This is a genomic window from Arthrobacter globiformis (assembly GCF_003261175.1).
GTDB lineage: Bacteria > Actinomycetota > Actinomycetes > Actinomycetales > Micrococcaceae > Arthrobacter > Arthrobacter globiformis_A.
In genome coordinates this window covers 56,263-113,933 of record NZ_QLNP01000098.1, presented here as the reverse complement: position 1 = coordinate 113,933, position 57,671 = coordinate 56,263, and the positions used below count along the sequence as shown (strand labels likewise).

At 66.2% G+C, this 57,671-nt stretch carries 51 protein-coding genes and 2 pseudogenes (2 of these 53 only partly in view); 33 read left to right on the top strand and 20 right to left on the bottom strand.

What is annotated here, in order from left to right; genetic code table 11:
• Positions 1–89, top strand: partial view of a hypothetical protein gene (locus tag DBZ45_RS17105; RefSeq protein ID WP_111905064.1) — the 3' portion only. It extends 229 nt beyond the left edge of the window; 89 of the gene's 318 nt are visible here — the last part of the coding sequence; its start codon lies off the left edge, out of view; the stop codon is at positions 87–89.
• Positions 90–201: 112 nt separating this feature from the next.
• Here the strand turns inward: DBZ45_RS17105 and DBZ45_RS17100 are convergent, their stop codons facing one another.
• Together DBZ45_RS17100 and DBZ45_RS17095 are read right to left on the bottom strand one after the other, a co-directional pair.
• Entirely contained in the window at positions 202–597 is a 396-nt protein-coding gene (locus DBZ45_RS17100; RefSeq protein WP_111905063.1) for a hypothetical protein, read from the bottom strand.
• A 75-nt stretch (positions 598–672) separates the two neighbouring features.
• A complete protein-coding gene (locus DBZ45_RS17095) occupies positions 673–858 on the bottom strand; it encodes a hypothetical protein (protein WP_111905310.1) in 186 nt (61 codons plus the stop codon).
• Positions 859–974: 116 nt separating this feature from the next.
• Between DBZ45_RS17095 and DBZ45_RS17090 the strand changes: the two genes are divergently transcribed.
• The 5 genes from DBZ45_RS17090 to DBZ45_RS17065 all read left to right on the top strand — a co-directional run bounded on the left by DBZ45_RS17090 (position 975) and on the right by DBZ45_RS17065 (position 6,659).
• Positions 975–1,925 carry a phosphatase PAP2 family protein gene (locus DBZ45_RS17090; protein ID WP_111905062.1) on the top strand — a complete coding sequence of 317 codons (951 nt, stop codon included), beginning with the start codon at positions 975–977 and terminating at the stop codon, positions 1,923–1,925.
• A gap of 145 nt (positions 1,926–2,070) precedes the next feature.
• Entirely contained in the window at positions 2,071–2,928 is an 858-nt protein-coding gene (locus DBZ45_RS17085; protein WP_111905309.1) for a class I SAM-dependent methyltransferase, read from the top strand.
• On the top strand, positions 2,925–4,196 hold the full coding sequence (locus DBZ45_RS17080) for an aminotransferase class I/II-fold pyridoxal phosphate-dependent enzyme (RefSeq protein WP_111905061.1): 1,272 nt from the start codon (positions 2,925–2,927) through the stop codon (positions 4,194–4,196). Before DBZ45_RS17085 ends, DBZ45_RS17080 begins: the two co-directional genes overlap by 4 nt.
• An 804-nt stretch (positions 4,197–5,000) precedes the next feature.
• Positions 5,001–5,609, top strand: a complete 609-nt coding sequence (locus DBZ45_RS17070) for a hypothetical protein (protein ID WP_111905059.1) — start codon at positions 5,001–5,003, stop codon at positions 5,607–5,609.
• Between the two features lie 369 nt (positions 5,610–5,978).
• Positions 5,979–6,659 carry a hypothetical protein gene (locus DBZ45_RS17065; protein WP_111905058.1) on the top strand — a complete coding sequence of 227 codons (681 nt, stop codon included), beginning with the start codon at positions 5,979–5,981 and terminating at the stop codon, positions 6,657–6,659.
• Here the strand turns inward: DBZ45_RS17065 and DBZ45_RS17060 are convergent.
• From DBZ45_RS17060 to DBZ45_RS17035, 6 genes are all read right to left on the bottom strand, one after another.
• Entirely contained in the window at positions 6,613–8,082 is a 1,470-nt protein-coding gene (locus tag DBZ45_RS17060) for an MFS transporter (protein WP_223257135.1), read from the bottom strand. The genes DBZ45_RS17065 and DBZ45_RS17060 overlap by 47 nt on opposite strands.
• 11 nt (positions 8,083–8,093) lie before the next feature.
• A complete protein-coding gene (locus DBZ45_RS17055) occupies positions 8,094–9,845 on the bottom strand; it encodes an ATP-binding cassette domain-containing protein (protein ID WP_111905057.1) in 1,752 nt (583 codons plus the stop codon).
• Complete coding sequence (locus DBZ45_RS17050; protein WP_111905056.1) at positions 9,838–10,683, bottom strand: ABC transporter permease; 846 nt, start codon at positions 10,681–10,683, stop codon at positions 9,838–9,840. The genes DBZ45_RS17055 and DBZ45_RS17050 overlap by 8 nt, the downstream gene beginning before the upstream one ends.
• Positions 10,676–11,617, bottom strand: a complete 942-nt coding sequence (locus DBZ45_RS17045; protein WP_111905055.1) for an ABC transporter permease — start codon at positions 11,615–11,617, stop codon at positions 10,676–10,678. Before DBZ45_RS17045 ends, DBZ45_RS17050 begins: the two co-directional genes overlap by 8 nt.
• A gap of 37 nt (positions 11,618–11,654) precedes the next feature.
• On the bottom strand, positions 11,655–13,202 hold the full coding sequence (locus tag DBZ45_RS17040) for an ABC transporter substrate-binding protein (protein WP_111905307.1): 1,548 nt from the start codon (positions 13,200–13,202) through the stop codon (positions 11,655–11,657).
• A gap of 190 nt (positions 13,203–13,392) precedes the next feature.
• Positions 13,393–14,604: an MFS transporter gene (locus DBZ45_RS17035; RefSeq protein ID WP_111905054.1), complete on the bottom strand. Its 1,212-nt coding sequence runs from the start codon at positions 14,602–14,604 to the stop codon at positions 13,393–13,395.
• A gap of 214 nt (positions 14,605–14,818) precedes the next feature.
• Here DBZ45_RS17035 and glgX point away from each other — a divergent pair, with 214 nt between their 5' ends.
• The 7 genes from glgX (at position 14,819) to DBZ45_RS17000 (ending at position 21,352) form a co-directional block, all read left to right on the top strand.
• Positions 14,819–16,984, top strand: coding sequence for a glycogen debranching protein GlgX (gene glgX / locus DBZ45_RS17030; protein WP_111905053.1), 2,166 nt, complete (start codon positions 14,819–14,821; stop codon positions 16,982–16,984).
• Positions 16,985–17,105: 121 nt separating this feature from the next.
• Entirely contained in the window at positions 17,106–17,405 is a 300-nt protein-coding gene (locus DBZ45_RS17025) for a hypothetical protein (RefSeq protein WP_223257134.1), read from the top strand.
• 246 nt (positions 17,406–17,651) lie between these two features.
• Positions 17,652–18,605 (top strand): hypothetical protein, encoded by a 954-nt coding sequence (locus DBZ45_RS17020; protein WP_111905052.1) that lies wholly within the window; start codon positions 17,652–17,654, stop codon positions 18,603–18,605.
• Between the two features lie 9 nt (positions 18,606–18,614).
• Complete coding sequence (locus tag DBZ45_RS17015) at positions 18,615–19,289, top strand: class F sortase (RefSeq protein WP_111905051.1); 675 nt, start codon at positions 18,615–18,617, stop codon at positions 19,287–19,289.
• 213 nt (positions 19,290–19,502) lie between these two features.
• Entirely contained in the window at positions 19,503–20,150 is a 648-nt protein-coding gene (locus DBZ45_RS17010) for a SipW-dependent-type signal peptide-containing protein (RefSeq protein WP_111905050.1), read from the top strand.
• A gap of 6 nt (positions 20,151–20,156) precedes the next feature.
• Positions 20,157–20,798 carry a SipW-dependent-type signal peptide-containing protein gene (locus tag DBZ45_RS17005; protein WP_111905049.1) on the top strand — a complete coding sequence of 214 codons (642 nt, stop codon included), beginning with the start codon at positions 20,157–20,159 and terminating at the stop codon, positions 20,796–20,798.
• 17 nt (positions 20,799–20,815) lie between these two features.
• Complete coding sequence (locus DBZ45_RS17000; RefSeq protein ID WP_111905048.1) at positions 20,816–21,352, top strand: signal peptidase I; 537 nt, start codon at positions 20,816–20,818, stop codon at positions 21,350–21,352.
• A gap of 463 nt (positions 21,353–21,815) precedes the next feature.
• Here DBZ45_RS17000 and DBZ45_RS16995 read toward each other — a convergent pair whose 3' ends face one another.
• Positions 21,816–22,661, bottom strand: a complete 846-nt coding sequence (locus DBZ45_RS16995) for a phosphatidylinositol-specific phospholipase C/glycerophosphodiester phosphodiesterase family protein (protein WP_111905047.1) — start codon at positions 22,659–22,661, stop codon at positions 21,816–21,818.
• Positions 22,662–22,901: 240 nt separating this feature from the next.
• On the bottom strand, positions 22,902–24,884 hold the full coding sequence (locus tag DBZ45_RS16990) for an APC family permease (RefSeq protein WP_111905046.1): 1,983 nt from the start codon (positions 24,882–24,884) through the stop codon (positions 22,902–22,904).
• 373 nt (positions 24,885–25,257) lie between these two features.
• On the opposite strand from DBZ45_RS16990, the gene DBZ45_RS16985 reads away from it, so the two are divergent.
• Together DBZ45_RS16985 and DBZ45_RS16980 are read left to right on the top strand one after the other, a co-directional pair.
• Positions 25,258–26,691, top strand: coding sequence for a TrkH family potassium uptake protein (locus DBZ45_RS16985; protein WP_111905045.1), 1,434 nt, complete (start codon positions 25,258–25,260; stop codon positions 26,689–26,691).
• Positions 26,684–27,376: a potassium channel family protein gene (locus tag DBZ45_RS16980; protein WP_111905044.1), complete on the top strand. Its 693-nt coding sequence runs from the start codon at positions 26,684–26,686 to the stop codon at positions 27,374–27,376. Before DBZ45_RS16985 ends, DBZ45_RS16980 begins: the two co-directional genes overlap by 8 nt.
• A gap of 3 nt (positions 27,377–27,379) precedes the next feature.
• Here DBZ45_RS16980 and DBZ45_RS23015 read toward each other — a convergent pair whose 3' ends face one another.
• Positions 27,380–27,751: a hypothetical protein gene (locus DBZ45_RS23015; protein WP_190243169.1), complete on the bottom strand. Its 372-nt coding sequence runs from the start codon at positions 27,749–27,751 to the stop codon at positions 27,380–27,382.
• A 571-nt stretch (positions 27,752–28,322) separates the two neighbouring features.
• Between DBZ45_RS23015 and DBZ45_RS16970 the strand changes: the two genes are divergently transcribed.
• Together DBZ45_RS16970 and DBZ45_RS16965 are read left to right on the top strand one after the other, a co-directional pair.
• Positions 28,323–33,977 (top strand): carboxypeptidase regulatory-like domain-containing protein, encoded by a 5,655-nt coding sequence (locus DBZ45_RS16970; protein WP_190243168.1) that lies wholly within the window; start codon positions 28,323–28,325, stop codon positions 33,975–33,977.
• Between the two features lie 186 nt (positions 33,978–34,163).
• A complete protein-coding gene (locus tag DBZ45_RS16965) occupies positions 34,164–34,340 on the top strand; it encodes a CsbD family protein (RefSeq protein ID WP_111905042.1) in 177 nt (58 codons plus the stop codon).
• A gap of 119 nt (positions 34,341–34,459) precedes the next feature.
• On the opposite strand, the gene DBZ45_RS16960 is transcribed toward DBZ45_RS16965, so the two are convergent.
• Both DBZ45_RS16960 and DBZ45_RS16955 read right to left on the bottom strand, forming a co-directional pair.
• Positions 34,460–34,780, bottom strand: coding sequence for a carboxymuconolactone decarboxylase family protein (locus DBZ45_RS16960; protein ID WP_111905041.1), 321 nt, complete (start codon positions 34,778–34,780; stop codon positions 34,460–34,462).
• Between the two features lie 20 nt (positions 34,781–34,800).
• Entirely contained in the window at positions 34,801–35,214 is a 414-nt protein-coding gene (locus tag DBZ45_RS16955; RefSeq protein ID WP_111905040.1) for a (R)-mandelonitrile lyase, read from the bottom strand.
• Between the two features lie 128 nt (positions 35,215–35,342).
• Between DBZ45_RS16955 and DBZ45_RS16950 the strand changes: the two genes are divergently transcribed.
• The 5 genes from DBZ45_RS16950 to DBZ45_RS16930 all read left to right on the top strand — a co-directional run bounded on the left by DBZ45_RS16950 (position 35,343) and on the right by DBZ45_RS16930 (position 40,312).
• On the top strand, positions 35,343–36,251 hold the full coding sequence (locus DBZ45_RS16950; RefSeq protein ID WP_111905039.1) for a helix-turn-helix transcriptional regulator: 909 nt from the start codon (positions 35,343–35,345) through the stop codon (positions 36,249–36,251).
• A 356-nt stretch (positions 36,252–36,607) separates the two neighbouring features.
• Positions 36,608–37,387 (top strand): hypothetical protein, encoded by a 780-nt coding sequence (locus DBZ45_RS16945; RefSeq protein ID WP_111905038.1) that lies wholly within the window; start codon positions 36,608–36,610, stop codon positions 37,385–37,387.
• Positions 37,388–37,496: 109 nt separating this feature from the next.
• Complete coding sequence (locus DBZ45_RS16940; protein WP_223257133.1) at positions 37,497–38,129, top strand: hypothetical protein; 633 nt, start codon at positions 37,497–37,499, stop codon at positions 38,127–38,129.
• A gap of 3 nt (positions 38,130–38,132) precedes the next feature.
• Positions 38,133–38,825, top strand: coding sequence for a class F sortase (locus tag DBZ45_RS16935; protein ID WP_111905037.1), 693 nt, complete (start codon positions 38,133–38,135; stop codon positions 38,823–38,825).
• A 206-nt stretch (positions 38,826–39,031) separates the two neighbouring features.
• A complete protein-coding gene (locus DBZ45_RS16930; RefSeq protein WP_223257132.1) occupies positions 39,032–40,312 on the top strand; it encodes a glycoside hydrolase family 3 N-terminal domain-containing protein in 1,281 nt (426 codons plus the stop codon).
• A 113-nt stretch (positions 40,313–40,425) separates the two neighbouring features.
• Here DBZ45_RS16930 and DBZ45_RS16925 read toward each other — a convergent pair whose 3' ends face one another.
• The gene (locus DBZ45_RS16925) at positions 40,426–41,391 is read right to left on the bottom strand and encodes a polysaccharide deacetylase family protein (protein WP_111905036.1); all 966 of its coding nucleotides are present in this window, start codon (positions 41,389–41,391) and stop codon (positions 40,426–40,428) included.
• A gap of 48 nt (positions 41,392–41,439) precedes the next feature.
• Complete coding sequence (locus DBZ45_RS16920) at positions 41,440–42,972, bottom strand: purine-cytosine permease family protein (RefSeq protein WP_111905035.1); 1,533 nt, start codon at positions 42,970–42,972, stop codon at positions 41,440–41,442.
• Positions 42,973–43,099: 127 nt separating this feature from the next.
• On the opposite strand from DBZ45_RS16920, the gene DBZ45_RS16915 reads away from it, so the two are divergent.
• The 4 genes from DBZ45_RS16915 to DBZ45_RS16900 all read left to right on the top strand — a co-directional run bounded on the left by DBZ45_RS16915 (position 43,100) and on the right by DBZ45_RS16900 (position 46,254).
• Positions 43,100–44,638: a PucR family transcriptional regulator gene (locus DBZ45_RS16915; RefSeq protein ID WP_111905034.1), complete on the top strand. Its 1,539-nt coding sequence runs from the start codon at positions 43,100–43,102 to the stop codon at positions 44,636–44,638.
• Positions 44,639–44,731: 93 nt separating this feature from the next.
• Positions 44,732–45,076 (top strand): PadR family transcriptional regulator, encoded by a 345-nt coding sequence (locus DBZ45_RS16910; protein ID WP_223257131.1) that lies wholly within the window; start codon positions 44,732–44,734, stop codon positions 45,074–45,076.
• Entirely contained in the window at positions 45,073–45,468 is a 396-nt protein-coding gene (locus DBZ45_RS16905) for a hypothetical protein (RefSeq protein WP_111905033.1), read from the top strand. The genes DBZ45_RS16910 and DBZ45_RS16905 overlap by 4 nt, the downstream gene beginning before the upstream one ends.
• Before the next feature lie 90 nt (positions 45,469–45,558).
• Positions 45,559–46,254: a maleylpyruvate isomerase family mycothiol-dependent enzyme gene (locus tag DBZ45_RS16900; RefSeq protein ID WP_111905032.1), complete on the top strand. Its 696-nt coding sequence runs from the start codon at positions 45,559–45,561 to the stop codon at positions 46,252–46,254.
• 181 nt (positions 46,255–46,435) lie between these two features.
• Here the strand turns inward: DBZ45_RS16900 and DBZ45_RS16895 are convergent.
• Together DBZ45_RS16895 and DBZ45_RS16890 are read right to left on the bottom strand one after the other, a co-directional pair.
• Positions 46,436–46,534 (bottom strand): annotated as a pseudogene (locus tag DBZ45_RS16895) (dihydrofolate reductase); the annotation flags it as partial.
• A gap of 24 nt (positions 46,535–46,558) precedes the next feature.
• Positions 46,559–47,434: a helix-turn-helix domain-containing protein gene (locus DBZ45_RS16890; RefSeq protein ID WP_111905031.1), complete on the bottom strand. Its 876-nt coding sequence runs from the start codon at positions 47,432–47,434 to the stop codon at positions 46,559–46,561.
• 156 nt (positions 47,435–47,590) lie between these two features.
• On the opposite strand from DBZ45_RS16890, the gene DBZ45_RS16885 reads away from it, so the two are divergent.
• From DBZ45_RS16885 to DBZ45_RS16875, 3 genes and pseudogenes are all read left to right on the top strand, one after another.
• Complete coding sequence (locus DBZ45_RS16885; RefSeq protein ID WP_111905030.1) at positions 47,591–48,433, top strand: SDR family oxidoreductase; 843 nt, start codon at positions 47,591–47,593, stop codon at positions 48,431–48,433.
• A 201-nt stretch (positions 48,434–48,634) separates the two neighbouring features.
• Positions 48,635–48,727 (top strand): hypothetical protein, encoded by a 93-nt coding sequence (locus DBZ45_RS23695; RefSeq protein WP_369073526.1) that lies wholly within the window; start codon positions 48,635–48,637, stop codon positions 48,725–48,727.
• A 37-nt stretch (positions 48,728–48,764) separates the two neighbouring features.
• Positions 48,765–49,744 (top strand): annotated as a pseudogene (locus DBZ45_RS16875) (aldo/keto reductase).
• Between the two features lie 152 nt (positions 49,745–49,896).
• Here DBZ45_RS16875 and DBZ45_RS16870 read toward each other — a convergent pair.
• Positions 49,897–50,223 carry a YciI family protein gene (locus tag DBZ45_RS16870; protein WP_111905302.1) on the bottom strand — a complete coding sequence of 109 codons (327 nt, stop codon included), beginning with the start codon at positions 50,221–50,223 and terminating at the stop codon, positions 49,897–49,899.
• Between the two features lie 277 nt (positions 50,224–50,500).
• On the opposite strand from DBZ45_RS16870, the gene DBZ45_RS16865 reads away from it, so the two are divergent.
• Complete coding sequence (locus DBZ45_RS16865; RefSeq protein WP_146617536.1) at positions 50,501–50,932, top strand: hypothetical protein; 432 nt, start codon at positions 50,501–50,503, stop codon at positions 50,930–50,932.
• Positions 50,933–50,967: 35 nt separating this feature from the next.
• Here DBZ45_RS16865 and DBZ45_RS16860 read toward each other — a convergent pair whose 3' ends face one another.
• Entirely contained in the window at positions 50,968–51,426 is a 459-nt protein-coding gene (locus DBZ45_RS16860) for a hypothetical protein (protein ID WP_111905028.1), read from the bottom strand.
• A 323-nt stretch (positions 51,427–51,749) separates the two neighbouring features.
• On the opposite strand from DBZ45_RS16860, the gene DBZ45_RS16855 reads away from it, so the two are divergent.
• Entirely contained in the window at positions 51,750–52,301 is a 552-nt protein-coding gene (locus DBZ45_RS16855) for a dihydrofolate reductase family protein (RefSeq protein ID WP_111905027.1), read from the top strand.
• A gap of 124 nt (positions 52,302–52,425) precedes the next feature.
• Here the strand turns inward: DBZ45_RS16855 and DBZ45_RS16850 are convergent, their stop codons facing one another.
• Positions 52,426–53,118, bottom strand: coding sequence for a GntR family transcriptional regulator (locus DBZ45_RS16850; protein WP_111905026.1), 693 nt, complete (start codon positions 53,116–53,118; stop codon positions 52,426–52,428).
• A 140-nt stretch (positions 53,119–53,258) separates the two neighbouring features.
• Here DBZ45_RS16850 and DBZ45_RS16845 point away from each other — a divergent pair, with 140 nt between their 5' ends.
• Positions 53,259–54,971, top strand: a complete 1,713-nt coding sequence (locus DBZ45_RS16845; RefSeq protein ID WP_111905025.1) for an L-lactate permease — start codon at positions 53,259–53,261, stop codon at positions 54,969–54,971.
• Positions 54,971–57,671, top strand: the 5' portion of a protein-coding gene (locus DBZ45_RS16840) for an FAD-binding and (Fe-S)-binding domain-containing protein (protein WP_111905024.1). It continues 149 nt past the right edge of the window; the window shows 2,701 of its 2,850 coding nt (coding positions 1–2,701); its start codon is at positions 54,971–54,973; its stop codon lies beyond the right edge, outside the window. Before DBZ45_RS16845 ends, DBZ45_RS16840 begins: the two co-directional genes overlap by 1 nt.

Sequence of the window (57,671 nt, the reverse complement as noted above, 5' to 3'; positions counted from 1 at the left end):
CGCTGCTGGACCACCTGCGGGACCGGAACCGACGCGGCGGACGTCCCGCACGCGCTGGCCGGGCCGCAACAGTGGACCCGCACGTCTAGCTGGCGAACAAGGCAGCACCGGCTGCCCCACGGACCGGGTACCCGCCGCGGCACGGGTACCCGATGTATGTCCGGCCCGGGTTGGTTCATCCGGGCCGGACTTGTCCGGGCCTCACAAGAGCAGCAGCACGAAGCCCCCGACGGTGCTCAGGATGCCCACTCCGGTGAGGATCCAGCCGAGGACCAGGATGACGTTGTCGTGCTTGGGCGGTTTCAGGCCCCAGCGTGAAGGGTGGCAGAGGTCGTAATGGAGTTCCACCTGGGTGCCGGCCACGAGGCCCCGCGCAACGTCGGAGTCCACCAGGGTCTGGCGCGGGACGTTCTCCTGGTCGGTCCAGCGGAAGCCGGTGAAGCCGCCGGCGGTGTAAACCTCGCCCGTGGTCTTGGTCCAGGCGCAACGGCGCCGTTCGATAATGAGTCCCCATACGAGCAACGGCACGCCGGGGAGGAAGCCCACCCACGTCATCATTTCCAGGATGGGGCCAAGTACATCCGCGAGACCGCCCATGCACCAACTTTAGCCGTCCGCCGGCCTGCGTTTAGCACCCGGAACAGGCCCAGGTTCAGGCCCCGGTTCAGGCCGTCAGCTGCCGGTTTCCTCGGGATGCTCCCGGGCGCGCTTGGCCTCGGGGGTCTCGCCCTGCTGCGGGATGAAATCCGGGTCCAGCTTGGTGCTGAGGTCGGTTTCGTCGCGGCCGGTGTCGCGGTCGGATTCTGCGCGACCGGGCTCGTCGGAAACAGTGCGGGTCTCGTCTGGGTTTTCGGTCATGCCCCCAACGTAATCCCCCCGCCCTATGTAGTCGAGCATCAGGGAAGGCCGGGCGAACATGACGCACTTACCCGCCTGACAGGCGTCTCCCAGCAAACTGTGACACCCTTGTTACGATGACTTTCCAGCTCAGGGACCCCCGCCGTAAGAAACAGGGCCGCCAGCAGCAGGGCCGTCAGAAGCCCCCCCGGCCTGCCGGACGGATGCGCCTCGCAGCGGGCACCGGCTTCCTCTTCGCCGTGGCCACCCTTGCCTGCGCCACTGGGCTCGCGGCCACGTACTACTACTTCGTCCGAACCACGACGGGCCAGTTCATCGACGAGTCCGCCCTGGTGGAGGCCGTGGATATCCACGGGCCCGCGGGCAAGGTGACCACCCGGTTCCTGGACTTGCTGCCTACCATCTCCCTGGTGATGGCCGCCGTCGTCGTTCTTCTAGTAACGGTGATTCACCGCCGATGGCGGGCCGCGGGTATTGCCGTTGCGGCGTGCGTCGCGGCGAACATCGCAACGCAGGTGCTCAAGGACCTGCTGCCGGTGCGGCCGGACCGGGGCGTGGAGACGCTGGAGTTGAACTCGCTGCCGTCCGGTCACACCACGCTGGCGGCGTCCGCGGCGGCAGCCGTGTTCCTGATGTCGTCCCCGCGGTGGCGGCCGCTGGCCGGCTTTGTCGGCGGCACTTTTGCGATCGCCTCGGGCATGTCCACACTCGTGAACCAGTGGCACAGGCCGGCGGATGTGGTGGCGGCATTCCTGGTGGTGGGCTGCTTTATGATTCCCGCGGGCTGGCTGATTCTTCGCAACGACGGCCACGAATGGAACGTCTGGGACGGCTTCGGCGGCCACTGGGGTTCGGCGCGGCTGTGGATCGGGCTGCCGATGGTGCTGGGGCTGGCGTCGGCAGCGGTGTCCGTGTACTCGCTGGTCATGATCGCCCCGGGAATCGGTCACGAGGCCAGTACCACCAACTACTTCTCGGCCGGCATCTCGCTGATCGTGATCGCCGGGTACCTGGCCACCGTGGCCACTACGTCGCTGTTCGCGTACGCCGTCCGACGCCGAAACTAACCAGGGCGCCGGCGTGCCCTCCCCTGTCCCCACCGCCCGCAACCTTTACAACCCCGGCCGGGGAGCCGACAATAAGTCGCACCACAGCCTCCACTGGCTCAACAGTGCGCTGAAACTGGACCTGCGAGAGCAGAGGTGCGCGGACATGAACGACCAGGCCGAGGCGGACAAAGCCCTGAAGGAAAAGCACCGGGCCATGTGGGCGCAGGGCGACTACCCTGCCCTCGCCAACGAGCTCGTTGCGGATCTGGGCGCCATCCTGGTGGAAGCCTGCAACATCAAACCGCGCCAGCGCGTCCTGGATGTCGGCGCGGGCGCCGGCAATGCGGCCATCCCGGCGGCCATGATGGGTGCCCGGGTGGTAGCCAGCGACCTCACCCCGGAGATGTTCGACGCCGGCCGCCGGCAGGCCGCCGACCGCGGCGTTGAGCTCGAGTGGGTGGAGGCCGACGTCGAGAATCTCCCGTTTGCGGACGGCGAGTTCGACGTGGTCATGTCCTGCCTCGGCGCCATGTTCGCCCCGCACCACCAGGCGAGCGCCGACGAACTGGTGCGCGTCTGCAGGCCGGGCGGGACCATCGGGCTGCTGCACTGGACCCCGGAAGGCTTCATCGGCCAGATGTTCGCCGTCATGAAGCCGTTCGCGCCGCCCCCTCCGCCCGACGCGCAGCCGCCGCCGCTGTGGGGCAGTGAGGACCATGTCCGTGAGCTGTTCGGGGCCCGGCTGGGCGACATCCGGGCGCAGAAGCGGACCGTTGCCATCACGAGCTTCCGCCAGCCCGAAGACTTCCTGCACTACTTCAAGTCGCACTACGGCCCCACCATCTCCGTGTACAAGTCGCTGTCCGGCGACGACGGGAAAGCCAAGGCCCTGGACGATGCCCTCACGGAACTTGCCAGCACGTACATCGAAGCCCACGGCGATACGCCCGCGCAGATGGAATGGGAGTATCTGTTGCTCACGGCGAAGGCGAATGCCAAGCCCCAGGAAACCGGGCTGTGAAGGACTCCCCCGCCTCGCGCCGCGCCCTTGAGGTGGCCTCCATTCCGTCCTTTCAGAGGATCTCCGAGCACCTCAACCATTCCACCTACGCCCGCCGCAAACATCTTCCGGGCATCTGCGACTTCACCCTGGGCAACCCGCACCAGACGCCGCCGGACGCCTATGTGGACGCCCTCCGGGACGCGCTCCACCCGCATGACGACCAGTGGTTCGCGTACAAAACCAATGAGGTGGATGCCCGGGAGGCGGCCGCGGACTCGCTCAGCCGTCTGCTCGATGTTCCGTTCGAAGCCGAGGACCTGTACCTGACCACCGGCGGCTTCACAGCCATCGCCCTCGCGCTGAAGGCGGTTACCGATCCTGGCGACGAGGTCATCTACAGCCTGCCGCCCTGGTTCCTCTATGAGCCGCTCGCTGTCGAGGCCGGACTGGTCCCGGTCAAGGTCCGGATCGACCTCGAGACCTTCGACCTTGATCTGGCGGCCATTGAAGCGGCCATCACGGAGCGGACCCGGGTGCTGATCATCAATTCGCCGAACAACCCCACCGGCAGGATTTACCCGCCCGAACTCCTCCGCCAGCTGGCAACCCTCCTGGACGAGGCATCGGCGCGGATAGACCGGCGGATCTACCTGGTGTCCGACGAGCCGTACAACAGGATCGTTTTCGACGGTGCCCGCTTCCACAGCCCCGCGGAGTTCTATCCGTACACGCTCCTGGCTTACTCCTACGGCAAGACGCACCTGGCGCCGGGCGAGCGGATCGGGTACCTGGCGCTGCCGCCGAGCGTGCCGGACCGCAAGGAGCTCGGCATCGCCGTCGAGGCGATGCAGCTGGCCATGGGCTGGATCTACCCCAACGCCGTGCTGCAGTACGCGCTTCCGCGGCTGGAGACGTTCACCATCGACGTCGGCCGGCTGCAGCAGAAGCGGGACCGGTTGGTCCAGGAGCTGGGCGGGATGGGATACCGGCTCCGGCCACCCGAAGGCACCTTCTACCTGTTCATCCATTCCCCCATTCAAGACGACGAGGCCTTCACCGAGGCGCTAGGCCAGGAGGACGTCTTTGTGCTTCCGGGCGTCCTGTTCGAGACACCGGGGTTTTTCCGGATGTCCCTCACGGCCAATGAGGACATGGTGGAGCGCAGCCTGCCCCACTTCCGGGCAGCCATCGAACGGGCGGGGCAGGACCGCCCCGAAGACGCCGACATCAAACTTCCCACGGGACTTATCCCCGTCATCCCCGCCAACCCAAGGAAACTGCCATGAGCTGCATCGCCGGCGACAGAGTTGCGGGCCGGCGGACCCCTCAAGGATTGGGGGCGCCGGCCCGGCACGTCAGGGGGGTGCAATGCCGGGCCGGCCAGCTGGCTGAACGACCACTCGCGGCTGTGGCTTCGGACCAGATGGAAAAAGAGTGCCAGCGGTTCCTAGGAAATTCCCAGTCAACCTTGGGAGAACCGAGACCCCCCACCCAAACAGCGGCCGCTCGCCGCCGCGCACTGCTGACGCGTCCTCCGGTTTGGGGGGACCTCACCCTCTTCGGCAGTCCAAGGTTCACCGGTAAATCCACCATGACCTGACGCAACAATTACCCCAGACGGCACTTCCCCTTCACACCGGGATACTGCCGGCAACGCCGCCGGTCTCAGCGCATGCCGGAAGGGCCCGCGGGGCGGCGAAGGTGGAAGGTGAATAAGATGATGACCCCGGACCCGCACTCACCCGGTGACAGCCACTGGCAGTCCCACACGTCGGAGAGGCTGCCTGCCCATCAGGCTGCCGGCGGCCCAGCAGTTCCCGACCCGGCCTGGGTCAGCCATCGGCCAGCACAGCGCGCCCCCCAGGGCGGCATACTGCAGCGCCAACTGATGCGGCTCATCGGCGAAATCCTCGGCGACGAAGGGCTGAGACCGGACCTCCGGTTATCACTGCTCAGGCACGTTTCCGAGCATCCGGGACACCCCGAACAGGCAATGCTCGCGCATCTGCATGAGATCCAAGACGGAGGATGATGGCCGCCGGTTCCTGACTTCCCAAAAGCAATCTTTCCGACGACACATTGGAGGATCCATGAAAACCAGAGCAGCCCTCGTGCTTTCCGTGGCCGGGATCCTCGTGACCGGATCCGCCGCTCTCGCCGTCAACACCCAGGTACTGAGCACTGCGCCGTCCGGTACCGGCAACGCGAACAGCGTCCTCCTGCCCAGCAAGTCCAGCAGCACCGCGGCACCGACCGCCGCCGTCGTCGCGAAGGCTACGCCGAACGTGACGTCAGTAGTCGACGGCGGCAGCACAGTTCCCGCCCCCGCGAAGACCAAGGGGGCGCCGGAATCCGGTGACAGCAAGGGCGGCCGGCGGACGGCGCCGTCGCCGTCCCCGTCACCATCGTCCGAGTCCGAGCCCGAGCCCGAGCCCGAGCCCGGTGACGATCGAGATCATGAGGACGGCACTGTTACGGGCATGCCCGACGCCGGCCCTGCCGCGTCCCAGCCCGGCGGCACCATCGGTTCCCCGTCCGGGGGCGCCGGCGCTGCCGGGGATCCCGCCGTCGTCGCCGGCCAGACGGGGGACGACAAAGGCGGCCTTCGGACCGCCCCGGAACCGGGCGATGACAAGAGCGGGCAGCGCAAGGATTCCGGGTCCGGAGAAGACAGCGGCGGCCACGGTTTGGACGACTGAAGCGCGATTAACTCCGAGGCGAAACCCCCACGAGCGGGCCTTCTGCGCCCACGTGGAAGGCCCGTTAGCAGGACACGTCAATACCTGCAATAAGGCGAAATTCAGACCCGCCACGCCGTGGAATAAGGAACTCTTTCTTTGCCTAATCCACAAATCAACCTGTATCGTATTCATTTAGGTAGACCGAAACTCCTCTGGAGCCACAATCTTCAGGGGCCTCGCCCTGCATCGCAGCGCGCCAGCCACTCCCGGCCCCTCAAATAAATCCCCCAACTAGCCCAGCAACTCCCTGCTGTCCGGAACGCCCCGGTCAGCCCAGCTCCCGGCACCACTCTCAGGGGAGCACAACAGTGATGAAAGGCCGGCATTATGTTCGCCGACACCCGCACCACCTTGACCCGCCCTGAAACCCGTACCGCCGCAAATTCCGCGCCCAGGTATCAATCCCAGCGCCGACCAGTCACGGCCCGCCGCAACCGCGCCGCGCTGAGGACTCCCACGTCCCGCAAGCAGACCGTCCGGCTGGTGCTGCTGGGCGTCCTCTGCACCGCGGGCTGGCTTGCCTCCCTGCTGGTGGGGCACTTCGTGGAGTTCGGCCCGGTACTGCACCGCATCGGGCTTGCCGGCCACATCCTCGCCCTGGTGCTGGCCTTCGGCACCATCCTTGTCGTGGACTGGCTGGGCCTGCTGTGGCTTCTGGGCAAGGTGCACATGCATGCATCTCCCAAGCTTGAACGCGCAACAAAGCCGCTGATTTGGGGCGGCCTGGCGCTGCTGCTGGCATCCGGAGCGCTCATCCAGCCTGACATCACCAACCCAGTGACCGCCGTGAAGCTCGGCTGTGTGCTCATCCTGATGCTGAACGGCCTGGGCATCGCGCCGGCCATGCACAAGATGTTCGCACTTCCGCGGGAAACACGCTTTAGCGAACTGGGCCGCCGACTGCGCACGCGCCTGCTGATCGCACTCAGCATCTCGCAGGCCTGCTGGTGGACGGCCGTGCTCATCGGCCTCGTGAACAGCACGCTCCGCCGCTGGACTGGGATGTAACCACAACCCTGACGGTCCGCCCTCCCCCGTGCAGGCCGCCCTTGGGAATGGGGGCCGCATCCGTCGCCGTCCCGAGGGTGCTGCCGCGGTGAATCCCTTGCAGAAGCCGCGGCAGCATCAGGGCAGCAAGAACCGCGAGGCCCACCATCGGCAGCCACGGCGTTCCCGGCCACCAGTGGTTCCGGTCCGTCAGATCCAGCAGCCAGCCCAGCAGTGCATTCCCCGCCAGCACGGCGATGCCGCCACAGGTTGCGGACAGCCCGTAGTAGGCGCCGCGCCCCGAGGCCGCCCCTTCCGGCGGGATGAACCGCGGGATCAGAGACAGGATGGTGGGCCTGAGGAGCATGTGGCCGAGGATCAGGGCGCCGACGATGCCCGCCATCAGCGCCACGGCGCCGGCTTGCGTTGAACCAGTCGGCGCGGCCCCTCCCACTCCGGAATCTCCCGCCACAGCACCGTCGGCTTCCGCCTGGACGGACGTCAAAGCGGCGGCCGCCAAGGCAGCTGCCACCAGCAAGAAGCCTGCCGACATGGCCCGGCCCGCCCCCAGCCACTGGCCAACCGCGGCCACCGGCAGCTGCAGCAGCAGTGTCAGCACGGAGGCGAGCAGGAACAGCATGGCCAGCCACGAACCGTCCAGGCCCCGCCGGTCCAGCTCAAGCGGGAACGCGAAGTAGAGCTGGTTGTAGGCCACCATGTTGGTGCTGGCAAGCAGGCAGAACGCCACAAAGCGCCGGTCCTTCAGGCACCCGAGTGCGCTGCGAGACTGGCCCGGCGAGGCTTCCGGCTCCCCCGCTCCCGCAGTTTTCGGCTTCCCCGGTGACCTGGCGGGGAGGCGGAACCACAGCAGGACCGTCACCGCAACGAAGACGGCGATTCCCGCCGCCAGCGCCGCGTCAAAGCCCCACCCCAGCAGGGCCGCCCCGAGCAGCGGGCCAGCGAGGGCGCCCATCTCCCCCGTGATGGCCAGCCAGACGAACACCGAGCGCCGGCCCTTGCCCGCAGCCCGCCCCTTGGTTGCGTCGGCATGGGCACGGTCTGCATGCGCCCGGTCCGCATGGGACAGCTGGGACTCCAGGGCGGGCGAGAACAGCGCACCTCCCGCACCGGTGAGCACGGCGCCGAGGAGGAACAGCGTGAAATCCGACGCGGCCGCCAGGGTGGCGTACCCGGCGATGCGGACCAGGCAGCCGGTCAGGATCGCCCGCCGGGCACCCCACCGGTCGGCCAGCAGGCCGCCGAACAGGAACATCCCCTGCTGGCTGAAGGTGCGGGCGCCCAGAACAAGGCCGACGGCGGCGGCGTCCAGTCCGTAATCCCCGCCCATGGCGCCGGCCAGGAAGGGAATCACCGCATAGAAACCCAGATTGAACACCATCTGAGTGCCGAGCAGGATGCGCGTTTCAGGCAGGTATGACTTCAAACCCGGGGTCCCTAGGCGTCCCGGGCGCTGACGAGCTCCAGGGAACGCGAAGTCCCGGGCCGGCCGCCAGCCACATTCGCGCCGAGCATCCGATGAGCGCAGGCCGCCAGGTCACTGCAGGCCACTGGAGCAGCGCAGGCCGCCGGATGCGCGCGGGCCGCCGCCACCAACTCCTTGCTGTGCCCGTGCCGGGGGTTGGCAAAGAACTCGGAGGTGCCGGCCAGTTCCACCAGGGCACCCTGGTACAGCACTGCCACCCGGTGGCTCATGTACCGGATGACGTTCATGTCGTGCGAAATCATGATCAGCGAAAGTTGGCGGTCCCGGTGCAGGCGCAGCAGCAGGTCCAGGACCTTGCGTTGCGTGACGGCATCCAGCGCCGACGTCGCCTCGTCGCAGATCAGCACTGCCGGGTCCAGCAGCAGCGCCCGGGCGATCGTCAGCCGCTGCAACTGGCCCCCTGAACACTGGCTGGGGTACCTGTCCAGCAGATCGGGGTCCAGCTCAACGTCCCGGACGGCCTGCTGGATCCGCTCCCGGCGCCCGTCCGCCGTGCCCGTCCGCTGCCGGAGCAACGGCGCCTCCAGGCTGTCGAACAGTCTCATCCGCGGGTCGAAGGCGTCGTGCGGTTCCTGGAAGACGAGCTGCACCCCGGTGCCCGGGACGCCGGAACCAGCACTGCCGCCGTCGTTCTTGCCGTCCCCTGCCCGCAGTTTTCGGGTGATGCTGCCGCGGTCCGGGGCCTCAACCTCCACCAGCAACCGGGCCAGGGTGCTCTTCCCGGAGCCTGACTGGCCCAGGACGCCGAGGATCTCGCCTTCGCGGAGGCTCAGCGAGACGTCTTTCAGAGCCGGCTTGGCGCCCCGCCCCTTGGCGAACCGCTTGGTGACGCCGTCCAGCGCCAGGATGTCTCGGGACGGGCCAAGGCCGAGGGCCTCCCCGGCCACCACAATTCGACGGCGGGTGAGGGCGCATGCCTCCAGCAGCTCCCTGGCACAAGCAGTTTGGGGTGCGCCGATGACGGATCTGGCCGGGCCTTCCTCCTGGACGCGGCCGGCATCCATCACCACCACGCGGTCAGCGAACGCGGAGACGGTGGCAAGGTCGTGCGTGATGTAGAGGACGCCGAGCCCGTGCTGGCGCCGCTGGGTGTCGATCAGTTCCAGGATCTGCCGCTCCAGCACCTTGTCCAGCGCGGACGTCGGCTCGTCGGCGAGCAGCAGCTCCGGCTGCCCGGCCATGGCCACTGCCAGCATGGCCCGCTGCGCCATGCCGCCGGACAGCTGGTGCGGATACGCCCGGGCGACCCGCTCCGGGTCCTCGAACCCGGCGCTGGTGAGCAGCTCCAGCGCCTGCGCCCTGGCCTGGCGTCCGCGCAGACCGCGGTGCAGCTTCAAGGGTTCGGCCAGGTGGCTGCCAACGGTCATGCGGGGGTTGAACATCCGCTTGGGCTGCTGGTACAGCATCCCGATCCGGCCGCCGCGCAGACGGTTGAGCGCCGCGCCACTGGCCGCAAGGAGGTCGGTTCCGCCCAGGGTGATGGACCCCGACGCGGCTTGGATCTGCGGCGGCAGCAGTCCGAGAACGGACAGCGCGGTCATCGTCTTGCCGCTTCCGGATGCCCCCACCAGGGCGACGAACTCGCCCGGCGCCACGGTCAGGCCGACGCCGGAAAGCACCGGACGGGCGGACGAACCGGACGAAACCCCGGCGGGAGCCCGCAGGCTAAGGTGCAGGTCATCGATGATCAGGCCCTCAGGCATGGGTGGCCTCCGGTGCGGGGGCGGAAGCCAGCAGCAGCCGGCTGCTGGACATACGCGCCAGGTGCTGGCCGATGAGCGTGACGCACAGCGCCACCGTGAAGATCACCAGGCCGGGCGCAAGGATGGTCATCGGCGACCTCACGGCGTACGGCTGGGCGGCGGCGAGCATCGAGCCCCAGTCGGACTGCGGGGGCTGCACGCCCAGGCCCAGGTAGGACAGGGCGCCCACGCTGATCAGGAACTGCCCGAACCGGAGCGTGGCCTGTCCCAGCAGCGGGCCGGCCAGGTGGGGCAGGATGTGCCGCCGCACCGTGAACCACGGCGAGCAGCCCAGCACCCGGGCGGCCTCGATGAAGCCGCGGGCCGAGACGTCGTAGGCCAGCGCCCGGGCCAGCCGCGCGAAGGGGGTCCAGCCGGTGACGGTCAGGGCCAGCAGCAGGGACGGATAGCCTGCTCCCATCGCTGCCACCAGGAACAGTGCCACCACCATCTCCGGCATGGCCAGCAGGATGTCGTTGGTGCGGGTAAAAAACTCGTCCAGCCACCCCCGCCGGCGCGCGCTGAGGACGCCGACCGCCGTGCCGATGGCCGCGGTGAGCACCGTCGCCAGGGCGGCGATGGTCAGGGAGAACCGGCCGCCGTCGAGCAGCCGGCTCATGGTGTCGCGGCCCAGGTGGTCGGTGCCCAGCCAGTGGGCGCCGCTAGGCGCAGACAGCCGGGAGGCGAGGTCCTGTTCGGCGGACGGATAGGGCGCCATCCAGCCGGCCAGGGCCACGGACAGCACCACGACGGCCAGCACGCAGGCGGCAAGCCGGATGTGCAGGGGAAGGTTACGCATGCCGCATCCTGACCTGGGGGTTGAGGAGCCCGTGGACCAGGTCCGCGGCCGTGGTCAGCAGGACAGCCAGCCCGACGACCACCACCACTGCTCCCTGTGCCAGCGGAATGTCGCTGTTCAGGACGCCGTCGAACAGCAGCCGCCCCATCCCGGGGATCGCGAAGATGACCTCGACGATGACCGACCCGCCCAGCAGCCCCGCGAACCACACGGCCGCGAGCGTGGTGAGGGGCAGCAGGCCGTTCGGGATCACGTGCTTCCGCACGGTGTGGAAGTAGCTCAGTCCCCTGCCCCGTGCGGCGGTGACGTGGTCGGCGCCCAGCGCGTCGAGCATTCCCTCGCGCACCGCGGAGGTGAAATGGCTCGCCGGACGCAGGGCGAGGACCGCCACGGGCAGCACGGCCGACGTCGGGCCTTCCCACCCGGCGGACGGCAGCACGGACAGTTCGAGCGCAAAGACCAGCACCAGCATGGGCGCCAGCCAGTATTCCGGCATGGCGATGAACGCCTGGGAGACGGCGGTGATGGCCTTGTCCGCCGCCCGCCCCTCGTTCAGCGCGGCGGCAATGCCAAGGATCACCGCTATCAGAGCCGCCACGGCCAGCGTCATGACCACCAGACTGAGCGTGACCCAGAGGGCGGGCAGCACCTGGTCCACCACGGGCGTGCGGCTGGTGTAGGACAGGCCCATGTCGCCGCTCGCGAAGCGTCCCAGCCACCGCAGGTACTGGGTCCAGAGTGGATCCTGGAGCCCCAACTGGGCGGTCAACGCCTGGACGGCGGAATCATCGATCGCGTCGCCGGCCACCCGCGAGCGGATGATCTTGCGGACCGGGTCGCCGGGGGTGACGTACGGGATGAGGAACACCACGAAAGATGCCAGAAGAACGGCGACCACCAGGGCCGCCGTTCTCCTGGCGAGGAACAGCATCATGCCGGACCCTGCGCTCGGGGTCCGCGGTACGGGGGCGTCACGATCCGGACTTGGCCGTTTCGGCCCGGAGCACGTAGCGGGCCAGGGGGTCCTGGACGTGCGCCTGCAGGTCGGTGCGGACGGCGTCGGTGGCCTGCTCGTTGACCAGCCACACGTTCACGGCCTGGTCCTGGAGGATCTGGCCGGCCTCGGCGTACATCCGGTAGCGCGCCTGGGCGTCGGCCGTCGTCGCAGCCTGGGCGACCTTCTTGTCATACTCAGCGTTGCAGAAGTGGCTGAGGTTGTAGGTGCCGTCGCAGGTGTAGTCAGCGGTGAGGAAGCCGATGGGGTCGGCGATGTCGATCAGCCGGTTGCGCTGGCTCAGCACCATGTCGTAGTTGCCGGACAGCAGGTCCGGTTCCACGGCGGCGTACTCCTTGGTGGTGATTTTCACCGGAACGCCCACGGCCTTCAGGTTCTCCTGGATGACGGTTGCCACGTCAGCGAACTCCGCACGCTCCACGATCGCGATGATCTCCAGCGGACGGCCGGCGGTGTAGCCGGCGGAGGCGAGCAGCTTCTTGGCGGCGTCGAGGTCCTGCTTCGGCGTCTGGGCACCCTCGATGGCCCACGGCTCCGACGGCGCGAACGGACCGGTGGCCGGGACTGCAGCGCCTTCATAGACGCTGGCGGCCAAGGCGTCCAGATCGAGAGCCGAGCGCACCGCCTTGCGGAAGTCGACGTCGTCGAACGGGGCCTTGCCGTTGTTCATGTACAGCGTGGCGGTCCGCGGCGAATCCGCCTTGAGGACCTTGACGTCGGAGTCCGACTCCAGAGCGGCGAGGCCGGAGACGGGGATGGAGAGGGACACGTCCGCTTCGCCGGTCTGGACCTGTGCGGTACGGGTGGCACCGTCGGTGATGAAACGGATCTCTGCCCCGGCAAGCTGCACCTGGCCGCCCCAGTAGTTTTCGTTGCGGTCCAGGGTCAGGGACTGCTTCGGCTTCTCGGACACCGGCTTGAAGGGGCCGGTGCAGTGGCCGAACGGGTCGACGGTCTCGCCCTTGAAGGCGGCCGGCGACAGCACGCCGGTGTTGACGCTGGCCAGCCGGTAGGGAACCAGCGGGCTCTCCGTCGGCGTGGTCACGCGGACCGTATTTTCATCGAGGGCCTTGACCGCCTTGACCACCTTCGGGCTGAACGCGCGGGCGGGGACTTCGGCGTCCAGGACGTTCTGCAGCGAGGTCACCACCGCCTTGGCGTCCAGCGCGGCGCCGTCCTGGAACTTGACGCCCTCGCGGATCTTGAAGTCCCACTCGAGGTCGGAGACCTGCTTCCACTCCGTGGCGAGCGACGGCACGATCTTCCCCTGCGCCTCGTCGTAGCGGGTCAGCGTCTCGAGGCAACCGGACAGGGACAGGATGTAGGCGGCGTCGCTCTCCAGCGCCCAGTCCGCGACGGGTGCACGGAAGTTGTCGACGACGATCCGCTGGTCGGGGTCGGCCGCCTGGCTGGATTTGCCGGACTCGCCGCTGAAGCCGCAGGCGGACAGGGAGAGAAGCGCCACGAGCCCCACGGACACGGACAGCGGGAAGGAAGAGCGCAACGAAACCACCTAGATTCATGTCTGCGGCAACGGCAGACGCACAGCGAACGGCCGAAAAGGCCAAGCTGAGTGTAGGCTAACCTAACTTCTTCCGCCAAAGCGGATGCGTCATCTACCCAACTGACTAGCAATAGTTGTCGTTTTCAGCCGTCAAAACGACAGCAACTGCGAGTCAGTTGGGTGGGAAGCGTCAGTAGTTCCGGCGGTGCCTGAGCCTGGGAAGCACGACGGCGAACACACCTGCCGCCGCAAACCCCAGTACCCCGGTGGCCGTCACGCCGGCGCCGAGGGAGGCCACGGCCGTCACCGCGGAGAGGAGCACCGGCCCGCCGGCGGAGCCGGCGTCGGCCATGAACCGCCAGAGACCCAGGAACTGCCCGCGACCCAGGTCGGGCGAGAAGTCGGCACCCAGCGTCATCACCAGGCCCGAGCTGATCCCGTTGCCGAAGCCGATCAGCAGGGCCGCCAGCAGCAGGCTGGTGAACCCGCCGGTAAGCGGGATCAGCACCAGCGCCACGCCCATGATCAGCGTGGACGGGATGGCCACCCACTGCCGCCCGCGCCGGTCCATCACCTTGCCCGCGGGATAGAAGACGAGCATGTCGATCGCCCCGGAGAGCCCATACACCAGCGAGGCGTGGGCGGGGTCGAGGCCCAGGTGGTCGGCCCACAGCGGGATCACCACTTGCCGGGAGGCGCGGAGTGCGCTGAGCAGCAGGATGCCCATTCCGGCAGTCAGGAAAACGCCTGCATGGGAGACTGCCACGCCGCGCAGGGTGGGCTCCGGTCCGGTCTTGCCGTCAGTTCCGTGCACCGACACCAGATCGGGGACTGCCACGGCGAGGACGGCGGCCGCAGCCATGCCGGCCACGCCCACCCAGTACGCGCCGCTGATGCCGACGAAGGCCATGGCTGCGGCGCCGACGAACGGGCCAACAAAGGTTCCGATGCGGCTCACGCCGCCCAGCGTGGACAGGGCACGGGCGCGGAACTCCACCGGAACCGCTTCGGTGAGGTACTTCTGCCGGGCCAGGCTGAAGACGGCGGCAGACATCCCAACGACGGCCATCGCCACCGCGAGCAGCCAGAGCCCGTCGCTGATCACCAGGGACAGCCCGGCGGCCAGCAGCGCGAGCGCCCCCGCGGCGGCCGCACCCACGATGGACCACCGTTCGCCGAACTTCAGGGTGATCATCGAAGCCGGCAGGTTGAAGAACCACGAGCCCAGCCCCATGAGCGTGACGATCAAAGCGGCCACGGCAACGGATGCGCCCAGTTCACGGGCGGACAGCGCCACAACAGGGAGGATGGCGCCCTGGCCAACGCTGAACAGGAGGGCAGGGCCGAACGCCGGAACAGCGATGCCGCGAAGGCTGAAGGGCGGCGGGCTGTTCGGAGTCATCCCCTTTATCGTAGGCGGGGGCCGGGGCGGGACGGCGGAAACACGGGCTTCACGAGGCCGGAATCACAACGATTTGATTTATATCGCGCCGGGACCTGAATCTAGCTTGGCGAAAGTACTAAGTGTGCTTAGCCTTGGTTCAGGGCGAGGCGCGCGGACCCCAACTGGACATTGAGCATGGTTCCGAGACAACTGAACAGCCGCAGGAGTGATCATGGAAGTCTGGCCGGGCAGCGCGTATCCACTGGGTGCGACCTTTGACGGGATGGGGACAAACTTCGCGCTCTTCAGCGAGGCGGCCACCGCCGTCGAGCTGTGTTTGATAGCCGGAGACGGCACTGAAACGCGCGTCGAGCTCCTCGAAGCGGACGGGTATGTGTGGCACTGCTACCTGCCCCAGATCCAGCCCGGGCAGAAGTACGGATACCGGGTCCACGGACCCTATGACCCGGCCAGGGGCCAACGCTGCAACCCGAACAAGCTGCTTCTGGACCCGTATGCCAAGGCCGTCGCCGGGCAGGTGCACTGGCACCCGGCCATGTTCTCCCACAACTTCGGAGACCCGTCCTCCCGCAACGACCAGGATTCGGCGCCGCACACCATGCTGGGCGTGGTCATCAACCCGTTCTTCGACTGGGCCGGGGACCGGCCGCCCCGGATCCCGTACCACCGCTCCGTCATCTACGAGGCGCACGTCAAGGGCCTCACCGAGCTGCACCCCGAGGTGCCCAAAGAGCAGCGCGGCACCTATGCCGGCGTCGCCCATCCTGCCGTCATTGCGCACCTGCAGCGCCTGGGCATCACGGCCATCGAACTGATGCCGGTGCACCAGTTCGTCAATGACGGGACGCTGCAGGAGAAGGGGCTCAGCAACTACTGGGGTTACAACACCATCGGCTTCTTCGCCCCGCAGAACACGTACAGCTCGATCGGCCAGATGGGCCAGCAGGTCCAGGACTTCAAGGCGATGGTCCGCTCGCTGCACCGTGCGGGGATCGAGGTGATTCTCGACGTCGTCTATAACCACACGGCGGAAGGGAACCACTTGGGGCCCACCCTGAGCTTCAGGGGGATCGACAACGCCGCGTATTACCGCCTGGTGGAGGACGACAAGCAGTACTACGTCGACTACACGGGCACCGGAAATACCCTGAATGTCCGGCAGCCCCACTCCCTGCAGCTGCTGATGGACTCGCTGCGGTACTGGGTCACCGAGATGCACGTGGACGGGTTCCGCTTCGATCTTGCCGCCGCTTTAGCCCGGGAGTTTTACGACGTCGACAGGCTCTCCACGTTCTTTGAACTCGTGCAGCAGGACCCGATCGTGTCGCAGGTGAAGCTGATCGCGGAGCCGTGGGACGTTGGCCCGGGCGGGTACCAGGTGGGCAACTTCCCGCCGCAGTGGACGGAGTGGAACGGCAAGTACCGCGACACCGTGCGCGACTTCTGGCGGGGCGAGCCGGCCACGCTGGGCGAGTTCGCGTCACGGCTGACCGGCTCCGCCGACCTGTACGAGCGCTCAGGGCGGCGGCCCGTGGCGTCCATCAACTTCGTCACGGCCCACGACGGCTTCACCCTCCGGGACCTGGTCTCCTACAACCAGAAGCACAATGACGCCAACGGCGAGGGCAACCGCGACGGCGAATCGCACAACCGCTCGTGGAACTGCGGCGTGGAGGGCCCGACGACGGATCCGACGGTACTGGCGCTGAGGGCGCGGCAGCAGCGCAACTTCATCGCCACCATGCTGCTGTCCCAGGGCGTGCCGATGATCGCGCACGGCGACGAAATGGGCCGGACACAGCAGGGCAACAACAACGTCTACTGCCAGGATTCCACGCTCAGCTGGATCGACTGGGACGCCGTCGACTTGCCGCTCATGGACTTTACGTCCGCCGTGAACCGGCTGCGCGCCCAGCACCCCACGTTCCGGCGCAGCACGTTCTTCGACGGCCGGCCGGTCCGGCGCGGCAAGGGCGAGAAACTGCCGGACATCGTGTGGCTGAACGAGGACGGCATGGAGATGCTTCCCGAGGACTGGGGCCGCGGCTTCGGCCGGACCATCGGCGTGTTCCTCAACGGGGACGGCATCCAGGGCCGGGACGACCGCGGCCGCCGGATCACGGACGTGAACTTCCTGCTGTACTTCAACGCGCACGACGACGACATCAAGTTCACGCTCCCGGCGGTTGAGTTTGCGGAGGCCTGGGACATGGTGATCAACACGGCCGGCACCGGAGTGGAGCGCGGTCCGATCGGCGCCGGCTCGGTGCTGAAGGTGGCCGCCAAGTCCATGGCAGTCCTGCGCGCCCGCGACCTCACCCAGACCGAACCCAACCTCTCCGTGGCCCCCGGCCTGCAGTCCCCCGGCCCCGCCTAGCCCCGGCGCTCACCTCGCCGCGTAGCGGCTGAAGGCGCCGGCCGACGCCGCAGCAGGTCACGCGAAAATCACCCGGTGGAAACCGCCCGGCAATGTGCCGGCCCCATCCTGAAGGAGCGCAGTGGCGCAACAGGATGACGGCGCCGATTGCGCCAGGACGGAGCCCGCCATGGCTGAACCGGCCGCGACCGACGGATCCCCCGGGCGCATCATCGACTGCCGATGTCTCTCCCCGGGCGATCTGGTGGAGGCCCGCTACAACGGCCGCCTCTACTACGAGGGAAAAGTGACGGAAACCGTGCCGGTCCTTGGCATGTTCTGGATCCTCGAGACCAGGACCGGCACCAGGAAGCTCCTGGACCCGCTGGCTTTTCACGTGATCCGGTTGGCGGCAGCTGAGGGGACCGGACCCACGCGCTAGCGTGTCAGTGACGTTTGCCACAACGGGAATTGCTCGGTACTTTAGCCTCACAGCGATCTTTCGGGCGGCATTCAGGCAGAAACTGGGGTCTCGCCGTCGTACTTCGGATGATCAGCAGTACGAGCGACTCTCCTGCACGGCCCTGCCGGACTCTTCGGACCCTCCGTCATGAGCCGCTCTGCCGCGTGCTGAAACTGCCGGGGCCGTCCCGGCGGCCGCTTCGTGTATTTGGGGGACGCACACACTATGACCGCTGTATCTAAATGGGTCGCCGCCGGTTCGTCGGCTGCAGTTTTCGCCGGCGGCCTTTTTCTGGGAGTCCCGACGGCCGCCGCGGCACCCGGCGACGCCGCCTGCCAGCAGGCCTTTAACCAATACGAGTCCGCGCTCGGCGCCGCGGGCATCACGCAGGCAACTGTTGCCGATCTCGAGTCCGCAGTCGACGCGGCGGCGGCGGCCGAAGCTGCGTACACGCCCCTTCAACAGGGTGTCGACGACGCCGAGGCTGCTCTGGCCGCGGCCGAGGCACAGCTCGCTGACGACGAGGCCGCCAAGGACGCAGCCGAAGAGGCACTGGAGGAAGCCCAGGATACCGGTGATCCCGAGGCAATCGAAGCCGCGCAGATCGCCTATGAAACGGCAGACGAGGCCCGTGGAGACTCCAGAGACGCTGTGGAGCTGCGGGAGTCGGAGTTGAACGCTGCCATGGTTTCACCGGAGCTCATCCAGGCCCGGGACGCCCTGGATGCAGCGGTCGCCAACTTCGAATCCCTGCTGGCAGCCGTCTCGCTCGATGAGGCTTCCGCCACCAACCTTATGGGCCTCTTCGAGGCGTACCTGACGGCCTGCGATCCGGACACCCCCGGCGTTGATCCCGTGGTCACGCCGCCGGCCACTCCCCCGGTGGTTCAGCCAGTCGCTCCCCCCGTCAATGCACCGGGAAACACGCTGGCCAGCGCACCGGCCGGTGCACCGGGAAGCACGACGCCGTCGGTTGGCGCTGCGCTCATTGCGACTCCCGCCGGGGGCGGCAACGCCGCCGTCGCAACGAACAAGGGTCTCAACGTACAGACCGCGGTCGAAGCCGAGCCGGGTGTTGACCCTGGACTGGCGCTCCTCGCCGGGCTCCTCGCGGCGGGAATCGCTGTGCCGGCAGCGGTCGCCAGGAGGATGCGCCGCACGGAGCGCGCCCGCAACTAGGCACATCACTTGGAAGCGCCAAAAACGTCCGGCCGGCACCGGCGTCAGCGCCGGCCCATCCGCTGGCACTGGTTCGCTGTGCCCCCGGTCGCCGCCGCGGGCTTGGCCGCCGCTCTCTACCTGGCCCCGTCGAACGCTGTGGCCCCGAACGATGGCGGCAGCACCGCCGTCGTGCCTTCAGCCGCTCCGTCAGCGGTGGCTGCTTCCCCGAGCACCCCCGCCGCCCGGAAGCCGCTGCGGCCGCTGGCCGCAGCGCCGACAGCGGTGTCGATCGACGCTGCCGATCTGGATGTACGGGTACTGCCGCTGACGCCCAGCGCGGACGAGATGGCTTCGGAGTCGCTGGTGCCGCCGCTGACCCTCGATGCCTACTGGCTGACCAGCTACGGCGTGCCCGGCACAGGCTCGACCAACACGACGTACATCGTGGGGCACAGCTGGGACGGCAGGGACGCCCCGTTCAACCGCCTCAGCGACGAGTCCCTCGTGGGCAAGGCGGTCACCGTGACCACGGCGACCGGCACACTGAAATACGTCGTGGATTCCGTGACGACGCACGAGAAGAACACGCTCAAGGACAGCGACATCTGGAACGTCGTGCCCAACCGGCTGGTGCTGATCAGCTGCTACACCGAGGACCCGTGGGGCAAAAACGTGGTGGTCGCGGCCTCTCCAGCCCCGTAGGTCCGACGCTCTCTCACTTCCTGCCACCAGTAGCCCGACGCTCTCTCAGCTTTCGCCGCTTCTCCCCCAACGCTCCATCGCTCCACAACAACCTTGACTCAATATTGATGGAATCCTGCGCAGATCTTAGGCGTGATCGGGCAGGTAAGTGAGAGTCCTGTGACAGTATGAATTCGGTTGAAAAAATCAGACAAAAAACTTCCTGGGGGAACTATGTCCACGACTGAAATTACGACAGTGACCGCTTTGCCTTCTGCGGATAATTCCAAGAAGAGGAAGCTCAAGGCAATTCTGGCCGGCGGCCTGGTCCTCGGTATTGGTGCCGCCGTGACCCTGGCGGCGTGGAACGACTCTGAATTCGTGAACGGCGCCTTTGGTAGCGGCCACTTCAAGATGATGGGAAGCAAGGACGGCGTTATCCCGTTCGAAAACTACGACACTTCAGGCGCTGCTAATGCGCTGAGCTTCTCGGATGGTTTCAACAACCTTAGCCGCGACGAAGTAGTGGCTGCGCCCTACGTAGTGCACCTGGATGCAGACAGCACTTATTCGGGAGAAGTAACCGTCGAATCTGCCGCCGGCTCTACAGGCACCGACGAACTCCGTTACGGAATCATTGAGGTTCCATCAGTGGCAGGTTGCTCGACTGCGGCATTACCCACTCCCGAAAACACCGTTGTCCCGGCAAACACAAAATTCAATACTGATCCGGGTGAGGGCAGCTTTACCCTCGACAAACCTGTTCAAGGGAATCCAGGAGCGAACGTCTACCTTTGCGTTCTAGTCAGTGCAACCAGCAATCTCCCTCAGGACACGACTGCCACGGCCACCTGGAAGCTCGTCGCGAAGAGTAACTCCTAACACGTCATGCGCAAACCCGTGAAACCGCTGCGGCACCGCACTTTCACGCGTGTACGCGCGGTCCTCGCTGGCGCCCTCGTCCTCGGCTTGGGCGCCAGCGTGACCCTCGCTTCCTGGTCCGACCCGGAGTACGCCGCTGGCACTTTCACCGCCAGCACTTTCCGCCTGCAATCCAGCACCAACAACACGGGCTGGAGGGACAGCCCATCAGTGGCGGACGCATCCCTCGTGGTTGGCGCAACCGGACTGTCACCCGGCGCGTCGGAATACGCATGGCTCAATATCCGCACCTCCCCGGAATCTACGGTCGGCGGAACGGTGGCACTGACAAGTTCGACGTCAGTAGGAGGCTTGTCGCCGGTCGGAGACCTGACGCTTGCGCTTGAGTACCGGGCGGTGCTGACTGCGGCGGAGACAACCTGCGACGCCGCTGCCTTCGCCGGCACACCTCGCTACGTCGCAGGATCGTCGTCCGCCTACCTGCCCGTCACTGCCGTGGAGCCTACGCCGGTACCTACGCCAGTCGCCGACGGCGGCAAGGCGCCGCTGCGTTATTGCTTTGACGTCCGGATCAAGCCCTTCACAGACACCAGCTACCAGGGGAAGGGCGCAACAGTCACTTGGTTCTTCACGGGAACATCGGCCTAGACAAGGAAGGACCGGCCATGAGCCGAAGGAACATGCGAGCGCGTCTAGGCAACGCACTCCTAAACGTCGCCGCGGTCGGGGGCTCGGTTTGCATCGTCCTGGTGATCCTCGCCTTCTTCTTCCAGATCACGCTGATCATGTTCAAGACCGGTTCCATGAGCCCGACAATTCCGGCGGGTTCACTCGCCGTTGTCAAGAAAATCCCGGCGTCCGAGGTGCGGGTGGGAGACGTCGTCACCATTGACAGGCCGTCGGCGCTACCGGTGACGCATCGCGTCACGTCGGTATCGCCGGCAGAAGGTGGCGCCGCCAGCATCACCATGCGTGGCGACGCCAACCCCACTGACGATCCGCTGCCTTATGAAGTCGAGACGGTGCGGATCGTCCTCTGGTCCGCGCCGGAACTCGCCTACACGGTGAACGCCGCTAACAACCCCCTCGTCATGGGCGGCATGACTGTCGCAATGGCCGTCGTCGTGACGTGGGCTTTCTGGCCCCGGGACGAGCCGCGCCGCCGCCGGAATGAAAGCGAGCACCAGGGAGCCGCGACGTGAAGCGGCAGCGTCTCGCCGTCGTCGGGCTCCTAGCCTTGGTGGGCGCCTTTGCAGTGGCGCCCCCGGAGCCGACGACTGCGGCCTGGATAGTGCCGCAGCGCGCCGAAGCGACACTTGCGGCCGGGACGGTTATGCCCCCGACTTCACTCACCTGTAGCGCAGTCGACCTCCGAGAGGTCCGCTTCAGCTGGACTCTGCCCGACGGCGGTCTGCCAAGAAGCGGCTATGCGTGGACCCTAACACCGTCCAACCCCGGCGGCCCGACCGGCCAGGGAAGTAGCAATAACGGCAGCCAGGCAAGCCTCGATGTATCGTATGGCGTGCTCGCCTCCGGTTCAGCTGATTTTTCCCTCGTCGCTGTTGGGCCTGGTGGGTGGAAGTCCGCTCCGGTCAAAGCCGAAGTGACTGTTCTCCTAAGCCTGCTCGGTCTGCCTCTCGGCACAGACTGCAAGATTCTAGGGACCTAGCCACGCCTGCTCAGAAACCTGTCCAGCGAGGGAAGGTCGTCAGTGTTGATGTGGTCGACACCGGCGTCATGAAGTTCGGTCCACATCGCGTCGCGCGCAGCCCCGGCCTGGTCCGGCGTCGCCCAGAACCGCACCCGGTACCCCTGAGCATGGGCGGTTTCCACGGACGCACGCAACCTGGCGCGCTCGGCCTCCGGCATCGGCCCGACACCCTGCCACGTGAACAGCTTGGTCCAGTTGTCGCTGACCAGCGGCATCAGCGCGGCAGGCATCCCCGTCGCCAGATCCGCCGAGCGGCCGTCATAGAAACCGAACCGCTTGGGCGCAGCCTGCATCGTCGCCAGCGGGCGGTTGCCGCTGATGACGGCGGTGACTGGCCCGGTCGAAACCTTGCCGTTGGCGTAGCGCGTCATCAGCGCAGGGTGCTCCGCCAGTTCCTTCTCGACGGCCGCATAGGTCGTCTCACCGTCGCTCTTGATGTCGATCAGCAGCTGCAGGCTACCGTCCCAGCCCGGGTAAACGCTGTGGCCCTGCTGCCGTACGAGCTTGTCGAGCGGGTCCAGGTAGAGGCTTTCGAGGGTGATGCCGGCCCGCGCATCCGCGAGGTCGTGCGCCACGCGCAGCTCGCCGTCCACCAGCCAGACGTCCGCTTCCACACTCGTGAACCCGTGTTCCAGCGCGTCGAGCAGCGGCCGGCCGTGTTCATAATCGTTGTGCGCGTGCGCTGCGGCATGCGGCTCCCCCAGTACGACGGCGGCACCCGGTGCCGCGGTGGATGGGGCGGTGATTCCGGCGAACGCCGTTAGGGCGACAAGGGCAGTGACAGTGCTTTTGAGCAGCACAGGGTTCTCCTTCAGTGCGGTGGCGACGCGGCCGCGTGTCCCTGATTGGGAACGTCCGACGGCGCGCCCCACCACCCTGCCCTCTGGCAGCTAACGCTTGCCCACCCTCACCTGACGCCGCGGTGAACAGGACATGTCGTGCGCCGCGGTTGGCAACTGACAGAGCGTTGGGGGGAAACCGGCAGGAACTGAAAGAGCGTTGGGGGGAAACCGGCAGGAAGTGAGAGAGGGTCCCGCGGGCTAGCCGACGTGGATGCCGGGGCGGCGGGCGGGGTCGGGCTCGTTTTCGCGGATGATCTCGCGGACCACGGGGGCGGTGTCGCCGCGGCCCAGGAGCAGGTAGCGCATCAGGTGGGCCAGCGGGTTGCCCTCGGCCCACTCGAAGTACGCATGCGGCCGCACCCCGGTGGCGTCGCGCAAGGCCAGCAGGATCGCGGCGATGGCGTTGGGCGCGGCCGGGCTGGTGGCGCGCAGGACGCGGTGCCCGGCCACCTCGACGCCGCGCACCGTGAGCACGTCACTGAAGCCCGACGGGTCCGTGACGTCGATCTCCAGGAACATCACGTCGGCTGTGCCGGGCACGGGGTTGTTTTCCCGCTGCGCGGCCTCCTTCTCGGCGTACTCCTTGGCGTCTCTGGCCTGCGGGCGGTTGGCGATGATGTTGATCCGCCCGTCGTAGTCAATCGTGTCCGTCACGAATCGGCGCGCAGCCTCGTCGAACTCGATCCGGTCCACCCGCAACTCGGTGGTCCGCGAGACCCGGGACACCAGCGACACCACCACGATGCCCAGGATGAAGAACCCGGAGATCGCCAGGCCGTCCGGCTTCTCGATCACGTTTTCCACGAGGGCGTAGAGCATCACGAGGGTCAGGACGGTGAAGCCGACGGCGGCCCCGCGCTTCTTCTTGCGCGCGGCGGAGATGCTCACGGCCACCGCGCCGGACACCATCATGAACAGGATCCCGGTGGCGTACGCGCCTGCCTGGGCGTTGACGTCGGCCTTGAAGCCGATGGTGATGAGGATGCTGATGGCCGTGTACACCAGGACCACGGGCCGCACCGCGCGGGACCAGTCGGGCGCCATGCCGTAGGACGGCAGGTACCGGGGCACGATGTTGATCAGCCCGGCCATCGCGGAGGCGCCGGCGAACCACAGGATCAGGATGCTGCTGACGTCGTATACGGACCCGAAGCCGTTCCCGAGCCGCTCGTGCGCCAGGTATGCGAGCGCTCGGCCGTTCGCCGGCCCGCCCTCCTGGAACGCCTCGGCCGGGATCAGCACGGTGGTCACGAAGCTGCTGCCGATCAGGTAGACGCTCATCACCACGGCCGCCGTCGTGAGGAGTTTGCGGGTATTGCGGATCCGGTTCCGCAGCGTCTCCTCCGGAGTTGCACCGGAAGCCTTAACCAAGGGCATCATGCTGACGCCGGTCTCGAAGCCGGAGAGGCCCAGGACCAGCAGCGGGAACGCCAGGATCGCGGGCCCGGCGATGTTGCCAAAACCGCCGCCGGAGGAGGTGAGTTGCGCCATCCAGGCGGCGACGGCACCCGGCTGGGTGACGGCGTCGTAAATTCCGGTGCCGATGATGACGGCGTTCAGCAGCAGAAAGACGCCCACCAGTGGAATGGCCACGGCCACCGCCTCGGAGAAGCCCAGCAGGAACACCCCGCCCAGGATCAGCAGCATCACCACCGTAATGGGGACGGCCTGGCCCTCCAGGAACGGCGGCAGGTACGGGTTCTCCAGCATGTGCACGGTGGCGTCGGCGGCGGACAGGGTGATGGTGATAATCCACGACGTCGCTACGAACCCGAGGAGCACCAGCACGAACACCTTGCCGCGCCAGAACGGGAGCAGGTTCTCGAGCATGGCGACGGACCCCTGCCCGTGCGGGCTCTCCTGCGCTACCCAGCGGTACATCGGCAGCATGCCCAGCAGTGTCAGGGCCACGATCAGCAGCGTGGCCAGCGGCGACAGCGCCCCGGCGGCGAGCGCGGCGATGCCGGGGAGGTAGGACAGCGTGGAGAAGTAGTCCACGCCGGTCAGGCACATGACCTTCCACCAGCTCTGCTGGTGCCCGGTGCCCTCGGCGGACTCCGGCCCCACCGGCTGGTGCACCTTGTGCTCCAGCAGCCACCGCGTGAACGCGCCGCCGGGGCCGTTCTCCCGCTCTGGGTTGGGCACGCTGGCCGGAACGGAGTATTGGGCTGGTGCGGTCATGGAGTGTCTTTCTGGATTTTGGGGGAAATCGCCGTCCCAGCGGCGGAGGTTCCGCCGTCGGACGGCGGAGGGCGTCCGACGGCGGGGGCTACTTCGTTGCTCTGATGAGCCGGTAGATCATGTAGCCGGTTGCGCCGATCCCGAGGATCAGCCACAGCAACGGGGCGCTTTGGGTCAGCATGGCAGGACACGGCCTTGCGTGCTTGAGGTGGCCACGGGGTCCTTCGATTCACATGGGCAGTTTGCTGATGACCACGGGAGCCTAGCACCGGCCGGAATCCGCAAAGCGCCAAAACCGGGGATCTTAACGCTTTCTTAACGCCTCCTCCTTCACACCGGCTGCAGGGGACACCGCGGTGGTAGCGTGACGCGTATGCGCGACGTTCCTGCCCCGAAGGCCCCGCCTGCGGCCGGAACGGACCGTAGGTACAGCGGGCTGTGGGCCGGCGGCTCCAAAGTTTTCCCGCGCATTCTCAACGTCTTCGCGCCGCAGCACCCGGCCCAGGTGATCGTGCTCGGGTTCGCCGGGGCGGTCGCCGTCGGCACCATCCTGCTCATGCTGCCCATCTCGCGGAACGGCCCCGAGGGTGCACCCTTCCTCGACGCCCTGTTCACGTCCACGTCCTCGGTGTGCGTCACGGGGCTGATTACCGTTGACACGCCGGTGTACTGGAGCGGCTTCGGCAAGGTGGTGATCATGGCCCTGATCCAGATCGGCGGGTTCGGGGTCATGTCCTTCGGCACGCTGCTGGGCGTGCTCATGGCCCGCCGGTTGGGCCTGCGCTCACGGCTGTCAGCCGCCGCTGAGACCAGGAGCACCGGCTTCGGCGACGTCCGCCGCGTGCTGCTCGGGGTGCTGGCCATCAGCCTCACCGTGGAGATCGTGCTCGCCGGCATCCTGGCCGTGAGGCTCGTGGCCGGCTACGGCTACGAGCCAGGGCGGGCCATGTGGCACGGTGTCTTCCACTCGGTGTCCTCCTTCAACAACGCCGGATTCGCGCTGCACACGGACAACCTCATCGGCTTCGCCGGGGACCCGTGGATCTGCCTGCCCATCGCCGCTGCGGTGATCATCGGAGGCCTCGGCTTCCCGGTGCTGTTCGAACTGCGCCGGCAGTACCAGCGGCCCATCCACTGGAGCATGAACACCAAGCTGGTCCTGGTGGGCACTGGGGTGCTCCTGGTCAGCGGGACTGTCTTCCTCACCGCCGTCGAATGGTCCAACCCGGCCACCCTCGGCCGGCTGAACCCCGGCGAGCGCATCCTGGCCGGGTTCTTCCAGTCCGTCATTACCCGCACGGCCGGGTTCAACAGCGTCGACATCGGGCAGATGCACGAGGTGTCCTGGCTGGGCATGGACATCCTGATGTTCATCGGCGGCGGCCCGGCCGGCACCGCGGGCGGCCTGAAAATCACCACCTTCAGCGTGCTGTTCTTCATCATGCTGACGGAACTGCAGGGCGGAACGGCCGTGAACATCTTCGGCAAGCGCCTGTCCCGCGCCGTGCACCGGCAGGCCATCACGATGGTGCTCCTGGCCATCGCGCTCGTAGCCGGCTCCACGATGTTCCTCATGATCATCACCGGCTTCGGCCAGGAGCGGATCCTGTTCGAGGTGATCTCCGCGTTCGCCACGGTCGGCCTGTCCACCGGCATCACGGCCGGCATGCCGCCGGCCGGGCAGGTGGTGCTGATCCTGCTGATGTTTGTCGGCCGCCTCGGCCCGGTGACGCTCGGGGCCGCACTGGCGCTCCGCGAACGCCCGCTCCTCTACGAATACCCGAAGGAAAGGCCCCTCATTGGCTAAGAACTTCTTCTCCCGTTCCCCCGAATCCACGGCACAGGCGGATTCGGTGGTGGTCATCGGACTGGGCCGCTTCGGCGGGTCGCTGGCGCTGGAGCTCGAGGCGCAGGGCACCGAGGTGCTGGGCATCGATTCCAATGAGGACACCGTGCAGTCCTACAATGGCCGACTCACGCACGTGGTCCGGGCGGACTCCACCAAGGAGGAGGTGCTGCGCCAGCTCTCCGTCCACGAGTTCGACCGTGCCGTGGTGGGCATCGGCAGCGACATTGAGGCGAGCATCCTCACGACGTCCCGCCTGCTCACGTTCAAGAAGCCGCAGATCTGGGCCAAGGCCATCAGTGAGCCGCACGCCGAGATCCTCAACCAGCTCGGCGTAGACCACGTGATCCGGCCCGAGCATGACATGGGCAAGCGGGTGGCTCACCTGGTCCGCGGCTCGCTGCTGGACTACGTCGAGTTCGAGGACGACTTCGTGATGATCCGCACCAGCCCGCCCACCGAGGCCCGCGACCGTCCGCTCGGCGTGCTGGGCCTGCGCGACAAGTACGGCATCACCATCGTGGCGGTCAAGCGCCCCGGCGGCATCTGGGGCCACACCACCGCGCAGACCGTCCTGTACGACGACGACCAGATCATCGTGCAGGGCAGCAAGACCCAGGCGGAGCGGTTCAGCAACCTGCCCTGACGCTTAGCGCGTTGCCGGTGCCTCAATAAAGACCACCTGGCTCAGGCTTCTCACAGGCCTTCGCCGGGCGGGAGGCTTGCCGACGGCGTTTGCCGGGTTCCCGGCGTCGGACGCCCTTACGCTTCCGGCACCGTTGGAATGCCCGACGGCGTCTGCCGCCTTTCCGGCCGCGACCCGCCGCACGCTGAGCTGCTCGAGGTCCAGCAGCCGGCGGGCTCCGGTCCGGGCGTCGATGATCCAGACGAGGTCGATGTCCTGGATCGTGCTGCTCACGGTCCCCCGGTGAGCCAGCCGCCCCCGGTGCCAGGCCTCAATCTCGTCGCCTACAGCCAGTTCTGCACCGGACCGCACTTCAAGCTTGTCTTGTTCAATCATCTCTGGGCCCCTTCCCCGAACAGCTTCGATGGCCCCAGCCTGCACCACGATGTTTTCAAGAACGTTTCGCGTTGATGATGGGCTCGTGTCAGGCCCCGGTGCCGCGGAGCTGCCTGGCAAAATAACAGCTCCGACCGGCGCTCCCGTTGCATTTTCCGGAAATTGCGCGCTTCTTGATCCAATCCTGTGGAATTCTTGAGTTTCGATTTGCAATTCAGCTTTTTGTTACGAACGAGGCGATCCACGGGCACAATTCGGCAGGTAGTTGATTACACCCTATTCTTCCACTCGGTTTATATACCCCAATCTGCGGGTTACACTGAGGCGTTATTTGACAATTGAATGGCGCAGCCGCACCGCTGCCGTACCCGTGGGGGGATGGAAGATGCTCGCTAGGAGCAGGCGATTCCGCATGAGAATCGCAATATTGTTATCGGTAATGTCGGCACTGATAGTTACGGGGTTGACACCGGCGGCCGCAGTAGAAGTGGGCGGCGATGCCAGTGCCTCCATCAGCGGAAAAATCACCGCTGACTTCTCTGGAGGCAGCCAAGGGTACATAGGCGTTCACGTGACCAACGCCGAAACTTCTGAATATGTGACCAGCAGCTATGCAGATGCCGAAGGCAATTACACTGCCGGAAATCTTCCTGCAGGCTCCTACAAATTGCAGTTTTTTGACTACAGCAACATCCACCTCGGAGAGTGGTACGGCGGAACCGCCGACCAGGCGAGCGCCACGGTGGTGGCCCTCGCCCCCGCGCAACAGCTCACCGGCATCGACCTGACCCTAGTCAAGAGCGCAGCGATAAGCGGTCAGGTAACGGCGCCGACGGGAGTCGATCTCAACGGCATTAGCGTCAGCGTCCACACTGCGGACGGCATGTCCATCCCGGCCTACGCGCCGGTGGCCGGAGACGGCAGCTACAAGGTCATCGGCCTTCCGGCGGGTAGTTACAAAGTCCTGTTCAGTGGAAACAGCTCCGGGGCCCTGGACCGCTGGTACGAGGGTGCCCAATCCATTGACACCGCCACTCCGCTAACGCTCGCCGCGGGCCAGGAGCGGACCGGGATCAACGCAACACTGGATAAGGGCGCAACCGTCAGCGGGCGGGTCACCGCCCCTGAAGGAGTCGACCTCACAGCCGTCAGCGTCAGGGTCCACAAATCGGACTACTTCTCCTACTCCGGGTACGGACAGGTCAGCCCGGACGGCAGCTACACGGTCAAAGGGCTGCCCGCAGGCAACTACAAAGTCCACTTTGACGCATATAACTCCGGAGCGCCGGACCAGTGGTATGCCGATGCCGACTCCTTCAACACCGCCACTTCCATTCCGCTCGCCCAGGGCCAAGACCTCACCGGCATCGACGCAGCAATGGTGAAGGGTGCCACGATAAGCGGGCAGGTCACCGTACCGGCAGGGATGGATGTCACCTCCATAACAGTGCAGGCGTACGCATCCAACAGCACGTTAGGCTTTCCGGCGAGCACCTGGGTCAGCCAGGACGGCAGCTACAGGATTGCCGGCCTTCCGGCAGGGACCTACAAAGTTCAGTTCAGCGGAAACAGCTCCGGCGCGCTGGACCAGTGGGCCGCGAACGCCGAGTCGGAGGAAGCCGCCTCGCCCATAACACTCGTCCCGGGCCAGGATGTCACCGGAGTCGACGCGGCTTTGGTCAAGGCCGCGACGATCAGCGGCCGCGTCACCGCACCGGCCGGCGTAGACCTGACGGGCGTCACGGTACGAGTCCACAGGTCCGACAGCATGTCCGGCTCCGGGTCCGTCCAGGTGGATCAGGACGGCAGCTACAGGGTCACAGGCCTTGCAGCGGGAAGCTATAAGGTCCAGTTTGATGGAAACAGGTCCGGCGCGCTGGACCAGTGGCATGCGGGCGCCCATTCATTCGAAACGGCCACTCCCCTCACCCTCGGAACAGGCCAAGACCTCACCGGGATCAATGAGACCTTGGTCAAGGCGGCTTCCATAAGCGGACGGGTCACCCTCCCCGCCGGCGTTGATGCTGCCTCCATTTATCTCAACGTTTACTCATCGGAGGACCGCAACAGCAGTAGGTGGTTCCAGGTCAAGGCAGACGGAAGCTATACCGCCGGCGATCTTGCCGCGGGAAGCTATAAGATCCAGTTCGCCGGCGACGGCACCGGGACCCTTGCACAGTGGCACGCCGGGGCCAAATCATTTGAAACTGCCACGGCCATCACACTTTCCGAAGGCCAGGACCTTACCGGCATTGATGCTGACCTCGTTACAGGGGCCTCGATCAGCGGCTTGGTGAGCGCACCGGCCGGAGTGGATTTGGCCCGGGTGAGGGCCTACTTGTTCCCGGGCGGCTCGTACGACTGGTCATCCACGGTAAGCCTGGGTGCCGACGGCTCCTACAAATTCGTCGGGCTTCCCGCCGGCTCCTACAAGATTCAGTTCGACGCAAGCGATTCCGGAGCGCTGGACCGATGGTATGGCGGTGCATTGACGTCTGCTGAGGCTACCGCTATTACTCTTGCGGATGGGCAGGCCAGCACGAACGCGGATGCAACTCTGATCAAGGCCGCCTCGATTAGCGGCCAGATGGTCGCTCCGGCCGGCGTCGACATCGCCGCTGTGAACGTGGCCGTATACAACACAGACAACGCCCGGGCGTTTCCCCTTTATGCGGAAGTGCAATCTGACGGCAGTTACAGGGTTTCCGGGCTGACGTCCGGTAACTACAAAATCCGCTATTCCGGCTACGACTCCGGCGCCCTGGAGCAGTGGCATGAAAATGGCACCAGCATGGCGACCGCCACAACTGTTGCGGTAGCCCCCGGACAGGATCTGTCGGGCATCAAGGCAACCCTGATCAAGGGCGCCACGATCAGCGGCACGGTAAGTGCACCTGCCGGCGTCAGGCTGACATCGACGTATGTGACGGCAGTCTCAGAGGCAGACCCGTACCGGCCTGGCGCCAGCGTGAACAGCGACGGAACATACAAGCTGAAGGGCCTGGCCGCGGGAACATACAAACTCAATTTCCAGGGCAACTCGGGAGCTCTGGAGGAGTGGTTTGAGGACGCCCAGAGCGAGGCGGAAGCAACCCCTGTGACAGTAACGTCGGGCCAGGACCGCACGGGCATCAACGCTACGCTGGCGAAGGGTGCCAGCATCAGCGGCAAGGTCACGCTGCCGGAAGGCGTTTCCCCTTACTCGGTGTACGTCAGCCTGTATAGGACCGGCGAAACCTTGCCTACGGGCACCGCGTACCTCGACGATGCGGGCACATACACCTTCCGCGGACTGCTGGCCGGAGGTTACAAGCTGCAGTTCCGGGGATACGAAAACAACTCGGGTGTCCTTCAGCAGTGGTACAGCAATGCCACCTCCATCGGCACCGCAACTGAAGTGGCCGTTACCGCGGGCCAGGACCGCTCCGCCATCGATGTGACGATGAAGAAGGGTGCCTCCATCAGTGGCAAGGTGACTGCGCCTGCCGCGGTAAATCTAAGTGCGGCACAGGTTCACGCCACGCTCGCCGGAGCCCCCGCTGACAGTGCGGCAGTCGTCTGGGTCGCAACAGACGGAACCTACACAATCGCTGGCCTCGAACCGGGTACCTACAAAGTGCGGTTCTCAGGCGAACAGAGCGGGGCCACGGATACGTGGTACGGCGGCACGACAGCCGACACGGCAACCCTGGTAACGCTCGCGGCGGAGGAGGCCAAGCCGGCCATCGATATGGCCGTCGGCACGGGCGGGTCCATACAGGGCAAGGTGACGGGCACGGTGAGCGGCTACTCGTACCCGATCACCGTATTTGACCAGGCTGGGAAAGCCATCAGGACCACGCAGACGGACGCGGCCGGCAACTACAGCCTGGTCGGTCTCACTGCAGGTTCATACAAGGTCGCCTTCAACCGGTCCAACGGCTACTACGGGGACGAAGCGCAGTTTTACTCGAATAAGCCTGAGTCCGCAGGCCTGGAACAGGCTCAAGCCATCACCCTCGCTCAAAACCAGTCCGTGCAGAATATCGACGCAACGCTGAAACGTGGCGGGTCGATCACAGGAACACTGCTGGACAAGGCCGGCAAGCCGCTGCCCAACGCGTATGTTGAGGCCTACACCCGGGACGGTTCGTTCGTCACGCGCATGGGATTCTCCGATGACAGCGGAAAATACAGCATCGGCGGGCTTACTACAGGAAAGTACCTCCTGCATGTTCTCGCTTACATGAGTCCGGGCAACCTCTACTCGGGCAACACCGCCGAAGAAGCCAGCGCGATCCCGGTAGCCGTGACCAGCGGGAGTGCCACCACGTTTGACCTGTCCTACGCGGTACCCCAGCTCACCGCCCCGGCGCCCACCATCGCCGGCACCGCTAAGGTGGACTCCACACTCACCGCGGAGCCGGGCACCTGGGGACCTTCACCGGTGACGCTGAGTTACCAGTGGAAGGCCGACGGCGCCGACATCGCCGGGGCCACTGCCAACACCTACAAGCCCACGGCAGTTACGGTCGGCAAGATGCTGACCGTGACCGTCACCGGCACCAAGGACGGCTACACCACGGAAACCAAGACGTCCGCAGCCACGGCCAAGGTGGCGGCAGCCGCCCTGACCGCCCCCACACCCACCATCAGCGGCACGGCCAAGGTGGATTCCACGCTGACCGCGGTACCCGGCACGTGGGGACCTGCGCCGGTGACGCTGATGTATCAGTGGAACGCCGACGGCATCAGCATCACTGGAGCCACGGCAGGCACCTACAAAGTCACGGCAGCGACGGTCGGCAAGACCCTGACCGTCACCGTCGCTGGCTCGAAGGCTGACTACGCCACGGAAACCAGGACCTCGGCGGCCACCGCCAAGGTCGCAGCAGGAACTCTCACCGCGCCCACCCCCACGGTAAAGGGCACGGCCAAGGTGGGTTCCACGCTGACTGCAACCGTCGGTACATGGGGGCCTTCACCGGTTGCCCTGAAGTACCAGTGGAAGGCCAACGGCGCCGCCATCACCGGCGCCACCGCCGCCACGTTCAAGCCGGCCGCGGCACAGGTGGGCAAGACGCTGACCTTTAGCGTGACGGGCACCAAGACCGGGTACACCACGGCAACCAAGACCTCCGCCGCCACCGGCACGGTGATGGCCCTCAACCCCGTCCTCACCGCCCCGACTCCCAGGATCACCGGAACCGCCAAGGTCGGTTACACGCTGACCGCAGTCCCGGGACCCTGGGGACCGGCGGCGGTCACCCTGCGGTACCAGTGGAAGGCCAACGGCGGCGCCATCGCCGGAGCCACGGCAAGCACGTACAAGCCGGCCGCGGCTGTGGTGGGCAAGACCATCAGTGTCTCGGTCACCGGCAGCAAGGCCGGCTACAACACGGCGGCGAAGACGTCGGCACTCACCGCAAGGGTCGCCGTCGGAACCCTGTCCGCACCCGCTCCCAGGATCACCGGAACAGCAAAGGTGGGCTACACCCTGACGGCGGTTCCCGGCGCGTGGGGACCGGCACCGGTCGCCCTGAAGTACCAGTGGAAGGCCAACGGTGTTGCGGTTGCCGGCGCCACGGCCAGCACGTACAAGCCGGCCGCTGCCGTGGTCGGCAAGACCATGAGTGTCACGGTCACCGGAAGCAAAGCGGGCTATACGACGACGGCCAAGACGTCCGCGGTCACCGCAAAGATCGCAGTCGGCACCCTCACCGCACCGGTTCCCGGCATCAGCGGTGCTGTCAGGGTGGGGTCCGTCCTCACGGCAACAGGCGCCTGGGGGCCGGCGCCGGTCACGCTGAAGTACCAGTGGAAGGCGAACGGCGTTGCCATCCCGGGCGCCACGGCCGGCACTTACACCCCGTCAACCGCGGTGCTTGGCAAGACCCTGGCCGTCACGGTCACCGGCTCGAAGTCCGGCTTCACCAGTGTCACCAAGACCAGCGCGGTGTCGGTCAAGGTGGCCGCTGGCGTGCTGACCGTTCCGGCGCCCACAGTCTCAGGTACTGCCACAGTGGGCACGGTGCTCACCGCGGTGCCGGGCACGTGGGGACCGGCACCGGTCTCGCTGAAATACCAGTGGTACGCCAACGGCGTGGCACTCGCCGGTGCCACGGCCAGCACGTACAAGCCGCTGGCAACGGACATGGGCAAGACACTGACGGTAACCGTCGCGGGATCCAAGGCCGGATTTACGACGGCGGCGAAAACCTCCGCCACGACAGCGGCGGTGAGCTGACAACCTCGGTGAGCTGACCGTCGTCGCAAGTCAGGCGCACGAAAACGGCACGGCCGCTGCAACTCCAACCGGGTTGCAGCGGCCGTTCCACATTAAGGGCAGGAGCGTTCCGGCCCCGCCGCCGATAAACTGAGAGCGGCCGCCGCGGCAGCGGGCCGCCCCGGCTTTCCCGAACAGGAGGTCATGATGGGTTTGGGTGACAAGATCCACAATGCCGCCGAGAAACTCCACGGCAGAAGCAAGGAAGCAGCCGGACGCGCCACCGGTGACAGGCGCCTCAGGGCTGAAGGCAGGGAGCGCCACATCAGGGCCGACCTCAAGCAGGCCGGCGAAAAGATCAAGGACGCCTTCAGGAGGCACTGACCCAGGTCCCGTTTTAATGCTCGAGGCCCTGTCCGGTAAGAGCGGACAGGGCCTCGCCCGCGTTCGGCGCTCCCCCACGCCGGCGCCGCGAGGAGCCGGCGCACCCGGCAGGCAAGGGCTCAGCCGGTGAAGGTGTCCTTGGCGATCATGATCGCGGTGATGGCTTTGGGCCAGCCGGTGTAGAAGGCGAGGTGGATGATCGCCTCTTTGACCTCGTCTTCGGTCAGGCCGTTCTTCCGGCCGAGGGAGATGTGGTAGCCGAGCTGCTCGCTGTTGCCGCCGGCTACCAGGGCGGTGATGGTCACCAGGCTGCGGTCGCGGGGTGACAGCTCGGGGCGTTTCCAAACGTCGCCGAAAAGCACGTCGTCGGTGAGCCGCGCGAACTTCGGGGCAAACTCGCCGAACATCTTCTGGGCGCCGGACGGTTCGTTCTCAGTCATGAGTTTTCTCCTGCCCTTTCCTACTTCGCCACCGTGCGGGGGCCGTTGTATTCCTCGTCGGTGACGTGCTCGAACCAGCCGCCGTCGGCGGGGTCCCCGCCGCTTTCCAGCATGGCCAGGTGCTCCATGTAGCTGTCCGGGGCGGCTCCGTGCCAGTGCAGTTCTCCGGGCGGCGTGTAGATGGTCTGGCCGGGGTGAACCTCGAAGAGCTCCCCGCCCCGGGACTGCACCAGCCCGATCCCCTCGGTGATGTGCAGAGTCTGGCCGTTGGAGTGGCTGTGCCAGGCAGTGCGTGCACCGGGCGCGAAGCGCACCTTGGCCACCACCATGCGCTGGTTGTCGTTCTGCGGACTGGCGATCATGTCCAGCCACACGTCGCCGGTGAACTGCTCGGGCGGGTTCTTGACGGTGGGCGGCTTGGGCGCAATTTCCACTGTGATTCTCCTTTTGTTCGTCTCCAGTTACCAGAGAACCCCAGACAGGACAGGTAAGGGAGTCACCGTTCTTAGGGGTACCGGCAGGGACTCCCTCACAGGGCCGGAATGCCCCTAGCGTTATAGGCATGGACAACCGCACCGAAATCCGCGACTTCCTGGCCTCCCGCAGGGCGAGGATCACCCCGGACCAGGCCGGCCTGCCAGACTACGGCGGCAACCGGCGCGTGCCTGGACTGCGCCGCGGGGAAGTTGCCTCCCTGGCCGGGGTCAGCATCGAGTACTACACCCGCCTCGAACGCGGGAACCTCGCCGGCGCCTCAGATGACGTGCTGGAGGCGGTCGCCAGGGCACTGCAGCTGGATGAGGCCGAACGAGAGCATCTGTTCGACCTTGCCCGCGCGGCCAGCGCGGGAGGCAAGGCCCGGCGTCGACCTGCCCGGAAGCAGACGGTCCGTCCCAGCCTGCAGGCGATCCTTCACGGGATGACCGGGTCTCCGGCCTTCGTGCGCAACGGGCGGCTGGACATCCTGGCCATCAACAATCTTGGACGGGCCCTGTATTCGGAGGCGTTCGGCCGCGCCGAGCAGCAGGTCAACCTGGCCCGGTTCTGCTTCCTCGATCCGCGGGCCCGCACGTTCTATCCGGCGTGGGAGGACTCGGCCAACACCACCGTGGCCCTGCTGCGCACCGAGGCCGGCAGGGACCCGTACGACAAGGCCCTCCAGGACCTGATCGGGGAACTGTCCACACGGAGCGATGAGTTCCGCATCCGGTGGGCAGCCCACAACGTGCGCCTCCACCGGACCGGCCTCAAGCACTTCCACCACCCGGTGGTGGGCCGCCTCGACTTGGCCTTCGACGCCATGGACCTGGCGGCTGATCCCGGACTGACGCTGACCGCTTACAGCGCGCAGCCAGGTTCGGCCGAGGAAGACGCCCTCAAACTGCTGGCCAGCTGGGCCGCGAGTCAGGAGCAAACCGCGGCTGGCTTGCCACGGCAGGCCACACTGGAGCCCAAGCCCGCCAAGGGGTAACCCTCGGTTGAGTGACCCCCGCCGTTTCGGCATCCCAGACGCGGAGAGGCGTTAAAAAACCGTTAAGATTTCCGCCACGACAAAGGAAATACTGTTGGGGCGAACCACGGCAAAGTACCGTTGATCCATGCCGTCCTGCGATGGCCCCCAACACCGCAGGGCGGCATCTCCATGCCCTCGGCCGAGGCCCTCCGGCGGTACTTCCGGTGCCGCTCCCGCCGCGCGCCCAATGTCGCACAACGGAAGAAAAGTAAGCCAGCTCACTTTTGCGCCCATCCGGTCCCTGCGCTGCTCCGAACTGCCTGTGTCCCATCCACGGGAGATCCACCACCACTCGCACGAGGAGAACGCTTCCGATGAATAAGACTTTGCGACTTCTGGCCGTCCCGACCCTCGCTCTCGGCGCACTGGCCCTGTCCGGCGCACCTGCCATGGCCCACGACGGCGACCACACCTACCAGGCCGCGCTCGGCCAGCTGAACGGCAGCTCCGCTTCGGGCAACATCACCCTGCACGTCACCGGCGACCAGGCGCACGTGGTCCTCAACGTCTCCGGCCTCGCCACGACGTTCAACAACGCCCCGTACCCGCACGTGCAGCACATCCATGTCGGCGCCAAGGGCCAGTGCCCCGCCCCGTCAGCCGATGCCAACGGCGACGGCGTCATCTCCACCACCGAGGGCGCCCCGGCCTACGGCAAGATCGGCACCACGCTCTCCACCAGCGGCGATACCAGCCCGGCAGCCGGCCTGGACCTTAAGGTCGCCGGCCAGGGCGGCGCCTACACCATCGACCGCAGCTTCCCGCTCAACGCCGAGACCAAGGCAGCCCTGCATAACGGCACCGCCGTTGTTGTTGTCCACGGCCTCGACCCTGCGACCCTGAGTGCTGCCGGCCAGGCCGCCAAGAGCGACCTCGTGCCCAGCCTGCCGCTGGCCGCCACGTCGCCGGCCCTCTGCGGCACCCTGACCGCCGGCCAGATGGCCATGCCGGTGGGCGGCGCGGACACCGGTGTTGAGCAGACTCCGCAGAAGAACGACGCCGGGGTGCTGGCTTTGGGCGGCGGCCTCGTCCTCGCTGCCGCAGCGGGCGGAACCTACATGGTCCGCCGCCGCAGGGCAGCCGACGCAGCATAGGGTATCGGGCACCGATTCCGGTTGCCGCGGATGCCTTCGCGGCCTCCGCGGCAGCCGGAGTACCTCCCGGCCACACCGAAGAACCACACTCCAGGACAGGACGATGAGGATGATCAGAGCAACGAAGAACCGCAACCACGCGATGGTGTCGCTGGCCGTGGCATCGCTGCTGCTGTCAGGCTGCGCCGCAGCCGCGGGAAGCACGGGGCGGGCTGAAACAGCGAGCGCACCACCGCCGCCGTCGAGCCCGGCGGCTACGCACTCCGGTGACCCGCACGCCCAAACCCAATCTTCCGCCCCCCAATCTCCCGGCCCCTCCGAGGCCTTGAAAATGATCTGCGGAAAGGAAACCAAGGACGATATCTCCTCCATCTTGGCCCTGAAGCAGGCTCCGCACACCGTGGACGAATGGACGGACAGCACCTACACGTGCACCTACCACCTTGCCGAAGGTCCGCTCGTGATCTCGGTGAAGGAATCCCCTGACCCCGCCCCGGCACGCAAATACTTCGACGCCCTGCAGGACAAGCTCGAAGCGGCACCCATCAAGGGCCTCGCAAACCTCGGCTTCCCGGCGGCCCAGACCCCCGGCGGGGCGGTCATATTCCTCAAGGACAGCAGCACCCTGTACGTCAACGCCACCGGGCTGCCGGCCGCCGTCGGGCCCCAGAAGGTGGCTCCCACCGACTTCGCCTACCAGGTGGCCACCACCATCCTGGCCTGCTGGAAAGAACACCACTGAGCCATGGATTCCTCATTCCAGCGTCAGCGCAGCGCGGCTGCCCTCCTGCTGCTCGGCAGCCTGCTCCTGGCCGGCTGCGGAACCCAAGCGCCGTCGTCGGCCCCCACCACGGCGGCACCGCCGGCGGCAGCGTCCCCGGCCCCTTCGTCCTCGCAGCCGCCAACCAAAACGCCGGCATCAACCAAAAGCACGACGGCGGCGGCCGGCCGGAGAGCGATTGTGCCCTCTCCTGTCCGGCCGGCTCCCGCTCCCGTGTCGGTGGCTGTTCCTTCCATCGGGGTCCAGTCCCCGCTGGTGAAGCTGCAGCTCCGGGCAAACGGGTCGCTGGAAGTGCCGCCGGACGGGCCGGGTGCGCCTGCCGGCTGGTACTCCGGGTCGCCGTCGCCCGGTGAGACGGGCCCGGCCGTACTGCTGGGGCACGTCAACGCCACTGATGGCGGTCCCGGCGTCTTCGCCAACCTCCGCGCTTTGAAGACGGGTGCGGAAATCAGGGTGCAGCGCGCCGACAAGAGTGCCACCGTCTTCACGGTGGCCAGGACCACCGCGTACAGCAAGAACGACTTCCCCACGTTCGAGGTCTACGGCAACACCAAGGGCCCGGAGTTGAGGCTCATCACCTGCGACGGCTACGACCCCGCCACCGGCCTCTTTAACGACAACTACGTGGTGTATGCCAAGCTCAAGTCGGCCGGTTGAGGCAGACCTCCGCCTGACCCGCCGCACCCTGCAGTGTTGCCCTCCTCCGCCGTTTGGCCTAAAAGGGCCGCTCGAAGTGCTTCGAGGCGGCCCTTTTTGGCAAAACGAGGCGCGGAGGGGTGAATCCGGCAGGGCGGAAACGGCGTACGCTCATTGATATATGTGTGCCCCAGCAAAGCCGTGTGAACATGCATCATCTGAGTAAATTGGCAGTTGTCGGAGCCGCGCTTTTGCTCGCTCTGTCTGCCGCGGGCGGCCCTCCCCAGCCCGCGACAAGCAAGTCCCAGTCGGCGACAAGGGCCGAGCTCCTGCCCGCAACGCCCCGGCCCGCCGTAAGCCGACCTTCAACAAGCCAGCCCGCAGCTGTCCGCCGTACCGTACCCAAGCCCGCCGCCCGCCATACTGCCGCCGCCACGGCGGCACCCACTCCGGCTGCACCCACTCCGGCTGCACCCACTCCGGCGCAGCAGCTCGCCCGGCTCACGCTGGCGCAGCGTATCGGCCAGCTGTTCATGGTGGCGGCCACGGCCGCCGGAGCGGACGCCAACACCATGTCCGGCCTCACCAGGTACCACGTCGGCAATGTGTACCTCGCGGGGCGCAGCCGCGCGGGCACTGCGGCGACGGCCGCCGTCGTTCGCCGGATGACGGCAACCGTGTCGGCGGCCAGCACGGGCGGCATCCGCCTTGCCGTGGCTACCGACCAGGAGGGCGGCTTCGTCCAGGTCCTCGGCGGGCCGGGGTTTTCGGCTATTCCCACGGCACTGTCGCAGGGAACACAGACGACGGCGGTCCTCCAGACAAGCGCGCGCGTGTGGGGAAGCCAGCTGCGCGCGGCCGGGCTCACCATGAACCTGGCGCCGGTTTTGGACACAGTGCCGAGCAGACAGTTCGCTCCGCATAACGCGCCGATCGGTTTCTTTGGCCGCGAATACGGGTTCACGCCGCAGGCGGTCTCAGCTCATGGCGGCGCCTTCGCAGCCGGCATGCGACAGGCCGGCATCGCCCCTGTCGTCAAGCATTTCCCCGGCCTGGGCCGCGTTACTCTGAACACGGACACCACGCGGAACGTGAAGGACACCGTCACCACACGCACGGACCCGTACCTGCTGCCGTTCCGGACCGCCATCCAGTCGGGTGCCCGGTGGGTGATGGTCTCCAGCGCCTACTACACGCGCATCGACGCCGGCCACATCGCGCCGTTCTCACCGCTGATCATGCGGACGATGTTGCGCTCGGACCTGCATTTCACCGGCGTCGTCCTGTCCGACGACCTGTGCAACGCGGCGCAGCTGGCACCGTGGGCCCTGGGCACCCGGGCCACGAGCTTCATCAACGCCGGCGGAACCATGCTGCTGTGCGCCAACCCCCGCGCCATTCCCGCCATGTACTCCGCGGTGCTTCAGCTCGCCCAGCACAATCCTGCGTTCGCCGCGGCTGTCAACGCCGCCGCGCTGAAGGTGCTGACGGTGAAGGCCGGGCACTAAAGGGACAGTAGTACGCATCAACCCAGAAAGCGCGAACGGACACTTGGCGCCCCCGCAATGAAGGGCCTCAAGTGTCCGCTCGCGCTCGACTGTCGTCTCTAAACCACGCCGCGTTAGCTGAGTACGGGCACCTGCACCTGCCCCGGCTTGAACCGCGCGCCGTAACCGGGGGCGGCAGGCACGTCGATCCTGGCGTGCGTGTGGACCTCGGAAACGGTCGCCTTGGTGTGCTCAGCGATCTGCTCCAGGGTCGTCACCCACATGCCGTCCATGCCCTTGACCCGCTCGATCAGCCGCTCCAGGGCCACGGCTTTGGACGGCCGGCCCGAGATGAACGGGTGGTTCGTGAGCACGAAGCAGCTTCCCTGTGAGTGGTGCGCCTCCGCCTCAAGCGTCCACATCTCCAGCACCTTCGCGGGGCTTTCGATCACGCCGCTGCCGGTCACGCCGGGGTAGAACGCGTACTGCTCCCAGTCGTCGAGGGTCCAGTCCACGGGGATCTCCACGATGTCGCGGGTGTCGCCGGCACCGGAGGGTGAACCCGAGGACACCGACATCCGGTACGGTGCGTCGCCGTCGAGCAGGCTCGAGTCGTAGAGGAAGCCTCGGTCAGCCAGGAGCGCCGGCGAGTGCCAGTTCAGTTCCCACCACGGAGCCCGGTACCCAACCGGACGGATTCCGGCGACCTTCTCCAGCGTCTCCAGTCCCCGGTCCATGTAGCTCGCCTCGGTGGCGGCGTCGATCCCCTGCATCGGTTCGTGGAGGTAGCCGTGGTGCGCAACCTCGTGGCCGCCGTCGACGATCTGCCGCACCACGTCGGGGTAGCTTTCCGCGGTGAACCCGGGGATGAAGAACGTCCCGCGCACCTCCTGCCGCGCCAGGATCTGCAGCAACCGGGGCACAGCGACCTTCGGCCCGTACGACTGGTGGCTCATGAGCGACATGCGCCGGGTGCTGGTGGGGTCGTGCGCGAAGACGCAGGATTCGGCGTCGACGTCGAAGGTGAAGGATGCTGCGGCTTTGAAGCCGGCCGGCCAGGTGATGGGGTGCTGGGAATCCGCGAAGGCGCTGGTGCTCATGCCGGGGTTCCTTTCGTCAGAGGGCGAAGTGCAGAGGAAGAGAAGGATTTAGAGTTCGACGGCGGGAACCGGCTGGGGTGTCTCCGCGGCGGAAGGTGCGCTGGCCGCCACAGCCGCGGTGCCGCCGTCGGACGTCACCGTCACGTATGGCCGGTGTAGCCGGGGGCCGAGAACCGCGTAGACCGCGGCGCTGGTAAGGCCGCCGGCCAGCCAGGAGAGATCCCACCCGCCCAGGGCAACCGCGATCGGGCCCTGCATCACCGGAACCAGCCCGTACATGAACAGCCAGGTGGCGAAGATACCGGCGAGCAGCGCAGTCACGCCGGCCCAGTTGACCACGGGCAGACGCCGGGTGCCGACGCCGTCGAACAGCCGTTCCACGTTGCCGGGCCAGCGCTTCTCCAGCCAGAAGAAGTGCACCAGCATCACGCCGCCCCAGGCAGCCACCCAGGCCACCAGGCCGATCAGCCAGGCGTCGAGCACCGCGGCGAAGTCCTCCTGGAAGATGAAGTAGACGACGGCGATGAGCGAGAAGACGCCGACGAACAGGTTGAGTTTCCGGCGGCTGATGGTGATGTCGAGCGCCTGCGTGGCCACTGAGAAGGTGTAGATGTTCAGGATGTTGGTGGCGATGGGGCCGTGCAGCACCATCAGGAGGACGGGCAGGGCCATGGCGCCGAAGTTTTGGACGATGAGCTTGCCGGGGTCGACCTCGCCGCTGTTGGTGGCGAGGCTGGCGCCGAGGACGCCGAGCCAGACGACGGGGATGAACTGGCCCAGGACCGAGGCCAGGTAGACCTTTTTCTTGGGCACGGAGGTGCTGACGAAGCGGGAGTAGTCGGCGGCGTAGGTGAACCAGGTGATGCCCCAGCCGATGCCGATGGCCGTCATCACGGCGCTCATGGCGGCAATACGCTCTGAGCCTTCCAGGATGTTGCCGGCGGGGCCGGCGTAGGTCCAGTCGATCTTCAGGCCGAACCACGCGACGGCGGACATGACCACCAGGATGATGATGGTGGGCGGCACGGTCCATTTTTCGAAGGCGGCGATGGCCTTGTAACCGAACCACGCGATGGCAACCTGGGCGGCCATGATGAACGTGGCGACGCCGATCTTCCAGGCGTAGTTGTGGGCGGCAGGATCCACCCAGCCCAGCGTGCCGAAGAGTGCCATGACCAGGTCGAGGATGATCCAGGTGTTCACGGCGCACCAGCCCACCACCAGCAGTGCCTGGATGGCGGCCGGCAGGTAGTTGCCGCGGCGGCCGAACGCGGCGCGGGCCAGGACCATGCCGGTGGCGCCGGTCTTTTGGCCGAGCAGGACGAAGCAGCCGAAGAGCAGCATGCCGATCAGGTTGCCCAGGACCAGGACGGTGACGGTGTCGGCGAACCCCAGTCCGAGGTTGATGCCCAGGGCGCCCAGGACCCAGTTGATCGGGGCGAGGTTTGCGCCGGCCCAGATCCAGAACTGGCCGGAGACCTTGCGGGTGCGCGCGGATTCGGGAATGGGCTGCAGCCAGGCTTCGAAGTCCTCGGCCTGCTCCATTGCGGGCCCGGACTGCGGTGTTGAGGAGTTGTGCATCGGAAAAGCCTCCGTATGAGGAAGAAGAGCCTCCGTGAAGAAGGGATGGATTAAGCCTATGTGCGCCACATCACAGCAACAAGGTACGATCCGTCTAAGAGAATCGCCTTCCTTATGACGGAGTGTCATGTTCCTCGACGAAGTCCTGAACCACCGCAGCGTTACGGCAGCTGATCCGCTCCTGTGCGCCGGCGCCTCCGCCGTGGAGGGCAGGCAGGTGCGGTGGGTGCACTCAAGCGAGGTCTTGGACATCGCTCCCCTGCTCCGCGGCGGCGAGTTACTCCTCAGCGGCGGGCAGGCCCTTGCTGCGGCCACCGATGAACGGCGGGTCGGCTACGTGCGCGAGCTCGCCGGACGCGGCGTCGCCGCCCTGGCCATCGAGACCGGGCCTGCGCTGCCCGACATTCCCGAGTCGATGCTGGTTGCAGCCGAGTCCAACGGCCTGCCGCTGTTCGAGCTCCGCAAGGTGGCGCCCTTCGTCGGCATCATGCAGGAGATCAACTCGATCCTGATTGGCCAGTCCGTAGAGCTGCTGCAGCGCGGCGACGAGATCAGCCACGCCATGGCCGCCGAACTCGCCCACGGCGGCGGGCTGGACGAGGTGCTCGCCGTGCTCGCCGGGCAGACCGGGAGCGGCGTGCGGCTGATGTCGCCGGCGGGCCTGACGCTGGGGAGTGCGGGAGCGGCCGACGGCGGCGGTGCCGGTAGCGGTCCGGAAACCGGCGGTTCTGGAACAGTGAGTTCCGGGGCAGTAAGCACGACGGCGGTCGACGTGCCGGTCCGCGGCGTGCTGGCAGCGCGGCTGGAGCTGGAGCTGCCCGAAGGCGTCGACCCGACGTTCATCCGGGTGGCAGGCGAACGGTCCGTCGACATTCTCGGCCTGGCGTTGCTGCAGCGGATGCCGCCGGGCCTGAAGGAACTGGCGGGAGCGGAACTGATGCGAGCCGTCCATTCCGGCTCCCAGCCGTGGCGGCTGGAGCAGTTGGGTGCGGCGGCGGGCTTCGCCATCGACGGGCCGGTGGCCGCCGTCACGGTCCGCTCCGCCACATCGGGCCGGCTGCGCCCGGCGCTGGACGCGCTCCTGGCAGGGGCGGTTCCGCATGCCGCGAGCTACGTGGACAAGCTGGAACTCATCGCGCTGGCCGGCCTCCCCCGCGAGGGAACCCGGGCCGCGCGCGCTTCTATGATCGAGGCCCTGGGCAACCTGGAAGTCCCGGAAGGTTCCGCGATCGCCGTCGGACCTCTGGGGCTGGGCATCGGCGAGGCGGCCTGGTCTATGGCGGAAGCCCGCCGGACCCTGGACCTGGCGCCCCGGACAGGCCGTGCAGGCGGTCCCGCCCGGCAGGTGCGGGATGCGGATGCCTTTGCTGCCGAGCGACTGGCTGCCGAGAGTCTCGAGGCCGGTGCCCGCCGCGACTTCGTCCGCCGGACGCTGGGACCGCTCCTCGAGCACGACGAGCAGCGGAACTCGCAGCTCTTGCAGACCCTGACGGTGTGGCTCGACTCCGGCTGCAACACGGCTCAGGCAGCACGCGAACTGCACCTCGAACGGCAGTCGATGTACCACCGGCTGCAGCGCATCTTCGACCTCTGCGGCGGCGACCCCAGGGGAACCGGCCGCCTGGTCGGCCTCCACCTGGCAACCCGCCTGGCACCCCTCCCCTAGCGGCCACCCACGCTTCCTCACACCCCGTCGCCTCCCACCCGACGCTTACGGGGGAAGCTTGCCATGCAACCTAAGTAGTGCGACTATCTACCTGTGCAAGAAATCGACTGGCAACAGGAGCTGACCAGGGCAGCCCTGCCTCATGCGGTACTCGCGGTGCTGAGGAACGGGGACATGCACGGCTACGCCATGCTCGAAGTGTTGAGCTCCCGCGGGTTCCCAAAGATCAAGGGCGGAACCTTGTATCCGCTGTTGAAACGGCTAGAAGACCAAGGCCTGGTCGGCCATGAATGGCAGCACGACACAGCAGGGCCAGGACGCAAACAGTTCACCGTCACAGAACAGGGCCGCCGCGAGTTGGCAAGAGCGGCGAACGCGTGGTCCCAGATGGATGAAGTGCTGAAGAATTTTCGCGCAGACAGACAGGAGACTCCATGAAATACGAGCGTGACCTCGCCTTCAATCTCCGGATACGCGGATTCTCGGAACGTGAAATCGCCGAATCCCTGGAAGATGTTCGTGCTCATGAAGCGGCTACAGGAGTGCCGGCGAGAAACGAATTTGGCACTGCCGCCGAGTATGCCAAGCAGTTTCCGAAGAAGAGCCGCTGGTCACGGGGGAAGGTCGTCGGCGCCTTCGCTACGCTGCTGGCCCTCGCGTACGTGCTGGTAACCGTCATCCTGATGTTCGCCGGCGTTGACATCCGGACATACGTGGGTCCCCTATCGCTCATGCCGGCATTGGCGTTAGTTTTCGGCGGCAACCTCATTGGATTCTTTGTCGACTTCCTGCGCCCGGCACCGCGGCTGACTCAAGGTGTATCGCAGTAGATCCCGCCTTCACATCTGTCCGGCGGCCTGTTTGTGCAGGAGTCCCCACAGCGCGGAAACGGCGCAGTGAGTGAGCGTTATGCTCGACCCATGTTGCCCAATCGCTACATTGCCGAACTCACCAGCAGCCTCGGTGCCCTCGAAGTACTGGCGCGCCAACCGGAGAGCACGCTAAATAGCCCAGTTCCGGCCTGTCCTGGATGGACTCTGGATGCGCTTTTCGGGCATCTCGGTTCGATAGAACGGTGGGCTGCCGCGGTGGTTCGCGGCGGGCAGTACGTCCAGGAGCCGGCACCGCCTGCGGAGAAAGCAGCGTCCTGGTTCCTTGACGGAGCGCCTGACTTCCTGGCCACCATGACCTCACTGGACCCCGCGGCGCCGTGCTGGAACTTCGGCCCTCCCCCGCGCACTGCCGGTTTCTGGCTCCGCCGGCAGGCGCACGAGCACGCCATCCACCTCGTCGACGCACACCAGGCGTCCGGTTTGGCGGACCCGGAATTCGCCGAGGACTTCATGCTCGACGGGATCGACGAAGCCCTGGCCATGTTCGCACCGAGGCAGCTCCGGCTGCAGCGAATGACCGACCCGGGAAAGGCTGTGACATTCCGTCTGCCCGGCGGCACAGTGTGGAATTTCGGAACCGGAGAAGTCGTGGCATCGGTCACCGCAGCACCACAGGATATGTACTTGGGCCTCTGGGGCCGCGCCAGCCTTTCCGAAACGGCCGTGCTCGACGGCGACGTCGGCCTCGCGTTGCGCGTCATCCGCGGTCCGCTGACGCCGTAAACGATCTACCGCGCGTTATTGTCCAGGGCCCATCGCAGTGGCGCACCATCCACCGCTCCACCTGTTGCTGCGAGCGCAGCCTGACCACGGCTACTTGGGCGATGTCGCATCGAGTGTTGAGACCTTTGCACGGTACTGTCACCGTTCACAGTGGACTTCTTCGCGCACCCGCTCAGATCGGTCATCGACGCACCCGGTAGAGCAGGTGAAGCACCCGGTTGCCCCGAATCACCACGTCAGGATCCTCCAACAGGTGCTGCGCATGGACCGACCCGAAGTGGGCGCCCTTCTATTGGGCGCTTTTCTACCTTTCGAGCCTGATCTCCTCGGGGTGGCGTGCCGCGAGACTTCCGAGCAGGCGGAGGGCGTGGTCAGTGGAGGATCCCGGTTCGGCTGTGAAGCCAACGAATTGGAGCCCCGGGTCGGTCATGAGCTGCATGGCTTCGTAACTGAGATCGAGGTCACCCACGTCAGGGTGACGGAAGAGTTTCTGGCCGGCGAGGTGTATCCGCACGTCGTGGGCTTCCCAGAGCGCCGCAAACTCGCTGCTGCCATTTGAGAGCTCGTCGATGAGGTTCCTGAGGGCACGGTCGGAGGGCACGCGCCCTGATTCGGCGCGGAGCAGGGCTACGATTTGCTCGGCAGAGTCGTTCCATTCGCGGTAGGCAACCCTGGCCCTGGGATCCAGGAAGAGGAAACGGGCGAAATTCACAGGCTCACGAGGCTCCACAAACATCTCAGAGAACAGCGCACGACCGAGCGTATTGGTAGCAACGACGTCCATCCTGCCGTTCTGTACGATCGCAGGAAACGTCATCGCGTCCAGGATCTGCCGGGTGCCGGGACGGATCTGCTGGGTGCGGGAGGCAGGCCTTCGTTGCGGCGTCCGTGTGCCCCGGTTTGCCGCTCGGACGAGATCGTAAAGGTGGGCGTGCGCGGCGTCGTCGAGCTTGAGCGCGCGGCTGATGCCGTCGAGGATGGCGTCCGAGATGCCTGACGCGTTGCCCCGTTCCAGGCGCACATAGTACTCAACGCTCATTCCAGCGAGCAGGGCCACCTCTTCGCGGCGCAGGCCCGGCACCCGGCGGCGTCCTCCAAAGTCGGGCAGCCCGGCCTCTGCAGGGGTCAGCCGCGACCGGCGCGTAATGAGGAACTCACGGATGTTGGCGGCGACGGTCATGCTCTAAATCTACGCCGGGCACCAACGCTGAGGGGGTCCCGCTCATTAACCCTATAAAGCGGGTCTGCTTCCGGCCTTTGGGTTCTCCTTTACTGGATCTATCACGTCATCGGATGGGCAACGGGCCGGATCCGCCAAGTAGAAGGACATGCAGTCATGGCAGAAAAGAACGTTTGGTTCATCACCGGGGCAAGCCGCGGGTTGGGCGTCGACATCGCCCAGTCCGCTCTGGCCGCAGGGCACTCGGTCGTCGCCACCGGCCGCGACGGGGCCCGGGTCGCGTCAGCAGTTGGAGCCCATAAGGACCTGCTCACACTCGCGCTCGACGTCACTGATCCAACCGCGGCGGAAGCCGCCGTCAAGGCTGCGGTGGACCGCTTCGGCCGCATTGACGTAGTGGTCAACAACGCCGGGAACTTCTACGCCGGCTACTTCGAGACCCTCAGCCCCGAGCAGATCCGGGCACAGATGGAAACGAACTTCTTCGGTCCTCTGAATGTGACCCGCGCCGTCCTGCCAGTCCTGCGCGGTCAACGCTCAGGCCAAATCATCACGGTAACCTCGACCGCGGGGTTTGTCGGCGGCTCGTTCACATCAGCGTACGCAGCGTCGAAATTCGCGCTCGAAGGGTGGATGGAGTCCCTGAGCCTGGAGGTTGCGCCGTTCGGCATTGAAACGATGGCCGTCCAGCCGGGCTTCTTCCGCACCGAACTGCTGGTCGAAGGCTCCTCGACGATCTGGCCGGAAATGCAGATCGAGGACTACGCCGAGGAGACAGCTTCCACCGTCGCGGCTTGGAAGAGCATGACCGGACAGCAGGGCGGCGACCCGGCAAAACTGGCCGACGCGCTGGTCATGCTCTCCGACCGAGGTAGCCTTCCCGCGCGCTTCGTCGCGGGCGCCGACGCCATGGCCGCAATCGAGCAGAAGCAAGCCGCCGTCCAGGAACAGATCGAAACGAACCGTGCGCTCTCCGCAGCACTGTCCTACGACTCCTGAGGAAACAGCTATGCCATTACTGACCGATCCACTGACTCTCGCCACGGGTTCCGTGCTGCAGAACCGGTTCGCTCTCGCCCCACTGACCAACCAGCACAGCCACGAAGACGGCACTGCGTCAGAGCATGACCCTCCGACGACGAGACCACCAGTGCCCGGGCGCTCACCCTACCCGAAGTCGAACAGCTCCGCGACGATTTCATCGCAGCAGCCGCACGGGCCCGCAGGGCCGGGTCCGACGGCATCGAACTTCACGGGGCCTTCGGCTTCATCCTGTCGGTTGAAGCCCAGTAGCAACACCAGCACACCTCTTATTGAAAGGGAACCCACAATGAAGACCGCACGCCTTGGAGACCTTGAAGTCTCCGCCATCGGACTCGGTGCCATGACTATGGCCGGCACCTACACCAGCGAGGGCACCCTGGATAACGCGGAGTCGATCCGTACGATCCACCGCGCCCTCGATCTCGGAGTCACCCACATCGACACGGCCGAGATCTATGGACCGTTCCTCAGCGAAGAGATCGTGGGCCAGGCGATCAAGGGACGCCGGGACCAGGTCAAAATCGCCACGAAGTTCGGCCTGGTCTCCCACTTCAACGGCGGCCCCGGCGTGATCGATAGCAGCGCCGCGAACGTCAAAGCCGCCGTAGAAGGCTCCCTCAAGCGCCTCGGCACCGACCACATCGACCTTTACTACCAGCACCGGGTCGACAAGAACACCCCCATCGAGGAAACCGCAGGGGCCGTTGCGGACCTGATCGCCGAGGGCAAGGTGCTGCACTTCGGGCTGTCAGAAGCCTCCCCGGAGACCATTAGCCGGGCACACGCCGCCCAGCCGGTCACGGCATTGCAGACGGAGTACTCCCTGTGGACCCGCGACGTTGAGGAATCGATCCTGCCGCTGCTGCGCGAACTCGGCATCGGCTTCGTCCCATATTCACCGCTCGGTCATGGCCGGCTGACCGGTCAAATCCGCTCCGTGGATGACTTTCCCGACGACGACTGGCGCAAGACCAACCCGCGCTTCACCGGCGAGAACTTCCACCGGAACCTCGCGATAGTCGACGAGGTGAAAGCTATCGGCGCCGAGGTCGGAGCAACCCCCGCACAGACTGCCCTCGCCTGGCTACTGACCGCGGCAACGACATCGCCCCCATCCCCGGCACGCGCCGGGTCTCACGCCTCGAGGAGAACACCGCGGCCGACAGCATCGAACTCACCGCCGGCCAACTGAACCGGCTGAACATGCTCCGACCGGCCGCCGGGGAACGCCACGACGAGACCAACATGGCGTCGATCGACCGCTGATCCGAAGAGACAGGACACGCCCCCTCGTATTTTGGGGCTGAATGTCAGCCCTCGAAGTGCAAGGCCTAAGGGCGGAGCGGACGACGGCGGCCACTCACCTTCAGGGCGGAGCGGACGACGGCGGCCACGCGTCTTAAGAGCGGACCTGAGAACTACTCGCCGAGCGGCCACACCGGCCTGATCTCGATCTTTCCGAATTTTGCCATGGGGTGCTTCGACGCCACTTCGATCGCCTCGTCGAGATCGGTACATTTGATGATGTCGTAGCCCGCGATCCACCCCTCCGTCTTCGCAAACGGCCCGTTTGAGACCACCACTTCTCCCCCGCGAACCGTCACAGTGGTCGCATCCTCAACAGGACGCAGCCTGTCCCCGTGCAGGGCAACACCGCGGGCTTCCATCTCGGCGCCCCATTCCTCAATGTTGTCCTCGGCGGCCACATACTTCGACGCTGTGGGATCGGTACAGATGAAAAGCATGTATTCCACGATGACTCCTCTTAGCTGGCTCCGGTCGGATACCCGCAAGATACCCCATCCGGAAGTCCGATGGCGGTGCTCGCCTTGAAACTCAACCTCCAGAAACAAACGACCCAGGTGAGGACGCGTTGGAAAGGCCGGCGAAAGGTGAGGGAGCGTCGATCAACTCCTGCTCGCCAGCCTCCACCGAAGCGTGATGGAGGTGGGCGGGAAAAGTTCTCAAAAACAAAACCGCCGTGTAGCGTCAAGGCAACACCAAGCCTGAGGGGGCAGCGCTATGAATAGTTACTCAGTTCCGCTAATTGCAGCCGTATTGGTCGGGTTGCTGCTCACCGGCTGCTCGGCCCCCTCAGAACTCAAGGCACTCGACCGCCCGGCGACGGCGGATGATCGGCTCCCGGACGGAGTCCAAGTCAGCGATGTCGACAATCCGGAAAATGTCCGCCTGCTCGTCGTTGACGACGGCGTCAAGTACTTCGCCGTCACTAAGAAAGAGTCCCACGCGGCATGCCTGATAGTTGTTCCGACCGCCACTCCCCCGATGTGGGGATCGAGCTGCTCGAGCCCGGTGAGCGACGGTGAAATCGTCAAGGTCGATGTCCGCGGCGCCGGGTCGACAATGCTGGTTACTGACGGCTACGACACGAACCAACTGCAGTCAGAGGGCTGGAAAAAGGTCCACGACAACCTGCTCGTCGCCCGCGGCTAGCCCCTTCACACGCGACGCGTCGTCACGTCCTGCCGCTACGGGTTGACAGTGGCTCTCACTACTGAAAAGAGCCTGCGGTAGTTAGGGCATACGCTCAATTTCTCATCAGCCGGAACACGCGCACCGTCCAGGGCCACGTTGTCGCCTTCGGACAGGGATGAACCGTCCGGCAATGCGAGCGCTTCGCCCTTGAACGCCGTGCCCTGGGGAAAGACCAGAGTGGTTTCTTCCCCGTCGCTAGCCCGCACCACGACGCATCCGGCCCCAGCCGCGGCAAGGGTGCCGACGAGCTGGCCGCTTTCCTCCGGGGCGGACGACACCCCGGCGTGCACCACGGCCTTCTTGCCTCCGGAACTCTGCACAACCGCCGTCGGCATTTCCTGCTGACCCGACGGCACAGCCGACGGCGCTGCCGGGTCCGCCTGCGGCGCCGAACACGCCGAAAGTAACAGCGCTACGGCCGCGACAATACCGAAGGCAGCGCGGTGTGCCATTTCTGCCCCCCCCAAGAATTCGGCGCCAATTCCTAAGCCAGCTTAGAGGCCCGGTGGTCGCGTCGCCGGCCTGCACGGCCTTCAGCCGGACCTTGTCGTCCGTTGTCTTTTTGATAATTGCAGCCCGCCCATGATTCCTGGCGTGGTTCCCCACGGCACCGTTAACGTAAAGCCGGGCAACGGGCTGCATCATTGCACGTCCACACAGTCCACCCGCCCGGCTTCGGCACGTCAAACCGCCGCGAGGCGGCTGCTTCAAACCCTTCCAACGCCCGCCGCGGCCGAATACCGTAATGCCTGACGACCCGATATTGGAGGAAGCGATGCGCAAAGTGACGGCCGGACTGTTCCACTCCGTGGACGGCGTGGTGCAGGACCCGTTCAAGTTCCAGTTCGACAGCTTCGATGAGGACCTCGGCAAGGGACTGACCAAGATGATCAACACCGTGGACACAGTCGTCCTCGGGCGGGTCAGCTATCAGGAATGGGCGGGCTACTGGCCGAACGCCTCCCGGGACGAGGACTTCGCCGCCTTCATCAATCCGGTGGAAAAGTTCGTCGTATCGCGCACCCTTTCGGAGCCGCTGGAATGGGAAAACTCGCACCTGGTCGATGCGCCGCTGGAGGAGTTCGTATCAGATCTCAAAAAGCGCGACGGCGGTGAGATCGCCGTATGCGGCAGTATTTCAGTCACGCGGCAATTGCTGTTCGCCGGCCTCCTCGATGAGTTAACCCTGATGACGCACCCCGTCGTGGCCGGCAGTGGGCGGCGGCTGTTCGAGGACGGCGATCCGCTGACAAGGCTGGAACTCAAGGACCAGTACGGGACCAGCAAGGGCAACGTCGTCAGCACCTACAGCGTGCGCAACGACTGAATCAACGCTTCGGCTGTTAGCAGGGTGCATTGGGAGCTTTGCGGTCCTGATGCCGTCGAGCGTTGCCTGCTGGTGGCACTACAGGTTACGCCCCGCTTTCCGTCGGGCAGTGGCCTAGCTCCGGCTACTCCCCCACCAGGCTGGACGGCAGCTCGGCTTCGGGTCCCGCCTCGCCGCCCATGGCGGCGACCAACCGTTCGCGCGCGCGCCCGAGGTGCTGGTCGAGCAGCCGGGCCGCGTCCTCACCCTGGCCGGCTTCGATGAGTTCCAGGAGCTTCTGGTGCTCGGCTTGGATCAGTGCGGTGTCCAGGAGATGGAGCGACTGCACCCGGGACATGCAGAGGCGGACTTCCGCCACCAGGGACGAGTACATCTTGCTGATCCGCTCGTTGCCCAGGGCGTCAATGAGGCTGGTGTGGAACCGCATGTCCGGCTCCACCACGTCCAGCGGAGCACCTGTCTTCAGCGCGGCGATGTCCCGGTTGGCCTGCACGGCCGCTGCCGGCACCGTCCGGCCGGCGGCAAGCCTGCGGAGCACTTCGCTCTCCAGATAGGCCCGGGCAAGATAGATGTCGCGTACCGACTCCGGGCCCAGATCGGCCACCCGTGCGGTCTTGTGCACGCCACGAACCAGCAACCCCTCGGCAACGAGCTTTTCGATGGCGGCCTTGGCTGTAGGGCGGGCCACCTCGTAGGAGGAGGCAATGTCGGTCTCCGTCAGCGCTTGGGAGGAGACCAATTCGCCCGAAAAAATGCGGACCCTCAGGTCTGAAGCCACCGCTTCGACAATTGAGACAGCTGATATCCGGCTGGCCACGCATCTCCGTTCTTCTGCGGCTGATCACATTTTCTCCATTTTGCCAGACAAGTACTCACAACGTTTGACCTACATGTGTACTTGTTAGACAATTGGTTTGCTGTCACGCCGATGTGGCGCCCATCACGATCTGGAGTTTCATGTTTCAGCAGATCCTCGACCCCATTGGCGGGTCCCTGTTGCTTTCGGCCCTATGCGCCGCCCTTCCGTTGGGCCTGCTCTTTGTCCTCCTGGGTGTCTTCCGGGTCAAGGCGGCCAAGGCCGCCATCGCCAGCCTCGCCCTTTCCCTGGTTCTGGCCGTTGCCGGCTGGCGCATGCCACTGGACCAGGCGCTGGGTGCGACGGCGGCGGGTATCTTTTACGGGCTCTTTCCCATCCTGTGGATCCTGGTGAACGCCCTGTGGATCTACAAGCTCACGGTGGCCACGCCATGGTTTGAAGTCCTGGGCCGGACCATCCGTTCCATCACCAACGACCTTCGCATCCTGTCCATCCTGATCGCGTTCTGCTTCGGCGCCCTCCTCGAATCCCTGGCCGGTTTCGGTGCGCCAGTGGCGATTTCAGCCGCGATGCTGATGGCGGCCGGCATGAAACCGCTGAAGTCCGCCGTAGTCTCGCTCCTCGCAAATACCGCCCCCGTGGCCTTCGGCGCAATGGCCGCACCCATCATCGCCCTGAACGGCGTCACCGGCCTGCCCCTTCACGACCTCGCCTCAATGGCCGGCCGCCAGACGCCATTCATCGCCCTGATCGTGCCGCTCCTGCTCGTCTTCATCGTGGACGGCAAACGGGGCCTCAAGCAGACCTGGCCGGTGGCCCTGGTGGCCGGCGCGGCCTTCGCTGCCGCGCAGTTCGTTACCTCCAATTACCTGGCCGTGGAACTGACCGACGTCGTCGCTGCAGTGGTCACCGTTGCAGCAGTGCTGCTGATGCTGAAGACGTGGCAGCCCAAGGAAACGGTCGGTGTGGGCGGAAGTGCGGAGCCGGTGTCCGTGCCGGCGATGGCCAGCGGCACCAGCGGCCCCACTGTGCAGAAGAAGACGACGGCAACCGGGCAGTTGAGCGGCGGTCTGGGCGTGGACGGTGTCCCCACCGACAACACCCGCCCCGAACCCCGCCAGGTCTGGTTCGCCGTGGCACCGTACCTGATCATCATCGCGGTCTTCACCGTTGCCCAGATCCCCTTCATCAAGGCCTGGCTGGGACAGGTGGGCAGCGTGACCTTCGCATGGCCCGGCCTGCACATCGAGGACTCGGCCGGCAACCCGGTGGCGGCAACCAAGTTCAAGCTGGACCACTTAAAGTCCACCGGAACGCTGCTCCTGTTCTCCGGCATCCTCACCATGGCCCTCTACCGGATCAAGCCGCGACAAGGAATGCGTATCTACCGCGAGACCGTGGCGCAGCTGCGCTGGACTATCGTCACTGTCACCGCGGTTCTGGCCTTGTCCTTCGTCATGAACCTCTCCGGCCAGACCACCACGCTGGGCTTCGCGCTGGCGTCCGCCGGTGGCTTCTTTGCCTTTCTCTCGCCGCTGATCGGCTGGATCGGAGTTGCCCTGACCGGTTCCGACACCTCGTCCAACTCGCTGTTCGGGCAGATGCAGGCCACCGCGGCCGAACAGACCGGCCTCTCGCCGGTCCTGATGGCAGCCTCCAACTCCTCAGCGGGCGTGATGGGCAAGATGCTGTCGCTGCAGAACCTCGCCGTTGCCTCAGCAGCCGTGGGCCTTGAGGGTGCGGAAGGAACGCTGTTCCGCAAGCTGATCGGATGGAGCCTGGGTTTGCTGGCCCTCATCACCATCCTCATCTTCCTGCAGTCCACCCCGATGCTCGATTGGATGGTCCCCTGATGACAAGCCTCAAGCTGGCGGAGTTCCGGCAGGCCGTGGCTGATTCCGCCCAAGTAAAAACGCGGGCCATCGACCTGCATGCCAATGCCCACGACGCCTCCCACTTCCTGCTCATCCCGCAGGCAGTGGTCATGGCCGGAAACGCGGCGGAAGTGGGCGGCCTGCTCCGTGCCAGTGCCGCGCAGGGCGTTCCGCTGACCCTCCGTTCCGGGGGAACCAGCCTGAGCGGCCAAGCGGTCACGGACGGCGTGCTGGTGGACGTGCGCCGTAACTTCAAGGACATTGAAGTGCTCGACGGCGGCGCCCGGGTCCGCGTGGAGCCCGGCGTCACGGTACGGGCATTGAATGCGCGGCTGGCTCCTTACGGGCGGAAGTTCGGCCCCGATCCGGCCAGCGAATCCGCCTGCACCATCGGCGGGGTGGTGGCGAACAACTCCTCCGGCATGAACTGCGGCACGGTGGACAATGCGTACCGCACCATGGAGTCCCTGACCGTCGTGCTGCCCTCGGGGACGGTGATCGATACGGGAGCGCCGGACGCGGACACCAGGCTGCGGACGCTGGAACCCGAACTGTATGAGGGCCTGGCCCAGCTGGCCGCCCGGGTGCGCGGCAACAGCGATTCCGTGCGCCGGATCCGGCAGCAGTTTTCCATGAAGAACACCATGGGTTACGGCCTGAACTCTTTGCTGGACTACACCGGACCGGTGGACATGCTGGCCCACCTAATGGTCGGCAGCGAAGGCACGCTGGGTTTCGTGGCGGAGGCGGTGTTCCGCACCATCCCGCGCCGGACGCATGCTGCCACCGGACTGCTGGTCTTTCCCGACCTGCAGGCCGCCAATGGCGCACTGCCGGCGATCGTGGAAACCGGCGCCGCGACCGTTGAGCTCATGGATGCGCTGTCACTCAAAGTGGGCCAGACGCTGAAGGGGACTCCCGCCGTCGTGCAGGACCTTGCGGTCCGCGAGCATGCGGCGCTGCTGGTGGAATACTCGGCCGGGCAGCCGGACGAGCTGGAGGCCCTGCAGGAGGGCGGCGGGAATGCCCTGGCGGAGTTGAAGCTTGCGGCTCCCGCGCAGTTCACCCGTGACGCGTCCGCCCGGGCTCAACTGTGGCACCTCCGGAAGGGCCTCTACGCCTCCGTGGCTGGCGCCCGCCCGCAGGGCACTACGGCCCTGCTGGAAGACATTGTGGTTCCGGTCCCCGTCCTGGGCCGCACCTGCAGGGAACTGATCAGGCTCTTCGATAAATACAGCTACAGCAACAGCGTGATCTTCGGCCACGCGAAGGACGGGAACGTCCACTTCATGCTTACCGATGGTTTCGCTACTGCCGATGAGCTGGACAGATACAGCTCATTCACCGAGGACATGGTGGACCTCGTCCTGGGCGAAGGCGGCTCACTCAAGGCCGAGCACGGCACCGGACGCGTCATGGCCCCGTATGTGCGGCGGCAGTACGGGGACGAGCTGTACGGCGTGATGCGCCGGATCAAGCAGCTGTTCGACCCCGCCGGGATGCTGAATCCCGGCGTCCTGATGGATGATGATCCGCAGGCGCACCTCCGCCACATCAAGACGGCGCCTCCGGTGGCTGAAGAAGTGGACCGCTGCGTGTCCTGCGGGTACTGCGAACCGGTGTGCCCCAGCAAGGACCTCACCCTGACGCCCCGCCAGCGTATCGTCACCCTGCGCGCCATCGAGGCAGCCCGGCTGGCAGGCGACGCCGCACTGGTGAAGCAGCTCGAAAAGGACTACGACTACGAATCAGTGCAAACCTGCGCCGTGGACGGCATGTGCCAGACGGCTTGCCCTGTCGAAATCAACACCGGCCTGTTGGTGAAACGGATCCGGCGTTCCGAGTCCGGCCCCGTGGAGAACGGAGTGTGGAACGCCGCGGCGAAGCACTGGGAAGGAGTCACCCGCGGGGCATCGCTGGCGCTCACTGTGGTGAACAAGCTTCCCGCTGCGGCCGTGGTTCCACCCAACAAGGCAGCCCGCGCGGTCCTCGGCACAGACACCGTTCCGCTGTACTCACCTGAATTGCCTGCCGGCGGTTCACGCAGGAAGCGCCCGACGCCGGACCGGGCACCGGACGCGGTCTACTTCCCCGCGTGCGTGGGAACGATGTTCGGGCCGGCTGGGTCAGGCGGTTCCGGGTCCGATGCGGGAGAGAGCGAGCAGGCTGGCCGGGGCGTTCAGTACAGCCTGGAACAGCTGTGTGAGCGGGCAGGCATCACGTTGCTGGTCCCGGACGGCATCGATTCCCTGTGCTGCGGCACCCCATGGTCGTCCAAGGGCCTGGTGGCCGGCCAAGAGACCATGCAGGAGAAGACCCTGGCGGCATTGCGGGAAGCAACCCGTGACGGCGAACTCGACATTATCTGCGACGCGTCCTCCTGCACGGAGGGGCTCCGCCAAGCGATGGAAATTGATGCCCCAGCGCGGGGCCAGCGCCCGCTCCGGATTGTTGACGCCGTGGATTTCGCCGCCGAGCACATCGTGCCCAGGCTGGGGGATCACCAGAAGCTCGATTCGCTCGCCCTGCACCCCACTTGCTCGTCGACGCGGATGGGGATCAACGATGCCCTTAATGCGGTGGCCGATGCGGTGGCGGAGAAGGTGGATGTTCCGGTGACTTGGGGCTGCTGCGCCTTCGCCGGGGACCGCGGCATGCTCCACCCCGAACTCACGGCAT

Bases quoted from the DNA above. Each gene is read 5' to 3' on its own strand.
- DBZ45_RS17055 (WP_111905057.1), bottom strand. From the start codon at position 9,845: ATGCCTGAGGGCCTGATCATCGATGACCTGCACCTTAGCCTGCGGGCT.
- DBZ45_RS17000 (WP_111905048.1), top strand. From the start codon at position 20,816: ATGAGCCGAAGGAACATGCGAGCGCGTCTAGGCAACGCACTCCTAAAC.
- DBZ45_RS16935 (WP_111905037.1), top strand. From the start codon at position 38,133: ATGGATTCCTCATTCCAGCGTCAGCGCAGCGCGGCTGCCCTCCTGCTG.
- DBZ45_RS16960 (WP_111905041.1), bottom strand. From the start codon at position 34,780: ATGACTGAGAACGAACCGTCCGGCGCCCAGAAGATGTTCGGCGAGTTT.
- DBZ45_RS17090 (WP_111905062.1), top strand. From the start codon at position 975: ATGACTTTCCAGCTCAGGGACCCCCGCCGTAAGAAACAGGGCCGCCAG.
- DBZ45_RS17085 (WP_111905309.1), top strand. From the start codon at position 2,071: ATGAACGACCAGGCCGAGGCGGACAAAGCCCTGAAGGAAAAGCACCGG.
- DBZ45_RS16900 (WP_111905032.1), top strand. From the start codon at position 45,559: ATGTTGCCCAATCGCTACATTGCCGAACTCACCAGCAGCCTCGGTGCC.
- DBZ45_RS16845 (WP_111905025.1), top strand. From the start codon at position 53,259: ATGTTTCAGCAGATCCTCGACCCCATTGGCGGGTCCCTGTTGCTTTCG.
- DBZ45_RS16855 (WP_111905027.1), top strand. From the start codon at position 51,750: ATGCGCAAAGTGACGGCCGGACTGTTCCACTCCGTGGACGGCGTGGTG.
- DBZ45_RS17035 (WP_111905054.1), bottom strand. From the start codon at position 14,604: ATGACTCCGAACAGCCCGCCGCCCTTCAGCCTTCGCGGCATCGCTGTT.
- DBZ45_RS16885 (WP_111905030.1), top strand. From the start codon at position 47,591: ATGGCAGAAAAGAACGTTTGGTTCATCACCGGGGCAAGCCGCGGGTTG.
- glgX (WP_111905053.1), top strand. From the start codon at position 14,819: ATGGAAGTCTGGCCGGGCAGCGCGTATCCACTGGGTGCGACCTTTGAC.
- DBZ45_RS16860 (WP_111905028.1), bottom strand. From the start codon at position 51,426: ATGGCACACCGCGCTGCCTTCGGTATTGTCGCGGCCGTAGCGCTGTTA.
- DBZ45_RS16950 (WP_111905039.1), top strand. From the start codon at position 35,343: ATGGACAACCGCACCGAAATCCGCGACTTCCTGGCCTCCCGCAGGGCG.
- DBZ45_RS16925 (WP_111905036.1), bottom strand. From the start codon at position 41,391: ATGAGCACCAGCGCCTTCGCGGATTCCCAGCACCCCATCACCTGGCCG.
- DBZ45_RS16920 (WP_111905035.1), bottom strand. From the start codon at position 42,972: ATGCACAACTCCTCAACACCGCAGTCCGGGCCCGCAATGGAGCAGGCC.
- DBZ45_RS17065 (WP_111905058.1), top strand. From the start codon at position 5,979: ATGTTCGCCGACACCCGCACCACCTTGACCCGCCCTGAAACCCGTACC.
- DBZ45_RS16905 (WP_111905033.1), top strand. From the start codon at position 45,073: ATGAAATACGAGCGTGACCTCGCCTTCAATCTCCGGATACGCGGATTC.
- DBZ45_RS16890 (WP_111905031.1), bottom strand. From the start codon at position 47,434: ATGACCGTCGCCGCCAACATCCGTGAGTTCCTCATTACGCGCCGGTCG.
- DBZ45_RS17070 (WP_111905059.1), top strand. From the start codon at position 5,001: ATGAAAACCAGAGCAGCCCTCGTGCTTTCCGTGGCCGGGATCCTCGTG.
- DBZ45_RS16940 (WP_223257133.1), top strand. From the start codon at position 37,497: ATGATCAGAGCAACGAAGAACCGCAACCACGCGATGGTGTCGCTGGCC.
- DBZ45_RS16985 (WP_111905045.1), top strand. From the start codon at position 25,258: ATGCGCGACGTTCCTGCCCCGAAGGCCCCGCCTGCGGCCGGAACGGAC.
- DBZ45_RS16915 (WP_111905034.1), top strand. From the start codon at position 43,100: ATGTTCCTCGACGAAGTCCTGAACCACCGCAGCGTTACGGCAGCTGAT.
- DBZ45_RS16870 (WP_111905302.1), bottom strand. From the start codon at position 50,223: ATGCTTTTCATCTGTACCGATCCCACAGCGTCGAAGTATGTGGCCGCC.
- DBZ45_RS16965 (WP_111905042.1), top strand. From the start codon at position 34,164: ATGGGTTTGGGTGACAAGATCCACAATGCCGCCGAGAAACTCCACGGC.
- DBZ45_RS16945 (WP_111905038.1), top strand. From the start codon at position 36,608: ATGAATAAGACTTTGCGACTTCTGGCCGTCCCGACCCTCGCTCTCGGC.
- DBZ45_RS16990 (WP_111905046.1), bottom strand. From the start codon at position 24,884: ATGACCGCACCAGCCCAATACTCCGTTCCGGCCAGCGTGCCCAACCCA.
- DBZ45_RS23015 (WP_190243169.1), bottom strand. From the start codon at position 27,751: ATGATTGAACAAGACAAGCTTGAAGTGCGGTCCGGTGCAGAACTGGCT.
- DBZ45_RS17010 (WP_111905050.1), top strand. From the start codon at position 19,503: ATGTCCACGACTGAAATTACGACAGTGACCGCTTTGCCTTCTGCGGAT.
- DBZ45_RS17095 (WP_111905310.1), bottom strand. From the start codon at position 858: ATGACCGAAAACCCAGACGAGACCCGCACTGTTTCCGACGAGCCCGGT.
- DBZ45_RS17100 (WP_111905063.1), bottom strand. From the start codon at position 597: ATGGGCGGTCTCGCGGATGTACTTGGCCCCATCCTGGAAATGATGACG.
- DBZ45_RS17020 (WP_111905052.1), top strand. From the start codon at position 17,652: ATGACCGCTGTATCTAAATGGGTCGCCGCCGGTTCGTCGGCTGCAGTT.
- DBZ45_RS17050 (WP_111905056.1), bottom strand. From the start codon at position 10,683: ATGCGTAACCTTCCCCTGCACATCCGGCTTGCCGCCTGCGTGCTGGCC.
- DBZ45_RS17045 (WP_111905055.1), bottom strand. From the start codon at position 11,617: ATGATGCTGTTCCTCGCCAGGAGAACGGCGGCCCTGGTGGTCGCCGTT.
- DBZ45_RS16865 (WP_146617536.1), top strand. From the start codon at position 50,501: ATGAATAGTTACTCAGTTCCGCTAATTGCAGCCGTATTGGTCGGGTTG.
- DBZ45_RS17005 (WP_111905049.1), top strand. From the start codon at position 20,157: ATGCGCAAACCCGTGAAACCGCTGCGGCACCGCACTTTCACGCGTGTA.